The organism is Acinetobacter sp. I-MWF (assembly GCF_025433935.1).
GTDB lineage: Bacteria > Pseudomonadota > Gammaproteobacteria > Pseudomonadales > Moraxellaceae > Acinetobacter > Acinetobacter guillouiae.
In genome coordinates, this window is sequence record NZ_JAMBAR010000001.1 from 687,283 (window position 1) to 744,953 (window position 57,671).

Below are 57,671 nucleotides of genomic sequence, written 5' to 3' on the forward strand. Positions count from 1 at the left end.
ACTGCTTTGTTTGCAGCGCAAGGCGCAGCGGGGGACTAGCGTGTTTTTTGCCGCTACGTGTTACCTTGCGAAACGATGTTTCTCATCATTTAGAATGACTAAATTTCGTATTTCGCGCCTAGTATCGCCTAAAAAACACACGTAGTCGCAAACATAGACGAATTGTCAATAGACCCTAGGCAATTAGCAATCAATTTGAGTACGAGCGGGTAATGTTGTTGTGCTGTTTCAAAATTGGGTTCTATTTCTGTACGAAGTCTATTCATCATTTGCTATATTTAAACGATCAAAAAGTTTTAATGGTGCTATCAATAAGCGACAAGAAAAGCATAATTTCTAAAATGAAGTCGAGAAATGAGAAATGAAAGTTTTAAGCCCATTTTCACAGATTTACCGTTCTATTTCAATAATTTATCTCACCCTTTCATCAATTTACCTTACTCGACAGTATGACCTTTTAAATAAAAACAGTCGTTTATTTTTACTGAGAAGAGGAAGGTAAATTGGATAATTTAAACGGGTAGGCTAATTAAACTCACCCACTGAGCGCTCTTTTGCCCAGTCGCGTAAGATAAATTTTTGCAATTTACCTGTCGATGTTTTTGGAATCTCACAAATCACCACATTTTTAGGGACTTTAAAGCGTGCCAAATGCTGTTTGCAGAATTCAATCACCTCTTCAGGTGTGGTTTCTGCACCTTGTTTAAGTTCTATAAAGGCACAAGGAACTTCTTGCCAACGCGGATCAGGTTGCGCAACCACTGCCGCAGTCATAATTGCGGGGTGAGTATAAAGAACCTCTTCAACTTCTAAAGATGAGATATTTTCACCACCTGAAATAATGATGTCTTTTGAACGGTCCATAATTTTTGCATAACCATCGGGCTGGCAAACCGCTAAATCACCCGTATGAAACCAGCCACCTTTAAAGGCTTCTTCTGTGGCTTTGGTATTTTTTAAATAGCCTTTCATAACAATGTTGCCACGGAACATAATTTCTCCCATGGTCTTACCGTCATTAGGCACAGGTTGCATCGTTTCAGCATCTAACACACGCATACCATCTTGTAATGGATACGGTACACCTTGGCGCGAATGTAATTGTGCTTGCTCTTGAATAGACAGGTCACTCCAACCTGCTTGAGCTGCACATAATGCAGAAGGGCCATAAGTTTCAGTGAGACCATAGACATGATTGACTTGAATACCAATATGATGCATTCCTTCAATAATTGCCGCAGGCGGTGCAGCACCAGCCACCATTACTTCTACATGATGTTCAAATTTAATTTGTTGTTCTTTCGGGGTGTTGATCAACATCGACAAGACAATCGGTGCACCACAGAAATAGTCAACTTTGTATTGATCAATGAGTTGATAAACTAACTCAGGATCAATTTTACGTAAGCAGATATTGGTACCGCCATTGGCTGCAACAGTCCAAGCAAAACACCAGCCATTGCAATGGAATAGGGGAAGTGTCCATAAATATTTACAACGTGGTGTCATACCACAGGCGATGATATTACTGGCCGCATTGATATAAGCACCACGATGGTGATAAACCACACCTTTCGGATTGCCTGTAGTGCCAGAGGTATAATTTAGACTAATCGCATCCCATTCATCCTGAGGTAAATGCCACTCAAAATCTACATCGCCACCTTTTAGCCATTCCTCATATTCAATTTGACCAATACGTGCAGTAGCATCATTGTTTTCGTATTCCTCATCTGCAACATCAATGATATAGATCTGTTGAGCAATAAGCGCTACCGCTTCTTTAGCCAAAGCCGCAAACTCAGGGTCAACCAAAAGAACTTTGGTTTCAGCATGCTCTAACATAAACGCAATGGTTTTGGCATCTAAACGAGTATTCAGGGTATTTAAAACAGCACCAGCCATAGGGACTGCAAAATGCGCTTCGACCATCGCAGGGATATTGGGTAAAAGAACTGAAACAGTATCGTTTTTTTGAATCCCAAGATTTTGTAATTGATGGGCAAATTGACGACAACGTGTATAGGTGTCACGCCAAGAGATATGACGAGCACCATGTACAATCGCATCTTGATTTGGATAAATGTAGGCTGCACGCTCTAGGTAACGTAAAGGTGATAATGCTACAAAGTTTGCAGGGGTTCGTGGTAATTGATCATAGGCACTGACCATGTTTAGCTCCATCTATATTTGTTCTAATTTCCGTGTTTAAAAGATATGCATAAGCCTGTCAGAATTCATTTAGGCTTTAGTCGAGTATTCCAGCTAAATATGCATCGTTAGACATCTTTACCCTTATTTAAATATTTTTTGGAATATTTAATTTATTGAATTAAATTAATATTTTGGAAGATTGATGTAATGTTAATCCTGATTTTATGCAGAATCTTATTTAAAATCCCGTTATTCAAATATGAATAACTGAACTCAGCAGTTTCGCTTTTTTGTATTCCGTTGGCGAAGATCCAGTCCATTTTTTAAACGCACGACGAAATTCCCTTAACTCACTAAAACCAAGGTTGAAACTGATTTCACTCATCGATTGATTTTCTTCAATCCATTGTTTGGCTTTTTTTTCTAACACCTGTTGCTTTAAAAACTGAAAATTTAGCCCCTCATTGAGTAGTAAACGCCGTAAATGGCGTTCGCTAAAATGAAAATATTGTGCTGCTTGTTGCATATCAAAGCGTTCAGGTAGATGGCTTTCAATCAAATGTGCTAATACCTTTGCCAAACTGTGTTGATTCATTTGATCAAATTGTTTTAAAGCTTGATCACAAATCAGAATTGCACTTTGATAATTGACAGGGCTATAGTTTTTAAGACTTCTCGACAAGAGTGTTTTGTTAAATCGGATGATATTTTTAGCTGTTTTAAAATAAATTGGACAATTGAAAATTCTTTGATAATCATTGATATATGCTGAGTGATCATAGCTGAGTTCCAGGCTCACCAACTCATAGCTCTCGTCTAGCATCATATTGACACAGGTAATAATACTGGCAAAAACTTCATCACAGAAAAATGCTTTTAGCTCATCACAGTTACTTCGCTCAAAAAGTTCAATTTCACAATAATCATCAACAAGATTGACGGTTAAATCTAAGACACTGCCTGAAATGGGATGATAGTGCAGTGCGGTCTCCAATGCTTCAGCTACTGTTTTACAGGCTTGCATGGCAAAGCCCAAAATACCAATTGAAATCTGACCTTCACTACTGCCCAGCAATAAACCTAAATTTTGTTGCTGGGTATCTTTAACTGCGAGATGAATAACCTCACAGAGTTCTGAAAAACCAACAAAACCATGCCCTTGGCGAATTTGTTCCAAGTCTAAATTTTGTGCTGCGAACCAATTGTCATATTGCCAGTGTTGTTGTTCTGCATAATGAACCAAACTCGTCAGTATCATTGGTGGAATATAAAATTGAGAATTGGCAATTTCCTTTTGCTGCAAGCTCATAAAGTCCGCTTAGCCCCCCATATTATTGTTGCTTTTACCCTAGTTGGTATCGCATATTTTTGATTAAGATTCAATCTACTTCTGGTATTCGCAGATATAAATTCGCTGACATAAAAAAGATAAAGGATGACCGCATATGTTTATGGTGGGTTGGGATAAACAAGAAATAGACATTCAGCCGCAAGGTTATGCCATGTTTGGTTATGGTATGTGGTCGCATCGTGCTTATCAAAAACGTACAGCGTTGTTTGCTCGTACATTCACTATCCGTCGTTTAGCTTTAGAACAGCCCATTATTTTTTGTTGTCTGGATTTTGGTTGTATTACTTATGCGATCCGCAGTGGTGTTGTTGAGCGCTTAAAACAACAACTAGCTGAGCAATTTAATGAACAGCATTTGGTCTTGATGGCAACCCATACTCATTCTGGCCCTGGCGGTTGTGCTTATGAAGCTTTATACAATATGCCGACCCCAGGGTTTGTTCCAGAGCATGTTGAAGCGGTAGTAAATGCGGTCATGCTCAGTATTTCCAATGCCTTAGACACTGAAAAAGAAACCGAACTTCGTTATCAAAGTTGCCAATTTCCTCATGATATTCCAGTGGCATGGAATCGATCATTGCAGGCATATAATCGTAACCCCGATGTGATTCAAAGAACCGAAGCAGAAACCCATCTCGCCTTAAATCGTGAAATGCAATTAATCGGGTTTTACCGTGATGATCAATTATGTTCCTTTATTTCATTATTTGGAGTACATGCAACCTGTTTGAGTAGTCAACTCAAAGCCCATGATGGTGACAATAAAGGCTATGCTGCGGCGATAAGTGAACATTATCTATTAACACAAGGTATTCCACACCCAGTTGCCATTTTTGCACAAGCAACAGCAGGAGATGTATCGCCACATTTTCATGGCCCCAAACAAGATGCGATTCGCAATAAAATTAAGGGCGAAAAAGAATATCAATATGCTGAGCAAAATGGGCGTTATCAAAGTGAAATTGCGATTAAAGCACTGACTACACCGCTTGAAAAAAACACCAACAATGCGATGGAAGCATGTTTACTCCAAGGCAGTGTCGATGCTGTTTTATCCTATATAGATCTGAGTCAAGTCGATGTGCCAAGTGAATTTAGTCAGGGGATACAAGGCGCTAAAACCAGTGCCGCTTGTCATGGTGTCGGTTTCTTCGGGGGAACGCCAATAGATGGTAAAGGAACACCTACAGCAATTCTTAAAGTAATGTCATTACTCGCTAAGCGAGTACGTAAGCAACGTTTAGCAAACTCGAATTCTCTGCGGTACAGCAAATATAAAGCGCTCTATGACTCACAATTTCCGAAAGAGATTGTTTTAGAAAGTCCAGACAATCAGTTGCTGGGTAAAGGTTTAGATTTTCCCCCAAGTATTTTTGACCCTTTAATTGCAGAAATGAATCGCCAAGTTAAAGCCGGTGCCATTCAAGACAGCCCATTGGTTCCAAGTGTTGTTCCGCTACAGATTATCCAAATTGGTCAATTGGCTTTGATTTGTTGCCCCGGAGAAATTACCACAACAGCAGGACAACGTGTGATTCAGACTGTGGCAAAACAGTTCTCAAAGCAGCATGGTATTTCAAAGGTTGGTTTGGTGTCTTATTGCAATGATTATATGGGCTATATCACCACCAATGAAGAATACCAGCAACAAGCTTATGAAGGTGCACATACTTTATATGGTCAATGGACACATGCGGCAATTCAGTACAAATTTCAGCAATTGGCAACGCAGTTGAGTCTAGATAAATCTCAACGAGAATATGACCAAATCACACGCCCCGCAGCGATTCCACCACACGAAATAGAAAAAAGAACAAATCACGGCAATTTAAAAACGGCTGTACGCTAAAGGATGAGCATTATGAATCAATTGATTAATCAAGCACCGAACAAGCACAAATTAAATCAGCAAAAATGGAACAATTGGTCTGGCTATCAACAGTCTCACCCTGAGCAGATTTTAAAGCCTGACAGTCTTGATGAGTTAAAACACATTGTCCAAACCCAAGCAAAGATTCGAGTGGTGGGAGCAGGGCATTCATTTACACCTTTGGTGAGTACCGATGCAACATTGCTGTCTTTGGATAGTCTTTCTGGTGTGGATCAAGTCAATACTGAATTTGCCCAAGCCAGTATTTGGGCTGGAACACGATTATTTAATTTAGGGCAATATTTAGAACCGATGCAGCAGTCTTTAATGCAACAGGGTGATATTGACCAGCAAAGTTTAGCTGGTGCTGTTTCAACGGGAACACATGGTACAGGCGTGGGCTTACATTGTCTTTCAGGTTATGTGCAAGCATTTGAATTACTCACAGCATCAGGAGAAATTCTTCATTGTAATCGCCATGAAAATCCAGATATTTTTGCAGCAGGACGAGTGTCTTTAGGGAGTTTAGGGATTTTGACTAAAATCACCATGCAGAATAAACCACGCTATAAACTTAAAGAGCAAGTTAGACTGTGTGCGGTCAAAGACTTTATTCAAAATATTGACCAATGGAAAGCACAACATCGGCATATCGAGTGTTTTGCATTTTCTCATGCAGATAAATTGATTTTAAAAACCTTAGATATTACTGAAGATGAGGTTCAACCACGCACTGAATCATGGCCATCTGAGGATACGTTATTAACCTTATGTTGCGAGTTAACCAAATCTTTTCCAGCATTGAATCCAAAACTACAAAAGCTCTTAGGCGTTTTTATTAAGCCAAGCACATTTGTTGATTGGTCAGGCAAGATTTTCCCGACACCGCGTGAAACGAAATTTAATGAAATGGAATATCAGGTTCCAGTTGAATTGGGGGTGGAATGTTTGCAAGCTGTTCTAGCAGCGCTAAAAAACTCAAAAGCACAAACCTTTTTCCCTGTGGAGTTTCGATTTGTCAAAGGTGATGATATTTGGTTGAGTCCGTTTTATCAGCGGGACTCTATTTCCATCTCAGTACACCAATATCATAAGCAAGCACCTAGACAATTATTTAATGAAGTTGAGTCGATTTTGCAACATTATCAAGGGCGACCACATTGGGGGAAAATGCATAGTATGACAGCAACACAACTTAAAACTTTATACCCTAAGTGGGATGCGTTTATGCAGTTGCGAGAACGACTTGATCCAAGCAGAAAGTTTTTAAATCCTTATTTAGAAAAGCTATTCTTATCTGAATAATGGATAAAATTAAGTGAATGGGTAAAACTAAAATAGACCATAAAGGTAGACTATGAACAACTTTTTTGAGCAATTAAATCGTGATTTAAAACAGTCAAATGGTGCATTACCTCGGTTAATTGTTGATGATCAGGCGCTTGAACAAAATCTACAATACATTGCCAAAAAGCTTCAATACGGAAGCCATTTGCAACCACGTATCGTGGTAAAGTCTTTGGCATGCTTAGCATTATTAAAAACCATTAGTCTAAAGCTTTCGACTCAACGGTTTATGGTGTTTCATATGCCACAGCTTTTACCAATCCTTGAGAACTTTTCGGATGTAGATGTGTTGTTTGGGAAACCGATGCCTGTAAGCACTATTCAGCATTTTTATGCGATGAATCAAAATTGCAGACAAGCCGATATACAATGGTTAATTGATTCCAAAGCACGTTTATTACAGTATCTTGAGGTTGCAAAACAGTTTAGCTTAACGCTTAAAATCAATATTGAAATTGATGTGGGTTTGCATCGCGGTGGTATTCGTTCCGATTTTGCACTCATCGAAATATTAAGATTGATTGAACAAAATCCTGAGCATTTAGTACTTGCTGGCTTGATGGGCTATGATGCCCATGTGACGAAGCTACCTCCAGTGATTAAAAAGATTGATGTCGCGTATCGAGAGTCACAAGACATTTATCAAAATTATAAAAATATTATTCAACAGCAATTTCCGCATTTATGGCGAGCTGATCTTTGTTTTAATGGTGGTGGTAGTCCTACATTTTATCTCCATGTGGAGCAAAGTGTGTGCAATGATCTTTCTTTTGGCTCTATGTTACTTAAACCAAGCGACTTTGACAGCGATGGTTTAAGTGTTTTACAAGCTGCATTATGGATTTCAACCCCTGTTTTAAAAGTACTGCCATTTACCCAGTTACCTGGATTAGAGGTTTTAGATAAATTACCACATAGCTCTAAAGCCTTATTTGTTTATGGTGGATATTGGATGGCGCATTATGTTTATCCGCGAGGGATTCATCCGCATGCACTTTATGGGCGGAGTACCAATCAGGAAATGGTTAATGTGCCTAAAAGCACTGAAATAGCTGTTGATGATTTTGTATTTTTAAGACCCACACAAAGCGAAGCGATTATTCCTCAATTTCATAAATTATATTGTTATAAAAATCGAGATTTTGAAGCGTGGGAAACCTTTAGAGAGTAATGTTCCAAAAAGAGGAAGTTGGTGGATAATCAAAAGTACAATTTAAATCAGAATAAAGAATAATTTTAAGACAAAGGTTTATAAATATGCTGTAAAGGTGTAAAATTCGACACACTTTTATTTTGTTCCACCGATTTTATCTTGAGGATCTTCCTCGATCATAATCTCGCGGTGACATGCTCCATTGTACGGGGCATCACTCCTTAAGGATTTTTAAATATGCCTATTATCACATTGCCAAATGGCGATCAAAAAAGTTTTGATCAAGCTGTTTCCGTTATGGAAGTTGCTCAAAGTATTGGACCTGGACTGGCTAAAAATACAGTTGCTGGGAAAGTAAATGGTCGCTTAGTCGATGCAAGTGATTTAATTACCGAAGACTCAACCTTACAAATCATCACTCCAAAAGATCAAGACGGTGTAGAAATTATTCGTCACTCTTGTGCACACTTGGTGGGTCATGCGGTAAAACAACTCTTCCCTGAAGCAAAAATGGTGATTGGTCCGGTCATTGAAGAAGGTTTCTACTATGACATCTGGATGCCTCGTCCATTTACTTTAGATGATATGGCTGCAATCGAAGCGCGCATGAAAAAGCTCATCGATCAAGATTATGACGTCATTAAAAAAATGACACCTCGTGATGATGTGATTGCAGAGTTCACTGCACGTGGTGAAGATTATAAGTTACGTTTGATTGCTGACATGCCTGAAGAAACTCAAATGGGCTTGTACTATCATCAAGATTATTTAGATATGTGTCGTGGTCCACACGTACCGAATACTAAATTTTTAAAGTCATTCAAATTGACTAAAATCTCTGGCGCTTACTGGCGTGGTGATGCTAAGAATGAACAATTACAGCGTATTTATGGTACTGCTTGGGCAGACAAAAAAGAATTAGCAGCATATATCAAGCGTATTGAAGAAGCTGAAAAGCGTGACCATCGTAAAATTGGTAAAGCTTTAGATTTGTTCCATATGCAAGAAGAAGCACCAGGTATGGTGTTTTGGCATGCCAATGGTTGGACGATCTACCAAGTGCTTGAACAATACATGCGTAAAGTTCAACAGGACAACGGCTACCAAGAGATTAAAACACCACAAATTGTAGACTTCACTTTGTGGGAAAAATCGGGTCATGCTGCCAACTATGCAGAAAATATGTTTACGACACATTCAGAAAGTCGTAACTATGCGGTAAAACCAATGAACTGCCCATGTCACGTTCAAGTGTTTAACCAAGGTTTAAAATCTTACCGTGATCTTCCAATTCGTTTGGCAGAGTTTGGTTCATGCCATCGTAATGAGCCATCAGGTTCGTTACACGGGATTATGCGTGTACGTGGCTTTACTCAAGATGATGCACATATTTTCTGTACAACTGAACAAATTGGTAAAGAAGTTGCAGACTTTATTAAACTGACTTTAGATGTTTATAAAGATTTTGGTTTTGAAGAAGTTCAAATGAAATTGTCTACACGTCCTGAAAAACGTGTGGGTGCTGATGAACTTTGGGATGTTGCAGAAAAATCTTTAGCAGATGCTTTAGATGCTGCAAATCTTAAATGGGAAGAACAACCTGGAGAAGGTGCTTTCTACGGTCCGAAGATTGAATTTTCATTAAAAGACTGTTTAGGACGTATCTGGCAGTGCGGTACAATTCAGTGTGATTTTAACTTACCGTTACGTTTAGACGCTTCATATGTAACAGAAGATAACGATCGTGACCATCCTGTGATGTTACATCGTGCAATTCTTGGCAGTTTTGAACGTTTTATTGGTATACTAATTGAACACTACGCAGGCTTTATGCCACCATGGTTGGCTCCAATCCAAACATGTGTCATGAATATTACGGATTCTCAAGCGGAAGCTTGTGAGCAAGTCGTCGCAAAACTCAAAGAAAATGGAATTCGAGCAATTTCAGACTTGAGAAATGAGAAAATCGGCTTTAAGATTCGTGAGCGTACACTAGAGCGTATTCCATACCTATTGGTACTTGGAGATCGAGAAGTAGAGGAAGGGACTGTGAATGTTCGTACTCGCTCTGGAAAAAATTTAGGTACTATGTCAATAGACGCATTTATTGACCTAGTGAAAGCAGCCGTAGCCGAACGCGGCCGGTATATTGTGGAGTAAGAAAGATTAAACAGCCTGACCGTAACCAACAACAAGGTGCTAAAAGTAATCGTCCTGCATTAAATGATGAGATCAAAGCGAAAGATGTGCGTCTCGTTGCTGCAGATGGAGAGCAAAAAGGCATCGTTTCACTTGCTGAAGCTTTGCGTGCTGCTGAAGAAGTTGATCTTGATCTTGTTGAGATCGTGGCGAATGCAGAGCCACCTGTTTGTAAAATCATGGATTTCAACAAACATTTATTTGACTTGAAGCAAAAGCAAAAAGATGCGAAAAAGAAACAGCATCAAGTTCAAGTGAAAGAAATTAAGTTGCGCCCTGGTACAGACGTTGGTGATTACAATGTTAAGTTGCGTGCTATTCTGAAGTTTCTTGAAGAAGGCAACAAAGTCAAAATTACTCTACGTTTCCGTGGTCGTGAAATGGCTCACCAACAGTTGGGTCTTGCACAATTGCAAAAAATTGAAGCAGACGTAGCAGAGTTTGGTATTGTTGAACAAGCACCAAAAATGGAAGGCCGTCAAATGGGTATGTTACTTGGACCTAAAAAGAAAAAGTAATTATTCATCTGTTAAAAAAGCACTGCATTAAGCAGTGCTTTTTTACGTTAAAATGTAGGTGAATTAATCTGAATCGAGCGGAGTTGATATGTCATCTACTCAAAATTCAAATGCGCTATCGAGTATTAACCAAAAAAATTATTCAAGCAGGTGAGGTCTTGCCTGTGGTTAAATTAAAGGATGGTAGTGCTGTACAAACGGGCACAGTGGCAACCATGTTGCATAATATCAATCTGTATAACTCAGGTTTAAGAGGCGAGATTGAACAAGAACTGATCCTCGCGATCCCCACCTTAGTGAAAGTTGGTTTATTTGACTTATTTAATCCAGATGAGTGGATATTGGGAAACAATGCAGGTCGTAAATTTGTGGGTGAGAAGGCCAAAGCATATATAGATGCAATTGCTGAAGTAGATATTTGAAATCAATATCATAATATGAGAACGTACTGTGTTTAATAAAATGCAATAACATAATTTTAGAATAGATTATTAGAATAATCTCTTTTTATAGCATACTGAATCAAGCCAATTCATGTTATAAAAGTAAACGATTAACGCAATAAAATTCAGAAAATACGTGAAAACGAAGAAGGATGAAATATGATTGATCTCTATTATTGGGGTACTCCCAATGGTCATAAAATTACCATTGCACTTGAAGAAATGGGTTTGGATTATCAGATTTTTCCCATCAACATCTTAGAGAATGACCAGTTCCAGCCCGATTTTCTTCGTATCTCACCCAACAACAAAATCCCCGCGATTGTCGATCAAAATGGTCCAAATGGTGAGCCGATTTCAGTGTTTGAATCAGGTGCAATCTTGCAATATCTTGGCCGTAAAACAGGACTGTATTATCCAAGCGATGAGCAAGATCGTGTTGAAGTTGAACAGTGGTTAATGTGGCAAATGGGCGGGTTAGGACCGATGTTAGGGCAAAACCATCATTTTGGTAAATTTGCTAAAGAAAAAATTCCTTATGCAATTGATCGTTATGTTACTGAAACTCAACGTTTGTATGGTGTTTTGAATAAGCAGCTCATTGGACAAAAATATGTGGCTGGTGAATATTCGATTGCAGATATGGCCATTTTACCGTGGGTATTACGCTATGAGTGGCAGCAAATAGCGCTAGATGATTATCCTTATGTTAAAGAATATATTGAGCGTTTAACTGCGCGCCCAGCGATACAAAGAGCGCTATCAATCAAAGTGTAAAATGTATTTTATGTTAAGATGAGAAACCACGTGACGTGGTTTTTTATTTTTTAAATAATCGATTTTTGGATGGTTGGCGGGCTTTAGTCATGAAAGATTTCTTTTTGAACTTTACGAAAATATTAGAAACAAATCCAAAAATCTACTGGAGTATTATTGTCGGTATTGCCGGTTGTTTAATGCTCTATATTGCGGAAATTGTGCATATCCAAAATATTTTAGAGCAATTAAATGGTCAAGCGTCAGCCCTGATTAGAAGCGTGATCGACCCGATTGCGCAACGCTATCAATGGTCTCGGATTATCTTTATGTTATTGGCGATCATTTGGGCGCATTTTCAGTATCGTAAAACCAAAAAAATGCTAAATTTAGGATAATTGAACTGTAAGTAGTGCATTCAACAGGGGAGAGTATGAAGCAAAACTTTGTTTGGCATTTCCTTATCTCTTTTGGTGTGATGCTGATCACAGCAATGCTTTGTAGTATCTTGCAGTATCACTCTGCATATGATTATTTCTGGTTTATTATTTTTAGCATCGTGAGTGTTTCAGGCTTGGTTTTTGCTATGGTCTTTGGTATTTTTCAAAGTAAATTACAGCAAAGTCTTTTGAATACCACTATCTTACTCGTTTTGCTTTCGCTTTATTTTATTGTTTTATTCTACGGCTTTATTCATATCAAAATCGATTGGCAAGCGATTTCAGAGGGTAAAGCTCAACTCACATTGTTGCAGAAATTTTTTAAATCAGATATTTCATTTTGGTTGGCTTTTTTTGCTCCATTTATACTGTCATTCTTGACTTATACCTTAAAACCTAAACCCAATATTAGCTAATTTTATGGCTTATTTTCTATTATTTCTCTCTGCATTTGGCGCTGCTACTTTACTCCCGTTGCAGTCTGAAGCAGTATTGGTTGGGCTACTGGTACAAACACAATATTCTGCGTATTTACTGCTTGCTGTTGCAACGATTGGCAATGTTTTAGGTTCATGCGTGAATTGGTATTTGGGACTCAAAATCGAGCAGTTTAAAGATAAGAAATGGTTTCCCGTTTCTGAAAAAAATATGCTTAAAGCGGAAGAAATATATCAAAAGTATGGCTTTTGGTCTTTGTTATTAAGCTGGACTCCAATTATTGGAGATCCAATCACACTTATTGCAGGGCTAATGAAAGAGAACTTTTGGCGTTTTCTTTTGATCGTGACCATTGCAAAAGGTGGTCGCTATGTTTTTATTTATTTGGTGTATATCGGATTATTTTAATAAAAAGGTTAAAAACACAAACTATCTTTAACCTTGAAAGACGCATCTTGATGAATTTATTTACATTCATTGATTTTAAATTGAATCGCATCATTGAAGCTGGATTGTTTATAGATCCATAAAGTACGATAAGAACGTTTTACATTGATTGATGCATGCTCAACGGCTGCAAGTACTTGTTGATCAAGTGCATTAATACCAGAACGTTGAGTTAGCTTAACTTGGGTAATTTCGCCTTGCTTATTGGCTTTAAATTTAAACTTTACTGTGCGATCTTTATTTTTTAATAGTGATTGATCCAGTGCAAGTTGTGGTTGTTTTAAATAAACAAAGGCAACCGACTTATCGAGTTGTTGTTTGTTCCAATTTTTTGAATTAAAGCTATATGTACATTGCTTAGCGCGCTGAACATGATCCGTTGCATTCTCTAGCGTTAAGGTAAATGTTTGATAACCGACTAAAGCAATGGCTTTTCCATTTTTGGAATAGGGTTTTACTTTTGCATTTTCCACAGCATCTACAAGTTTCTGATCCAATGCACGGATGCCTGTACTCTCTTGGATATCGGCATCTGTGACTTCACCAGCATTATTGGCTTTTACGCGAATGATCGCTGAACGATCTTGATCTTTTAATTCAGCGATTTGATAGTGAATTTGAGGAAATTTGACCCATTGTATACGTGTAGTCAAATGCTGAGGATCATTTTGTTCAGATTGCTCCCCTTTGACTTTTATTGTAGGAAGTTTATCCGCACTATAGCTATAGGTTGAAAGGCACAATAAACAAGTGGTAAAAAGAGCTTTATTCATAGGTTTGGCAATCCATGCAGTTTAATACGCATGAGAGTAGTTTAATTGCGCAAAGTATTTATCGAATTTTGTATTCTCGCAATAGAAAATGCACCCGAAGGTGCATTTTTTTACTGTTTTTTATTCAGCCAAACACATTATTCTTGGCCTTTGGTGATGTCTACTTTGAATAAATCAGAAGTTTTTACCCAACTTATTGCGACGACAGCCAAGGTCATACATCCACCAAATACAGTGGCTGTGATTGTTCCTAAATATTTTGCAGCCAGCCCAGATTCAAATGCGCCCAATTCATTACTCGATGAAACAAACATCCCATTCACCGCAGCGACACGGCCACGCATATTTTCAGGTGGGTAAACTTGTAAAATGGTTTGGCGTACAACCACTGAGATACTGTCACAAGCACCAGTCATAGCCAAAGCAAATAAAGAGAGCCAGACGTTGTTTGAGAATGCAAAGATAATGGTAAACACCCCAAAACCAGCAACAGCAATCAGCATATTTCGCCATGCATGATGTGTAGGTGGAAATTTGGTTAAAGCGATCATGGTTATTAATGCGCCAATAGAGGGAGCTGCACGTAAATAACCTAAACCTTCAGGTCCAACTTTTAGAATATCTTCTGCAAAAATTGGCAGTAGGGCAATCACACCACCAAACAGCACTGAAACCAAATCTAAAGATATGGCCCACAGTACAATTTTGGTTTTCCAAATAAAGCGAAAACCTTCACTTAAACTGTCCCAAAGATTGTCTTGTTCCATAGTTGGAAAAGTACGCTTCTTTAATAAGTTAATCAGACAGAAGCAAATAAATAAAAGTACTGCTACCGAGAGTAAGCTATTTTCACGACCGATTCCTGCCAGCATAAAACCACCCAGCATTGGGCCAATAATGACACCACTTTGCCATCCAATCGTGGTCCATGTTGCACCATTGGCATACAGTTCACGAGGAATTAAAAATGGTTTTAATGAGGTTGCTGATGGATTATAGAAACCTCGGATGGTACCCAAACCAAAAATAACCGCATAAATCCCCCAAGACAGTGTAGTCACACCAATTTGGCCATGATCATAACTGTGAAATAACCACCAAAGCACCAATGGCAAAGGGAAGGAGAAGAATAAGCAAACTTTCATAATGGTTTGTTTATTCAACTTATCAGCAAAATAACCACCCCAAAGCGACAGTGCAATAAACGGGATTGCTTCTGCTAGTCCAATCAGACCCAAGGTAAGCGGGTCTTTGGTAATTTGATAGAGTGAATAGGCAACAATAATTTCTTGAATTAGAATTGCGAGTGTTAAACAAAATTGATTGATGGTAACAATTGAGAAATCTCGATAGCGAAGCGCAGCAAAAGCATCCTGTGCAGGGGTCATAACTGTCCAGTTTTATCATGATGTGATGATTATAAAGATTTCATCCTGATTTTTCTTATAAAACTAGGTGAAATTTACATCGAAAATTACATTGGGGAATTGTGAAATTGTTGGATGTTTTGCTTTTGTTTTGTACAGAGATGATTTAGAATACTGCCTCCCTTACCTGCAGGTCGTTGTCGCAATGGTGCGAACGTACCGAACAGGTGTTTAAAGAGGTTGTTATGGCTAAGTTAAAAACTCGCCGTGGTGCAGCTAAGCGTTTCAAAGCGACTGCTAACGGTTTCAAGCGTAAACAAGCGTTCAAACGCCACATTTTGACCAAAAAATCTGCTAAACGTATTCGTCAATTGCGCGGTTGTGTCATGGTTCACGTAAGTGACATGAATTCAGTTCGTCGTATGTGCCCATACATCTAAGGAGATTATAAATGGCTCGTGTAAAACGTGGTGTACAGGCTCATCGCCGTCATAAAAAAATTCTTGCTCGTGCTAAAGGTTACTATGGCGCGCGTTCACGTGTTTATCGTGTAGCGTTCCAAGCAGTAATTAAAGCAGGTCAATACGCTTACCGTGACCGTCGTCAAAAGAAACGTCAATTCCGTGCTTTATGGATTGCGCGTATCAATGCTGGTGCTCGTCAAAATGGTTTGTCGTACAGCCGTATGATCGATGGCTTGAAAAAAGCTCAAGTGATCATCGACCGTCGCGTACTTGCTGACATTGCTATGCATGACTCAGTTGCATTTGCTGCTTTAGCTGAAAAAGCTAAAGGCGCATTAGCTGCTTAATCATCTTTGATGATTAAAAAAGACCGCTTTTTAGCGGTCTTTTTTATGCCTAAAAATTTATTTTCAAACTCTTGCAGGAATTTTTAAGATGAGTTTTCATTGAGTTTGATTGTTCGAATACAGCGCTAATCAGTAAAATTTGTGTTGATGTAAAATCTGTCATTACGGATGCTCTAACTATTTGTTATGGCATCGAATTGACCAAACTATAGAAATCTCTAGTCTTATGCGCAAACAATATCACTTTCGCCAAGTTGGTGAAGACACTTATATTTGGGATGTGCATCATCTGGTTGAACTAAGCCAAGAGTTCCCAATCCATGAAGTTCTATTATCCGATATACAAGAACTCAATGAAGCGTATTGGTTTCCAGATACACATCCAACAACACAGCAAATGATTGAACATTTTCAACTGATACAACAGGCAGATCTAAGTTATCCAATTATTCTATCTGCTGATGGCAGAGTGATGGATGGTATGCATCGTGTGGCAAAAGCAAAATTACTCGATCATCTCACGATTAAAGCCGTCAGGTTTGAAATTACGCCACCAGCAAATTTTATCAATATTGACGAGGATGATTTGGATTATGCTGATTGAGCAGGCCATCCGAATGATTTAAACATTCAAATAACTTTGCATACACATTACACAATATCAACGTGAAAACATTATTGTTTTAGAAATAGCTCGCATAGAGTAGAACAACGAATAATAGAAAATGATGGAGTGGGTATGCGTGTTGAGATTGAAGGTTTACAACAAGGTGCAATTGAAGTTGAATTGCAACTACTACCCAGAGTTGGGGAAGTTTTAAAAGTGATGTATGGTGCAGATGCTGAAGTTAAAGGTGAAGTAACAGCAGTTGAGCACTATATTAATCAGCATGCAAATGAACATAAAGTGATACTCAGCATACGACCCGTATTTTGATATAGATCAGCTAAAATGATTGAATGATGATTGGGTTGTTACGTGATTTAAAGTAGCTTATTTGGCTACTTTTTATTTTTAGAGAGTTCTTAAATTTATGAAACGCATCAATGTTGTGGGGACTTCTGCATCAGGAAAAACAACATTTTCAATAAGATTAGCTCAAAAATTAAAGCTCACCTACATTGAATTGGATGATTTATTCTGGCTGGATGATTGGCAAGAGTCTACCGATACTGCATTTTTTCAGAAAATTCAGGCCAAACTAGATCAAGCTAAATCTGGTTTTGTCATAGATGGTAATTATACGCGAACTACGCAGATCAAATGGCGAGATATTGATACTGTAATTTGGTTGGATATTCCTTTTTATATCAATCTTTACCAATCCATACAGAGAGCTGTTCGTCGTGCTATTTTTAGACACAGACTTTGGGAGAGTTCAAATAATCGTGAAAGTTTTAGTAAAATGTTTAGTCGTGATTCGATTATTTGGTGGATGATTAAAACGCATCAAAAAAATCGTCAGCAATATATAACAATGATAAATGATCCTCAATATTCACATATTCGATTTATCCATTTAAAATCGCGAAAGGATATTGATGAATTTTTAGCGTCTATTTGACGCGTTATAATTTAGCCCCCCCTAAAAGTTAACTTATCCTGCTATACCTTGTATTGATTGAATATATTTGTGTAGCTGATATCTTAAGTTACGCTACAGACAGCTGTGTTTTTACTTGGCATGCAAAGTGATAAAAATCTTGGATTGGGTGGGGTATGTGCAGTACTTTCCCCTGTTGCTGATATCCATGACATCGCGCGATAGATACAAACATATAAGATTAAACAATATAAAAAAGTTTTTTACCTAATTTTTTGAAGGGTATAAAGTTTGCTTTCGAGGTAAATCCCAATAAATGAGGATGATATGATTCGATTAGCTGTTTCTGGTGATGTTCAGCAGATTGCTGAAATACATGTGCAAAGCTGGAATGAAACCTATACAGGTATGATTAAGCAAGAAATTATAGAGCGCGAAAATATTGAAAAACGAATACAGCTTTGGCAACAGATTTTTTCGCATCAAGATTATCATGTATTGGTGTATGAACAAGATGGTCAAATTGTTGGTTTTTTAAGTGGTTATTTAAATACTTCGTATAATGTTGCTGAAATTAAAGCTTTTTATTTATTAAAGAAAATTCAAAAACAAGGTATTGGTCGTGAGATGTTTGAGCGCTTTTATCAATATGTACATGCTAAGCATTATCAATTTATTCGCTTGGGCGTGATCAATAAAAATCCAAGTCGTCATTTCTATGAGAAATTAGGGGGAAATGTACTTGGAGAAGAGATTCTTTCTGATTATGGTGATGGCATAACAGAAGTATCGTATCAGTGGGATATTAATCATAGGGAAATAAAATGAGTGACTCTCATTTTTTAACAACTTTACAAGAACAAGTAAAGAACGGGCAAAAGCATAGTTATTTGTGTTTTTGGGGGCATAGTCAAAAGATTTCTGGAAAAATAGATAAGAGCTGTTTAAGTCAATGGTTTCCCGCAAAATTTGAAATTGATGGTGTCAATTATCAAAGTACAGAACAATACATGATGGCTCAGAAAGCCAAACTATTTAATGACGAAGATATCTTTCAGAAAATTTTACAAACAGATGATCCCAAGAAAATAAAAGCATTAGGTCGTTTGGTTAAAAATTATCAAGATGAGATTTGGGTTGCTCATCGTTATGAAATTGTGGTTCAAGGTAATTTGGCTAAGTTTTCTCAAGACAGTGATCTTAAAGCATTTCTACTGAGTACCTCAGATCAAATCATTGTTGAAGCCTCGCCTGTAGATCAAATTTGGGGGATTGGACTTGCAGCAGATCATGTTAATGCGACAAATCCAAACGCATGGCAAGGTTTAAATCTTTTGGGTTTTGCCTTAATGGAAGTGAGAAAGCAACTTTAAAGTTGCTTTCTTTTTAGTATTAATTTTATCAGATAGATAAGACATTATAGTCCAAAATAATAAGCGGCAAGGCAGATTAATATGGTCACAATAATTAATGCAAAAACACCTGTTTTACCTGGTTTATGCTCAGGATTTGCCTTGCTGTTAAGCGCTTGACGCTGCTCGGTTTTGATATTGTCATGCGCGTCGAAGGGTGAAGCAATTTGTTTCGGTGTTAAGCGTGCAGATTTATAATGATTTGCAACTTTAACAATAAATTTTGATTTTAAATCTTCAACTTTTTGGAGGAAATGGCGCAAATTCATTTGTTCTTCAGGGCTCATGATTTGCTCATTCTCATCATAGGGATGCTTTAATTTTGTAGAAATAAAGCTTTCTAATGCATCGATACGACAGAAGGTTTCATGTGCGTAATCAGCTTGATAGTCAGTGGGTAACAGCGCAAGTTTAAGGCTTGAATCCTCGGTCGTGTATAGCGTTTCATCTAATCCATAATAAGGTAAATCTTTATTTACAGGTTCTGGAAAACCTTTGGCATATTGAGTATCGAACAATTCATTGTCTGTATAAACTTGAATATCATCCCAATTCGGTTGAACTAAATCTTGTTCAATCCGTTTAATCAATTTTGCATTGAGATCATAGCGCCAAAAAATCTCGGTACGTAAATTGGGGTGTTGTTGTTCAGGCGCTTCATAATCATTGTCTGCGCTATACCATTCTGCCAATTCTTTACCAAAAATCCATGCAGTTTTCTTTTGTTGATCATGGCTAACAATAAAATGGGGGATCGCTAACAGTTCAACATTGGCATTTGGATTTTGTTCATCATTTAAAATGCTCGCGCTATGTAAGCTGAGTCGATGCACGCCTTGTTTTTTTAGCCCTTCAAGCCAAATCTGAAAATGCTGTGCCAATAGGTGCTGGTTGGTTAAATCACGGAAGCCAAAAGCATGCTGATTAAAAATGGCATGATTGACCCAACGAGAAAAACTGATCCCTTGAGTGAGATACTCATTGCCATAAGTGACGAGTGTAAGTTGACGTTTCCAGATTTGATCGAGTGCCATTTTTTATAGATCTCAGCGACATTAAATCCATTTTATACTTTTTATAAATCAAAGTTCTAGCATTTCAACAGGAATCAAACAGGGAAATATACAAATTATTTAGAATAAGTTGTGACTAATCGTATTTTTTGTAAAGCGGAAACTTCATTCAACTGCATAAAAACTGTTAGAATATAGAGTTATATTATTTTTCTAAAATATTGCTTTGAGAGTTACTATGTCACTGGAAGCCCTGACCACTGAAGCGCTCGCTGCGATTGCAGCAGCTCAAGACCTGACTACACTCGACCAAGTACGAGTGCAATTTACAGGGAAAAAAAGCCAGCTTGCGGAACAATCTAAGGCACTTGGCAAAATGGACCCTGAAGAGCGTAAAGTTCAGGGCGCTGCAATTCATGCAGTACGTGAAGCGATTAGTGCAGCATTGATTGAACGCCAAACTGAATTACAGAAAGCTGAATTAGAATTAAAGCTAGCAAGTGAAACAATTGATATTACTTTGCCAGGACGTGGGCAAGCTGTAGGAAGTATTCATCCCGTTACTCAGGTTCAAGAACGTATTTGCCAATTCTTTACCAAAGCGGGTTTTACTGTTGCGACAGGGCCAGAAGTTGAAGATGATTATCACAACTTTGAAGCATTGAATATTCCAGGACATCATCCAGCACGTGCGATGCATGATACGTTTTATTTTGATGCAAACCATTTATTACGTACCCATACTTCAGGTGTACAAGTACGCACAATGGAAAACTCGCAACCACCGATTCGTATCGTTTGTCCGGGGCGTGTCTATCGTTGTGACTCAGATCAAACCCATTCTCCAATGTTCCATCAAATCGAAGGTTTATACGTTGCTGAAAATACCAGCTTCGCAGAATTAAAAGGTTTGTTGATTAATCTGCTAAATGAATTTTTTGAGAAAGATTTAAAAGTACGCTTCCGTCCGTCTTATTTCCCATTCACTGAGCCAAGTGCTGAAGTGGATATTATGGATGAGCGTGGTCGTTGGCTAGAGGTTTTGGGTTGCGGTATGGTGCATCCAAATGTTCTACAAGCTGCGGGTATTGATCCTGAAAAATATAAAGGCTTTGCATTTGGTCTCGGTGTAGAGCGTTTCGCAATGTTGCGTTATGGCATCAATGATTTGCGTATGTTCTACCAAAACGATGTGCGTTTTTTACGCCAATTTGCTTAACAAATTTATACCTCTCCCTGACCTCTCCTAAAAGGAGAGGGGATGTCCAAGATAATGAGACGAAGGGTTCTGCCTCTTTTTAAAGGGGAGTCAGAGAGGAATTCATAGATATTGAATATAGGTTTTAGAAATGAAAATTAGCGAAAATTGGCTTCGCACATGGGTCAACCCTGCAATTGATAGCGATACTTTGTCTGATCAACTGACCATGTTGGGACTTGAGGTTGATGAACTGGTTCCCGCAGCTAAACCATTTACAGGTGTGGTGATCGGTGAGGTTTTAACTGTTGTACAGCATCCTGATGCAGATCGTCTACGTGTCACTACGGTGAATATTGGTTCGGGTGAACCTTTGCAAATTGTATGTGGTGCACCAAATGTACGTGCTGGAATGAAAGTGCCAGTTGCAACCATTGGTGCAGTGCTCCCAGGTGATTTTAAAATTAAAAAAGGCAAACTTCGTGGTGTTGAATCACAAGGAATGCTGTGTGGTGCTTCAGAAATTGACCTTGAAGATAAAATTGATGGCCTGTTAGAACTTCCTGCAGATGCACCTGTAGGCGCAAATATTCGAGAATATTTAAATCTTGATGATCATGTGATTGATATCAGCATCACGCCAAACCGTGGTGACTGTTTCAGTATTCGTGGGGTGGCACGTGAAATTGGGGTAATTAACAAATTGCCTGTAACAGCACCTGAAATTCAAGAGGTTGCGGCTACGATTGCTGATCAGAAGCAAGTTGTTGTGACAACGGATGGTTGCCCTCGTTACTTAGGTCGTGTGATTAAAAATGTAAATACCAAAGCAGCTACGCCTGCATGGATGGAGCAAGCTCTAGCACGTTCAGGTATTCGTCAACACAGTATTCTTGTTGATATTACCAACTATGTGCTTATGGAACTTGGTCAACCGTTGCATGCGTTTGATGGTGGTCAGGTTCAAGGTTCAGTGCATGTGCGTCAGGCAAGCGCAAATGAAAAGCTTGTTTTGTTAAATGAACAAGAAATTGAATTGACTGAAGATGTTATGGTGATTGCAGATGATGTAAAAGCATTGGCGATCGCAGGTATCATGGGTGGTTTATCCTCATCTGTAACAGATGAGACCACTGAGATTTTCCTTGAATCTGCATTCTTTGCACCATTGCATATCGCAGGCCGCGCACGCCGTTATGGTTTGCATACAGATGCATCACAACGCTATGAACGTGGTGTGGACTTTGAATTGCCTATGATCGCAATGCAACGCGCTTCACAATTGATTCAGACCCTTGCGGGTGGTGATTTCGGTCCAATTACCGTATCTGAAAAAACTGAATTGTTGCCTAAACGCGAAGCAATTGAGTTGAATCAAGCGCAAGTGGATCAATTGCTGGGTTATCAAGTTCCTACTGCATTTATTACAGATGTGCTGCAACGTTTAGGTTGTAAAGTGACTGTAAAAGCTGAAGGTGAATGGACTGTTGTACCACCATCGCATCGTTATGATATGGCAATTTATCAAGATTTAATTGAAGAAGTTGCGCGTATACATGGTTATGACAATATTCAAATTAGTCTGCCAGTGATTGATGTAAAACTTGCTAAACATCAGGATCAATTTGAACTGACTCAGTTACGTCAAACTTTAGTAACACTGGGTTATCAAGAGGCGATCAGTTTTAGTTTTGCAGATTTAAAACTTGAGAAACAATTGAATTCACAAGTAAATCCATTGGCGCTTGCAAATCCGATTTCAAGTGATTTGGCAGTCATGCGTTCAACTTTACTTTCAAGCTTAATTCCATGTGTTCAGTACAATATTAATCGTCAACAAAGTCGTGTACGTTTCTTTGAGCTAGGACTACGTTTTGATTATCAAAATGCGAAAAGTATAGAAGATTTGAAACAGATTCCAACTTTGGCTATGATTGCTGTAGGATCAAAACAAATTGAATCTTGGCATGGAAAAGCTCAAGTTATGGATTTCTTTGATCTCAAGGGCGAGGTCGAAGAGATTTTAGCAGCTGGACGTGTTCAAGTTGAATATGTTCGTTCTGATCGTGAATGGTTACATCCAGGTCAGTCTGCGGAAATTCTCGTGGATGGGAAATCAGTAGGTTATTTAGGTCGTCTACATCCATCTTTGGAAAATGCACTGGATTTGAGCACAACTTGGATCGCAGAGCTCGACCAATCGGCTGTTTTGCAAACTTATGTATCTAATTTTACAGAATTATCACGATTTCCATCGGTTAGACGTGATATTGCGCTTGTAATTAGTGATAAGATTAATGTTAGTGAAATTCAGCAACTTATCGAAAAAACGGGTGGAGAGCTTTTAGACTCTACTTGGTTATTTGATGTGTATACAGGGCAAGGTGTTGAACAAGGTAAGCGCTCTTTAGCATTTGCATTGTTATGGCAACATCCATCACGTACACTCGAAGATGCTGAGATTAAATCCGGTATGGATCATATTATTCAAGTGTTAGAAGACACTTATCAAGCGACATTGAGGGCCTCATGACAGCATTAACAAAAGCAGAAATGGCTGATCATTTAAGTGAGCTTACGAGTTTAAACCGTCGTGAAGCAAAACAAATGGTCGAGTTGTTCTTTGACGAGATTAGCCAAGCATTAATTGCAGGCGAACAAGTCAAACTCTCAGGTTTCGGAAATTTTGAACTACGTGACAAACGTCAACGTCCAGGTCGAAATCCTAAAACTGGAGAAGAGATTCCAATCTCAGCACGTCGAGTTGTAACATTCCGTGCAGGTCAAAAATTTAGACAACGTGTGGGTACAGAACAAGAAGATTAATCGGCAATTTGTGTGTCGTAAGATGAAAGCTCTGTAATCTAAAAGTTTTGTAAGATAAAAACCCTGAGTAATCTGCTTGGGGTTTTTTATTGTAAAAAAGAAACATCATTTGAATTCGATCAACTAATTTTTGCTGTAATCACTGTGGTAAGACTGGAATATCGTTTTTATCCCAATTTCCAAAGATCAAATGGGTTTACGTGGGTGAGGTTTGTTTAAAAACAGAGTAGGGGGAGATTTTGTAATTGTTGGGTAAAAGTGGGGCTCTTATGCGGGATAAATTTATTTAAGAAAGTTCTTAGCATCTTTATAAAAATGCAAATAAGTAAACCTATTCTAGTATTGGTTAAGTTGATCTGAATACGCTTGCAATTTTAAAGGGCAATAAGCAAAGTAAAATAGAGTGGTGTAGTTTTTTGTACTTGTTGGATTTACGGGTTCTGTAGTGAAGGGCGATACAGCTTATTTATGATGATTTAAACTTTAAGGTAAAAAGAGAGCAAAAAAAAGAGAACCTAAAAGGTTCTCTTTTCTTGATAATAATCTAAGCGATTATTATTGAGCAGCTGAAGCAGCAGCAGAAGCGTCTGCAGCAGCAGCAGTAGCATCAGATGCAGCAGCAGTAGCGTCAGCAGCAGCATCAGTAGCAGATGCAGCAGCAGCGTCAACAGCAGCAGTAGCTTCAGAAGCAGCTTCTACAGCTTGAGAAGCAGCAGCGTTTGCATCAGCAGCAGCTTCTTCAGTTTTTTTAGCACAACCAACGAAAGCTAAAGTAGTAGCAACTGCAGCAGCAATAGCGATTTTTTTGAATAACATGGCATCACTCTCATAAATTTAATAGAGACAAAAAACCCAAGTTAGCCTGTTTTTTGCTTTTTGCATGAGCAGTCTAACTGGTATGCGAATATGCTATCACTGCGCATTTTGAATTGCTACTGTTTATCTTAAAAAAACTGACCAAATTGATGAAAAAATGATGTTTTTTTAACAGTATTTTACAATCAAGTTGCGTTTTTAGATTGGTTTATTGATAAATAAGTTATTAATAAATATAAAAAATCTTAATGAATAATTTTTATATTCAAATATTTGCAATATCGTGTAACGTTGAAACTCGATGATTGTATATTTATGTAAATAATGTCAACCAAATAAAAAGGCTACTCTATAGAGTAGCCTTTTTAAGTATTTATGGAATTAGTTGGCAGCTTTGCGCTTCATTTGATCAAAGAAATCATCATTGGTTTTGGTTTCTTTCATACGATCCAACAAGAATTCCATCGCCACTAATTCATCCATAGGATGAAGAAGTTTACGAAGAATCCATACTTTACGTAGGTTTTCTTCGCTCATGAGACGCTCTTCACGACGCGTACCTGATTTTTTGATATTCATTGCTGGGAAGACGCGTTTTTCAGCAATACGGCGATCAAGGATGATTTCTTGGTTACCTGTACCTTTGAATTCTTCGTAGATCACTTCATCCATTTTACTGCCTGTTTCAATCAATGCAGTAGAAATAATGGTGAGAGAACCACCTTCTTCAATATTACGTGCAGCACCAAAGAAACGTTTAGGGCGTTCTAAAGCATGTGCATCAACACCACCAGTAAGTACCTTGCCTGATGAAGGAACAACAGTGTTATAAGCACGTGCTAAACGCGTGATTGAGTCAAGTAAGATCACAACATCTTTTTTGTGCTCTACCAGACGTTTGGCTTTTTCAATCACCATTTCAGCAACTTGTACATGGCGAGCTGGAGATTCATCAAAGGTTGAAGCAACAACTTCACCACGCACAGTACGTTCCATTTCTGTCACTTCTTCAGGACGCTCGTCGATCAGAAGAACAATCAAGAAACATTCAGGATTGTTACGCACAATAGATTGGGCAATGTTCTGTAATAACATCGTTTTACCCGCTTTTGGCGGTGCTACGATAATTGAACGTTGACCTTTACCGATGGGTGCAACCAAGTCAACGACACGCGCTGTCAAATCTTCAGAAGAACCATTACCCAGCTCCATAACCAATTGCTCAGTTGGGAAAAGTGGTGTGAGGTTTTCAAATAGAATCTTATTGCGTGAGTTTTCAGGGGTGTCATAGTTAATTTGATTAACTTTTAATAATGCAAAGTAACGTTCACCTTCTTTAGGTGGGCGAATCGTACCTGTAATCGTATCACCAGTTCGTAGATTAAAACGACGAATTTGTGAAGGACTAACATAGATATCATCCGGACCTGCAAGATAAGAACCTGCAGCGGAGCGTAAAAAGCCGAAACCATCAGACAAAATTTCAAGAACACCATCACCAAAAATTTCTTCGCCATTCATTGCATGGCGTTTGAGGATGGCAAAAATGATGTCTTGCTTACGGTTACGAGCCATTCCTTCAAGGCCCATAAACTCAGCAATTTTAATGAGTTCGCCGATCGGTTTTTTCTTGAGTTCAGTTAAATTCATAAATGGTCAGATTGAATAAGGATGTGTGGAACACAGATAAAGAGAAAAGAAGCAAAAGTCGCCAGCAGTGTAATAGGTGAGTTGAAATTGTATAGACACAAAAACAAACTCAGAATCTATGTAGTTCTTTCGAGGAGAAATATGTAAAACAATTTCTGTTGCCGAACGGCGATCTTATGTGTTGTCCTTTAAGAAACAGGAAGAGAATCCTAATGTTCCTTGAGCATGGAATATAAGTTAGATCAACAAGTTTGTCAAATTATAGTCGAAAAAAAATACGCTAGAAAATCAAGCGTATTTCTCATTTTCCTAGATTTATACAAATAATGTATAAATTCAGCAAATTAAATATTTTCTTCAATGAATGCAGTTAATTTAGATTTTGGCACTGCACCAATTTGTTGAGCAACAACTTCACCATTTTTAAACATCAATAATGCTGGAATGTTACGAATGTTGTAGTTGACCGCAGTTGCTTCACACGCAGTTACATCAACCTTAACGATTTTAACTTTACCTTCAAATTCAGTTGAAAGTACTTCAAGGACTGGTGCAATCGCTTTACACGGTGCACACCAGCCTGCCCAGAAATCTACGATTACAGGGATATCAGATTGAAGTACATCTGCATCAAAGTTGTCATCAGTGGTATTTACGATATTGCCAGACATGGATTTTGCTCCAAAATATTTTAAAGATGAATCTATCTATGGATATAAGTATTACATAGTCATCTTTAACAATGTAGGGGGATGTTTAAATTTTCATTCTAATTTGTGAGTTTGTCCAATTGATGCTCACGATATTTACAATCGGATCTTTAGAAAAACCAGTGAAACTGTCACATAATTGTCATATATGCTGAAAAAGTAATGACTCATCAAATTGTCTAAATAAATGGCTTTTAAAAAGCGTGTATGTGAATTAATCTAAGCAGCAATTCAGTATGAGTTTGTATACATAATGTCTGATTTTTTGATTGATGAAGAATTACTTGCTGCGATTGATATGGGGTCAAATAGTTTCCATTTGGCAATTGCTCGTGTGGATCATGGTGAAGTTAAGAAAGTTGCTTCTATGTCAGAAAAGGTTCAGCTTGCGGCTGGATTAGATGAAAATAAAAACTTAACTGAAGCTGCACAGCAACGGGGCTTGGCTTGCTTAGCGCGTTTTGTTGGACGTTTAAGTTCAGTACAGCCGACTCGACTCAGAATTGTAGCGACAAATGCGCTGCGTCAAGCGAAAAATGGGCATGAATTTATTCAAAAAGCTGCAGAGATCTTGCCAAAGCCAATTGAAATTATTGCGGGACGAGAAGAAGCCAGACTCATTTACTTGGGGGTTTCCCATACCATGGCCAATAGTGGTCGTCGTCTGGTGATTGATATTGGTGGTGGATCTACTGAACTGATTATTGGTGAAGAGTTCGAGCCGATTCATACCGAATCTTTACAGATGGGCTGTGTGGCCTTTACTAAAGCCTATTTTGCCGATGGTGATATTAACAACAAAGCTTTTGATAAAGCTGTGGTTGCGGCACGAAAAGAATTATCTTCGATTGCAAATACCTATAAAGCTGCAGGCTGGGATACTGTGGTGGGTTCTAGTGGAACCATCAAAGCGTGTCGTCAAATTGCAGTCAATATGGGCTGGAGTGATGAGCAAGAGAATCTGACTCGTGAAGGTTTAGAAAAATTAAAAGATAAATTGCTGAAATTTAAAAATATTTCAGATATGGAATTTGATGGTTTAAAAGAAGATCGCCGAGCAGTATTACCTGCAGGTTTAGCGATCCTTTATGCTGTGTTTGAAGTCTTGAATATTGATAAATTGGTGTATTCAGATGGAGCATTACGTGAAGGTGTAATGTATGACTTGCTCGGCCGTTTCCAACATGAAGATATTCGCGATCGCAGTGTACAGGCGATGATGGGACGCTATGGCGCAGATACAAAACAGGCTGAGCGCGTGGTTGAAACAGCACAACATTTGTTTAATGCTGTTGCTAATACACTCAACTTAAACAGTGATGATAGCGATCTGTTGCGTCGAGCTGCTTATTTGCATGAGATCGGTTTAGCCATTAGCCATAGTGGTTATCAAAAGCACAGTGCTTACTTATTACAACATTCAGACATACCCGGTTTTTCACAAATTGATCAAAATCATTTGTCACATTTGGTCGCTCATCACCGTCGTAAATTACGCGTAGATGCCAAACTAGACGTGTTAAAAGTGGGCGGCAACAAGCTTGTGTACTTGTGTTTGTTGCTTCGTCTTGCAATTTTACTAAATCATAGTCGTAGCGATGAGATGCTTCCTGCCATTGAATTGACGGTAGAGAATGAGCAACAATGGCAACTCAGCGTTTCTGGTGATGCCAAACAATGGCCATTGCTGGTTGCAGATTTGCATGATGAGCAAGTGCAATTTAAGCATTGGGACATTGAATTGAATATTCAGTCGGAACAGTTTATCGATTAACTTAAAGGTTTGGTGATGATGGAGTGATCAATCATTTTATATCACTTAAACCTAAACTTCCGATGCGTAATCCATCGGTGAATTAGGGATAATACTCGACTTATGAAAAATAAAGCTGCTCAATCTCAAGCTTGGAAAACGGTTCAAATTGCACGTCACCCTGAGCGTCCGCAATTTTTGGATTACGTAGGCGAAATCTTTACTGAATTTGATACCTTGCATGGTGATCGTTTATACGGTGATGATGGTGCAATGGTGGGTGGATTGGCTCGTTTTAACGGTCAGCCCGTAATGGTTGTGGGTCAACACCGTGGTCGTAGCACGCGTGAAAAATTACAGCATAACTTTGGGATGTGTAATCCTGAAGGATACCGAAAGTCGCAACGCTTACTCGATATGGCGGAACGCTTTAATCTTCCGGTGTTTACCTTTGTTGACACCATGGGCGCATACCCGGGTATTGGTGCTGAAGAGCGTGGACAAGCAGAAGCAATTGCAACCAGCTTGGCGCAACTTTCAAGCCTTAAAGTGCCAGTCATTGCAACAGTTTTAGGTGAAGGTGGTTCTGGTGGTGCTTTGGGCATCGGTGTTGCTGATCGCGTTATTATGCTTTCACACAGTATTTACTCTGTGATTTCACCTGAAGGTTGTGCTTCTATTCTCTGGAAAACTGCAGATAAAGCAGAGCAAGCCAGTGAAGCACTTGCATTAACTGCCGACAAGCTCAAAGAAATTGGTATTGTTGAATATGTGGTTGATGAAGGTGAGGGTGCTCATTTACATCCTTTTGAGGTTATGGAAAAACTCAAGGATGTGTTAAAACAAGCGCTTGATGAATTACAGCCAATGACTGCGGAAGAACGATGCGAAGCACGTTATCAACGTTTAATGAAGTTTGGCAGCGACAATTTAGGTCTTGCTTCTTAAAACAGTATTCTCAATTTCCTGAAAATACCCGTTTCTTAATCGGATGTAGTGGTGGTATGGATTCCATGCTGTTGCTACATCTGATGGCACAACTTTTCCCCAAGCAAATTCGTGCAATTTATGTTAATCATCACCTGCAAAAAGTCAGTGATGTGTGGGCTGATTTTGTTGCTGAACAATGCACAGCGCTGAATATTCCTTATATTCTTCAGTCGGTTCAAGTCACTCAAGGCAATCTTGAGAATCAAGCACGTCAAGCGCGTTATCAAGCCTATTTACAGCATATCGATGAAAATGAGGTATTGGTTCTTGCACATCATCAGCAAGATCAGGCTGAAACGTTAATGTTGCGTTTGTTGTCAGGTGCTGGGGTTACAGGTCTATCTGCGATGCAATCCATCGATCAGCGCGATCAATTGCTGATTTGGCGACCTTTACTCGATACTTCCCGTGAGCAGATTTGCCAATGGGTTGAGCAACTGCAAATCGATTATGTGGACGATCCTTCCAATTTAGATACACATTATGACCGTGCATGGTGTAGACATGAACTTTGGCATATTTTGCAAAGTCGTTATCCTAAAATGCAGCAAGCATTGGCACGTACCAGCTATTTAATGCAAGATGCTGATGAAATTCTCAATGAGGTGGTACAGCAGGATTTAAGCTTTTGTAGTCATCCTGCACAATTGGATTTAGCCAAATTGGCCTCTCTTTCCCCTGCTAGACAGCGGCAACTTTTATCGGTATGGATGAAAGGTGAAGGGACATACCGCCCAGCCTTGGACATGGTGCAAAGGCTACAAGATGAAGTAATTGAGTCTAAAACAGATGCGCAAGCTGCTTTACATTGGAATCATTTTTATTATTTACGTTATCAAAATCAGTTGTATCGAATTGAACAAAACCAATATTTAGCATCAAAATCTAAACAATTGCCTCAAGAACAGGAAGTTCAATTTCAGCTTCATCAACAACTACAATTCACATCTGGTGTGTTTCAGATCGAAAGCTCTAAAATGGGCCTGGCTTTTGCATTATTCAATCATAAGCTAACATTAAAGCCGCGTTTGGGCGGTGAAAAAATTCACCTTTATGGCAGAGTAGGTGCTTGGCCTTTAAAAAAAGCCATTCAAGAGGCACATATTTTTCCGTGGATGCGTCATACAATTCAAATATTAAGTGTAGATAATGTTATGCTTGGGGTGTTTACACCAAATGGTTTTTGGTTGGCGCAATCTGAATATTGTGAAGTGGGTGGATGGCAACCAAATTTAATCTCTGAGTTAAAAACTAAGGTCGAGCGTGATTCATGAGTGCAGCGTTAAATTGTAATATTACTTTCATTGGTGGTGGGAATATGGCACAAGCCCTAATCGGTGGCTTGTTGAGTCGTGGATTACCTGCAACACGTATTACAGTTTCTGACCCCTTTGAAAACATTCGACAATTGCTACAAGAAAAAGATGTTCATGTGACTGATGATAATATCGCAGCAATTAAAAATGCCGATATTGTTGTTTTTGCTGTAAAACCTCAAGTTTTGGGTGGGGTGCTTAAACCTTTAAAAGGTTTACTCGAAGATAAATTATTGATTTCGATCGTTGCTGGTGCTGAAATTAAAACGATTTCAGACTTAACCGGCAGTGAGCGTATTGTTCGTGTTATGCCGAATACCCCTGCTTTGGTTCAAACTGGTGCACATGGTATGTTTGCGAAACCAGAGGTCAGTGCTAAAGACCGTGAACTGGCAACTCAAGTACTTGCTGCGACAGGTTTAACGCTTTGGGTGAGTTCTGAAGCACAGATTGATGCTGTAACTGCTGTTTCTGGTTCTGGTCCTGCATATTTCTTCTATATGATGGAAAGTATGATTCGTGCTGGAAAAAATATGGGTTTAGATGAAAAGGTTGCGACTGCTTTAACTTTACAGACAGCACTTGGTGCAGCACAAATGGCAATTACCAGCTCAAATGCACCTTCAGAATTGCGTAAAAATGTGACTTCTCCAAACGGCACTACACAAGCTGCTTTAGAAGTATTTGATCGTGCTCAAATTTCTCAAAATATTCAGACAGCTTTAGCTGCTGCGCAGAAGCGTAGTCAGGAACTGGCTCAAGAATTAAGTGACAGCATTAAATAATTATTGATTTTTAGGAACGTTCCAGTATGGGTGCAAATTCTGCGCAAATTTTTGGCATTATTATTAACGTAGCGATTTTGCTCGTATTCTTTCGTTTTTTAATGCAATTGGCCATGGTGAGTCCATACAATCCAGTGGTGATGTCGACAGTTAAAGCGACAAAAATTGTGGATATGTTTGGGCGAATTTTTCCGCCTTTGGCAAAAGGGCGAGTAAATACAGCTGCATTGGTTTTGCTAGTGGTGTTATATCTGCTTAAAATTTTTGGAATGATGTACTTGCAAGGTGCAATACCCAATAGTCCTGTACATTTGATCATTTTAACTTTTGTGACCATGATCCAAGATTTGATTCGTTTTTGTCGCTATTTAATTTTTGCGACCATTATTCTCAGTTGGGTGGTGATGTTTACTCAGTCAAGATCACCTTATATTGAAGTGATTCAAGAGCTTGCTGAACCGTTATTGGCACCGTTCCGCCGTATCATGCCAAATATGGGAATGATTGATCTTTCTCCAATTTTAGCGATTTTGGCATTGATCATTGCTGAAAAAGTTATGGATTATGCTGCGATTGCATTACTAACAGGTCTTTAATTCACCAGTTTAAATAGTAAAAGGACTCAATAGAGTCCTTTTTTTATGCATGTTAAAAAATATAACATTGAGTATGTTTTCAACAAAAGATGACCGCTCCCTAACCCTGTTCTAGAAAGTTAGGGAGCGTTTCAAAGGCTTAATGTGCTTCACCCCAATTCTTGCCTTGACCGACTTCAACAACTAAAGGTACTGATAAGGTGACGACTTTTTGCATCACATCTTTAATCTGTGCAGCCAATTGATCTGCAATAGTCTCATCAACTTCAAACACCAATTCATCGTGTACTTGAAGTAAAAGTTTGGCCTGATCTTGGGGTAAGGTTTTATTCACTTCAATCATCGCCATTTTAATGATTTCAGCCGCAGAGCCTTGAAGTGGCGCATTAATCGCAGCACGTTCAGCACCTTTACGCACCATCATATTTCGAGCATCAATATCTGGTGTATATAAACGACGACCTGTAATGGTTTCTACAAAACCTTGTTCCAATGCCACTTGGCGGGTACGTTGCATATACTCATAAATACCCGGATAACGATGGAAGTATTGCTTAATATAGTTTTGTGATTCTTCGCGAGTAAAGCCCAGTTGACGAATCAAACCAAACTCAGACATACCGTACAATAAACCAAAGTTAACGGCTTTGGCTTGGCGGCGTTGATCAGAGGTCACATTTTCCAGCGCTACACCCAAGACCTCAGATGCTGTACGACGGTGTACATCTTGCCCATTTTGAAAGGCGTCAACCAAAGCATCATCTTGTGAGAAATGCGCCATTAACCGTAATTCAATTTGTGAATAATCGGCTGCCAATAGTACACGCCCTTGAGGTGCAATAAAGGCTTTACGAATCTGACGACCAATTTCTTCACGTATCGGAATGTTCTGTAGATTTGGATCGGTTGAAGACAAGCGTCCCGTTGCTGTTAAGGCTTGATGGTAACTGGTATGTACGCGATGGGTATCGGGATTGGCTTGTTTGACTAAGGCTTCGGTATAGGTACTTCTAAGCTTGGTTAAACCACGATACTCAATGATCAGTTCAGTAATTGGATGATCGATTTTTTCTAAAACCGCTTCAGAGGTACTGTATTGTCCCGTTGCAGTTTTTTTGCCACCTTTTAAACCTAATTTTTCAAATAAAACTTCACCGACTTGTTTGGGGGAACCGACATTAAAAGATTCACCAGCGATTTCGATAATTTGATTTTCAAGATTTTGAATAGTATTGGCAAAGTCCACACTGAGTTGATCTAAGAAGCTTAGATCAAGTTCAATCCCATTTTCTTCCATGGTCGCCAAAACACTGGCTACTGGCATTTCAATGTGATGTAAAATATTGATCAGTTCAGGAATTTCTTTTAGCTTACGTTCCAAAACTTCATAAAGGCGGTAGGTGACATGCGCATCTTCTGCTGCATAATGTCCAGCGGTTTCAATCTCGATTTGATTAAAGGTCTTTTGTTTTGCACCTTTACCAGCAACTTGTTCAAAAGTCGTGGTCAAATGGCTCAGATAAACGCGCGCAACATCATCCATACCATGGCGTGTTGTTACTGCATTCAAGACATAAGAGGCCAGCATGGTGTCAAAATACCAGCCTTGTAAATGGATACCGTGATTTTCAAAAATATGCGCATCATATTTTAAATGATGTCCAATTTTTTCAACACTTGGATCTTCAAGAATCGGTTTGATTTGCTGAATAATCGCATCGCGATTGAGTTGCTCAGGTGCACCTTCATAATCATGTGCCAAAGGGATGTAATAAGCATCATTGGCATCAAAAGCCACTGAAAAACCGACCATTTCAGCGATACGGTAATCTAAACTTGTGGTTTCAGTGTCAATTGCAAAACGTTTTTCTGTGCTTAAGCGCTGGAAGAGCTTATCCCATGCTTCTTGACTTAAAACAGTATGATAAGTGGCTTCACCAAGGCGGTCATCAACACTCGAACTTGTTGCTTGATCTGTAATTTCATTTTCAACAGGCTGCTCAGTTTTGCTAATGCTTTGTGTTGTTTGTTTATAGGCAGGGCTATTTGGATTATTGGGATGATCTAGCGATTGTAATTGATTACGGAATTCAAGTTCCGTATACAAGTTGCGTAATGCTTCAACATCAGGTTCACACAGCTTTAAATCATCATAGCTCAAGCTTAAATCGAGATCGATAACAATACTTGCCAATTGATGATCAAGTGCAATCCCTTCAACATTGTCTTTTAAACTTTGTCCAACTTTACCTTTGATATTGTCAACATTTTCTAAAATGCCAGCAATCGTACCATATTCATTTAACAGCTTAGCAGCCGTTTTTGCACCAACACCAGGTACACCACGAATACCATCAGAGGCATCACCCATCAAGGTTAAATAATCAATAATTTGATCTGGACGGACGCCAAATTTTTCGATTACACCATCGACATCCATCGGTTTGTCTTTAAAACTGTCTTCGAGGGTCACTTTATCCGTGACCAACTGCGCCATGTCTTTATCACCCGTAGAAATCAAAACTTGATGACCGGCTTTTTCAGCACGTTTTGCCAAGGTTCCAATGATGTCATCCGCTTCAGCACCCGGAAGCGTATGTAATGGAATACCTAAAGCACGAATCAAGGCATGCAAATAAGGGATTTGTTGTGATAATTCTTCTGGCATGCTTGGGCGGTCACCTTTATATATCGGTGACAGTACATGGCGGAAAGTGGGTTCAGGTGTGTCAAAAATAACCGCCATATGTGTTGGTTGCACACGACGCATCAGTTTTTGAATTGCAGAAATTGCCCCGCGAATCGCATTGGTCTGTAATCCAGTTGATGTGGTTAAAGGTGGGAGTGCATGAAAAGCACGAAATAAAAAGTATGACCCATCGACCAATACAAATGGTGGCATTGATATTTTCCTAATTCAAATAACCGCTTTATTGTACGTGATTTTTTGCGCTTGCGAAGATGCAACAGTCATCCTTGTGTTACTGAATATCTGATGAATTCACATAATCATCAGGCAAGGTTGTTGTATCATCGAGTTACTCAGGATCGAGAAAGATGAAATATGCTCAAAGGGCAGCGTGAAATCCGCATCATTTGGTTAATGATGCTAATCATTATCGCAGTCAGTGCATGGTTTTTAGATGCACGGATATTGACCTACATCTGTGGTTTGGCATTTGTCATGAGTGTGATGCAGTATGTGGATGCGATTCAAGATCCATTGCAACAGATCGCGCAACAGACACGGGTTCCACTGCAAAGCACCTCGAAAGTGCCATTATATGTCTCTTCGATTATTGCTGTTGTAGGTTTAACACTGCATTTGAGCTGGATGGTGGGTTTAGGTCTAACTGCTTGGATTTTCTTTTTCTTACGCTGGCTACGCCGTTTAGAGCGCTATTTGAGCCAAGTTCAATTGCAAATTCAACACTTGAATTTGTCAGAACAACAATCTCCAGATTTAAACAATCCATCATCTATACAACACAACATCGGCACGCCACAAGATTCGTCTCTAAACTTAATGGGGCAAATTCGCCAATGGATTTTTCAAGGCAACCCTGTTTTGAAAGTTGCGATCTTGGTTTTGGTGATTGGTATTGTGTTATTGCTGCGTTTTGCGACAGAGCATTGGCAATTAAGTTTAGCAGTCAAACTTTCAATTGTTGCTTTGTCCAGTGGTGCAATCACTGCGTTGGGTGTCGTACTACAAAATAAAAATCGTAGTTTTGCTTTAGCAATAGAGGGTTTGGGGCTTGCGGGATTATTTTTAACCTTATTCTTTGCCTATTACAATCAGGTGATTCCGAGTCTTTATCTGGCAAGTTTGTGTTTTGCTGTAATTATGGCGCTGACATTGAGTTTAAGCTTAAAGCAGCAAAGCGTGGAATTGGCATTGATGGCCGTGCTTATTGCTTATATTGCGCCATTTACATTGCCTGTGCGAAATGCAACGGTAGCAGAACTGATGGCTTATTATTTAGTGATTAACATTGCGATTGCTGTACTGAGTACCTTAAGACCTTGGAAATATTTAAATCAGGTCGGTTTTTTAGTGACCGTAATCATTGGTGGTGGTTATGCGTTCTATCATGGCTATAGTCAAGAAAAACAATCACTCACGATACTTATTCTTGCACATCTTGCAGTATTCATTTGGCTTGGTTTTCGATTTAGTCAATTGATCGCCAAACAGGATCTTGAGCAATTTAAACTGAAACCCAGTTTAGATGTTGCGTTGATTTTTGGTGCACCGATTATTGGCTATTTATTCTTATATTTAATGTATTTTCACCAAGAACTGATTCTTGCTGGCTTTAGCTTGGGTTTTGCTGTGGTGTTTGCAGGGATTTATCAGCTCTCAAAACGTAACCAATCTATTCAACTGATTTCTCAAAGTTATTTTAGTTTAGCATTGATTTTTATTGCTTTAATTCCACCAATTCTTCTGCATGGTCAGTGGAGTGTAGTGGGTTGGGCTGTTGAAGGCCTCTGTATTTTTGGCTTTGCTTTATATCGACAATCGGTGATCAGTCGTTATATGGCGATTGCCTTGTTGATTGTTGCAGGCTGTTCAAGCCTTTATTACTTGTTTGAATTGCCTGATTTTCCAACCACGATGTATTGGTGCTTAAGTTTAAGCTATATCGCCGTGGTGTTATTGGCAAATAGCCGTGATGATTTTCGCAAACAGATCAGTTCAGTAACGACCTTGTTTTTAAGCCTGCTGATGATTTCTGCAACCACGATGATTCTTGCATTATTGCTTGATCACTTAGAGGGAGAAAATCGATACATTTACAGTGTATTGATTGTGGTTATTGCTTATCTGTTGATGAATGAGTTGATGTTATGGCTAAAGGCCAGATCAACATGGTTGATTCCAAAATGGATTGGGGTAATTCCCGTCTATGTATTTACACTCATTTTATTGCTGGATATCAGTAAAAATGGCATGTTGCTATGGACCAGTGATATTGAACGATGGGGTATCGCAGTTTCAGGTTTAGTGCTAGCGGCAATCTGGTTAAGACCTGCAAAAGGGCTACAGTTTGAAAGTGAATGGCTCAGTTTAGGTGTTTTAATCAGTTTAAGTCTAAGCAGTCTTAGTTTAATTGCAACGATGCCTTATATCAGCGTGGTAATTTTACCTTTAGTGTTTTGTGGATGGTGCTTCTTTCAGAAAAACTCAGAATGGACGATGTTTTGGCAAACGCGAAGCAGTTTGTTGCTGATGTTGATTTGGATGATTTGTTCTCAGCTATTTTCACAACAAGCATTTCAAGGATATTTATTGCCAGTCTTAAACCCATTTGATTTGGTCAGTATCGCCATGTTAATTGGTTTTTTCTGGATGCTAAATCTTCAATTTAAACACGGTTTAAAGCAGGGTATTGACCATGGAATACTTGCTGTGCTGTGTGTTTTAAGTTTGTTATGGCTGAGTAGCTATATCATTCTAAGAGCCTTACATGTGTATTTTGCTACACCTTATAACCAACTGAGTCTTTGGCAAGATGCCACTGCGCAACTGAGCCTAACCTTACTTTGGGTGAGCTTAGCCTTTATTGCGATGAGCTTTGCTAGCCGTAAGTTATTACGTCCTTTATGGATTTTAGGGGGAAGCATTTTAGTGATTGTCACCTTAAAATTGGTACTGTTTGATTTATCTCATATTGGAACGTTAACACGCGTGATTTCTTTCTTGGGCGCGGGTTTTGTGATGCTGATTATTGCTTATATTGCCCCGATCCCAGAGCAGAAAAATTTAAATCCTTAATTATGAATTGAGCGATATTTAAGTTGTTAAAGTGAAAGCAAAATAAAAGAGGGGGCTACTATGTAGTAGCCCCTCATCCAAGTCTTATCTCCCAACGGAAGAAGGAACTTTCAATACCCATATGATTAACTTTATATGATCATTTTTTATTTCTGCAAGATCCTTCGTGTATTGCTTTCGATTTGCAAATGATCAACAGATACAGGAATAAAATTTATGAAGAAAAGAGTTAGATAATATCGAATACTGACAACCAGTATTGGGCCTCTTAAAAAATGAACTATTATGGTTGTAAAATAAGCATTTTGTGCTTGGTAAAGGGAGCAAGGTTGAGCTATAACTTTGGTATTCGTAGATATTTTTTCTTGTTTTAAAACAAGTATGAGCTGATATATAGAAATAATTATGAAAAGAATATATGCATTATTAACCTTAATAGGAATAGCACTACCATTTTCACAATTTACACTTTGGCTGGTCGAATATGGATTTGATGTTGCTTTATTCCTACAACAAATCATAGAGAATCCATTAGCTGCTTTTGCTTGGTTAGATGTTGTTGTGACCGTCATTGTTATTGTATTTATGGTTTTTAACGAGGGTAAACAACTTAGAATGAAAAAAATATGGATTCCCATTGTTGCATCATTTATTGGGGGAGCTTCTGTGGGGCTTCCTCTATTTTTGTATATGAAGCAATGTCAGCTTGAAAATGTGGATTTGAAAACATCGATTTGAAAACATCTAAGTCCTTTAGTATTTTTAATAACTTGGCGATGACTTACTCTATTCTGAGGAGTCTTATAATTTTCGATTCTTTATAAATAGTCACTTATCTGATGTCTATTGAAGTGCGTGATGTAGTTGAAGACACAATAAAAGAGGCGTCTACCAACTCGTAGACGCCTCTTTTTAATTCAAGGATTGAAATGCTTAAAGAATTTCAATCGCTACAGCAGTTGCCTCACCACCACCAATACAAAGCGCAGCAATACCTTTTTTCCCACCCGTACGTTTTAAAGCATGAATCAAGGTCAGGATGATGCGTGAGCCTGTAGAACCAACAGGATGGCCGAGGGCACATGCACCACCATGAATATTAACTTTTTCAGCGTCCAATTTAAATTCATCGATAGGGCACATGGTAACCATAGCAAATGCTTCATTGATTTCCCATAAGTCAACATCTTGAACATCCCAACCGGTTTTATCCAATACCTTTTGGATTGCACCTACAGGGGCAATGGTAAATTCAGAGGGGTGTTGTGAGTTTGAAGCATAGGCAACAATTTTTGCTAAAGGTTGAAGACCTTTTGCATTAGCATGATCCACAGAGGTTAAAACCAGCGCAGATGCACCATCTGAAATTGAACTGGCATTGGCTGCAGTGATCGTTCCATCTTTGGCAAACGCAGGGCGTAAGCTAGGAATTTTGTCGATATTGGCATTAAATGGTTGTTCATCTTGATCGATAACAACATCGCCTTTACGGCTTGAAACTGTGACAGAAACGATTTCATCTTTAAACCAACCTTCAGTAATGGCTTTTTGTGCGCGTTGTAAAGAACGAATCGCAAAATCATCCATCTGTTGACGGGTATAGCCTTTGCTATTTGCCATATCTTGGGCAAAAGAGCCCATTAAACGACCTGTTTCAGCATCTTCTAGGCCATCAAAGAACATATGGTCTTTTACTTCGCCATGGCCCATGCGATATCCGCTACGTGCTTTTGGCAAAAGATAAGGTGCGTTAGTCATCGATTCCATACCGCCAGCAACAATCACATCTGCTGAACCTGCTTTGATTGCATCCGCAGCCTGCATAACTGCTTTCATGCCTGAACCACACAATTTGTTAATGGTTACAGCACCGGTTGAATCAGGTAAGCCAGCTTTGCGCATTGCTTGGCGGGCCGGGCCTTGTTTTAAACCCGCAGGTAAAACACATCCCATAATGACTTCTTGTACATCATTTGGTTGTAAGCCCGCACGGGCAATGGCTTCTTTAATCGTCGCAGCACCTAGTTCTGGTGCAGTCAAACTGGTCAGGCTTCCTTGAAAACCACCCATAGCTGTACGTGCACCATTCACAATTACGATGTCAGTCATTGTTTTAATCTCCAAATGATTATTCTGTGAATATATCCAAAACCTAAGCAGTATATAAAAAATAGTATAAGAATAAAGTCTAGCGATTGAATATATGCTGACCGTAGAGAACAGTTTTTAACATTCAGGTGGTGGCCCTAAATTTATCGCACCCATTCGTCCGATTTTGTAGCGCTTATTATTTTCTGCATCATATTGGCTACAATAATAGAAACTTCCAGGTGAACCTCTGGGTAAACCTGTATCACCTTGTAAAGTCAATACATCTCTACTACTGGCACTTCCCACCCAAGTCAGCTTGCCATATTTAATTTTATTTTCAGTTTTGAGGAGTATGAGGTCATCGTCATCAATCTGCTTGTTTTTATTTTTGTCTGTAAAAATAAGTAATCCTTTGTTCCATTTATCTTTTTCACATCGAATTAAATCTTCAGATGAGCAAATCACTACAGTGGTATGTCGAACTAAAGCTTGACTTCTTGCATAAGAAACATGCTGTTGAATATGTGTGGAAATGATTCTAATCTCTTGTTTTTGCATCCAATTATGATAATGGGGCAAACAGATTAAGCAGATAATTGTAAGGATACAAATAGTGGCGATAAGCTCGAACAAGGTAAGACCTCGTGCTTTACAATAAAAATACATCTTTGGGTCTTCTGTTAAGTCTTGTTTTTTATTTGAAAAATAATGATTTTTCTATTAAATTTAATTGAAATGTTAACGTAGTAAAATATTTATTACTATCAGTTTCTTTTACTGCTAAAATGCACGTAGCAAAAAGATAAGCGATCCACGCAAAAAAATTGAGTAAAAAGTTACCGAATTACAACGGAAATTGTAAGTAATTTTGTCAATAATTTACTTGATTAAAGTTATCAAGCACTTGGAAAAAGCCTCAAGTGTTTGTATGATTCAACGTGAGTAGCTTAAAAATAATACTGGGGTATTAAAATTTATCTCAGGATAGCCAATAAATTTTAGGCTAAGCTTGAACAACAATTGTTATCTCTGGAGGATATCCATGAAATTGAGTCGTATCGCACTTGCTATGCTTGTTGCCGCTCCATTCGCTGCTGCTAATGCTGGTGTAACTATTACACCTTTACTACTTGGTTACACTTTCCAAGACTCTCAACACAACAATGGTGGTGATAAAGGCGAGTTAACAAACGGTCCTGAATTACAAGACGATTTATTCGTTGGTGCTGCACTTGGTGTAGAACTTACTCCATGGTTAGGTTTTGAAGCTGAATATAACCAAGTTAAAGGTGATCTTGACGGTACTGGCGTAGCTGGTTCTGAATACAAGCAAACTCAAATCAACGGTAACTTTTATGCTACTTCTGATTTGATCACTAAAAACTATGACAGCAAAATCAAACCGTATGTATTGTTAGGTGCTGGTCATTACAAGTATAAACTTGATGACATGTCTTACCATAACAACGAAGAAGGTACTTTAGGTAATGCTGGTGTTGGTGCTTTCTGGCGCTTAAACGATGCTTTATCTCTTCGTACAGAAGCTCGTGGTACTTATAACTTTGACGAAAAATTCTGGAACTATACTGCTCTTGCAGGTCTTAACGTAGTTCTTGGTGGTCACTTGAAGCCTGCTGCTCCTGTAGTAGAAGTTGCTCCAGTGGTTCCAGTTGCTCCAACTCCAGTTGAACCAGCTCCACAAGTTCTTACTGAAGATTTGAACATGGAACTTCGTGTGTTCTTTGATACAAACAAATCGAACATCAAAGATCAATACAAGCCAGAAGTTGCTAAAGTTGCTGATGCGTTAACTACATTCCCGAATGCGACTGCTCGTATTGAAGGTCATACAGATAACACTGGTCCACGTAAGTTAAACGAACGTTTATCTTTAGCTCGTGCTAACTCTGTTAAATCAGCGCTTGTAAGCGAGTACAACATCGATGCATCTCGTTTGTCTACTCAAGGTTTCGCTTGGGATCAACCGATTGCTGACAACAAAACTAAAGAAGGTCGTGCTATGAACCGTCGTGTATTCGCGACAATCACTGGTAGCCGTACTGTAACTAAATAATCCTTTATTTAGTGAATAAAAAGGCGACTCAATTGAGTCGCTTTTTTATTTAAAGTCCTTATAATTCTAGAATATCTAAATAAAATTGAATCAGAAATTAATAATTACAGGTTAACGATGAAATATATCATTTTAGGACTGGTACTCATGGCATTGAATGCCTGTACGTCGACACCAATAGATTCAAATCGTGTTTCAATCCAAAAACAATATCCAAACGAAGTGAAGTCATTGAAAAATGGGCTGTCCATATATTTTCAACCGAAATCGACAGACATTGAAGCTGAGTATAAACCTGCTTTATCTGTTGCCTCACAATTATTGAAAGACAATAAAAATTTTGTTCTTTACATTGAAGGCCATACAGACAGTACAGGCTCTTTGGCTGCAAATAATAAAGTCTCCTTAACACGCGCGAATATTGTCAAAGATTTTCTCTTAAACGAATATCAGGTCAATCCAGAGCAATTGATTACGCTCGGTTTAGGACCAACCAAGCCAATTGCTGATAATAAAACAGCTGAAGGTAGAGTGAAAAATAGACGAGTAATGGTGACTTTAAAAATTAAGTAATTTCGATAAAGCCTCTCAATTTGATCTTACAGCGTTATAATTGTTGATTGTGATTTCTACAAGTTTGAAAATTGAATGAGCGTGCAACTGCCTAAAGCCTTATTAGACCTCGAATCAAATTGCGGTATTTTTGCTGTTTGGATGTTATTGCAAAATTACTCAATTCAGTTAGATATTCAACAGTTGGTTAAACTTTGTCATCACGATGCAGAGGATGGTACTTTTACAATTGGTTTAGCGATTGGGCTGAAAAAATTAGGTTTTGATCTGTCTTTTTATACAGATGAAGACTTAAATATTCATGAAAAAGAAATCCTCCGTTATCAAGATGCGAAGAGGTTAGGAGTGCAGATTAGTCCAGCGTTAAGCTATCAAGAAATCCAAGCCTATATTGAACAAGGGTGTAATGTTATTGTTTTTTATGACACTTTAGAAGGCATTGGAAATCATTCGTTGGTTTATTCGATAAATGATCAGGAAATTTGTTTTTATGATAATTTTGATGCCATGCCGAAAGCAGTCTTTGAGCAACAACGGTTAGCTGAGGGAATTTGTCAGCAAGCAATTGTGATTTATCCCGATATTCCATCTGTACGTTATTGTTAATTCAATTGCAAATGTAAATCTCAGTAAATCGAAATTTACTGAGATTTATGATCAAAATTGAGGGTTATTTTAGCTTTAGCCTTTAATACACAATACTTGTTTTAGTGTATGAACCACATCAATCAAATCATTTTGATTGGCCATAACTTGATGAATATCCTTGTAGGCACTTGGAATCTCATCAACCACTCCTTTATCTTTACGACACTCAATGCCCGCAGTTTGTGCAATCAAATCTTGCTGATTAAACAAGTGTTTGGCTTTAGAGCGACTCATTTTACGTCCTGCACCATGTGAACATGAACAAAACGAATCTGGATTACCTTTGCCTTTAACGATAAAAGATTGCGCGCCCATTGAACCAGGGATAATCCCATATTCATCAAGCCCTGCACGAATTGCACCTTTACGTGTAACAAAGACATCTTCACCAAAGTGAAGTTCTTTCTGCACATAATTATGATGACAATTAATCGCTTCTTTGGTCATTTGAAAACTTGGTAATAAAGGGCGAATTGCTTCTAAAATTAAACGCATCATCTCACGTCGGTTTTCAAAAGCATATTCTTGAGCCCATTCTACAGCTTCCACATAATCATCGAAATTTGTCGATCCTTCTGCAAAGTAGCTCAAGTCTTTATCAGGCACGTGACCAAAACGATGTTGTGCTTCTTTCTTGGCACGTTCGATAAAGTAAGTGCCAATCACATTACCTAAACCACGACTACCTGAATGCAGCATGACCCAGATATCATCATTTTCATCAATACACAGTTCAATAAAGTGATTACCACCACCTAAAGTCCCGAGTTGCTTTTGCCATGTAACATCAAAACTGCGTAACATGCGTTTTAAAGCAGGGTGTTTGTCTGTAATACGCTGGAGCTTTTTATCTAAGGGTGAAAGTGTTGAAGACTTAGCTTTGATTTGTTTGTGCATTTCAAAGCCGACGGGTACTTTTCTTTCAATGGCATTGCGTAAAGTACTTAAATTATCAGGTAGTTGAGATGCTTTTAAACTAAGTCTTAATGCATTCATACCACAACCGATATCCACGCCAACCGTAGCAGGAATGATGGCATTCTTGGTGGGAATAACACTTCCTACAGTTGCGCCTTTACCCAAATGTACATCTGGCATCACTGCGATATGTGAATGAATAAATTGTAATTGTGCCATTTTTCGCAGTTGCGTTAGGCTTTCTTCATCCACATCTTTTGTATAAATTTTTACAGGAACGCCATATTCTGCTTTGGCGTTTAAAATCATTTGTATGCTCATTTTTTTTCTCGAAGCAAATTTTTTATTGTCCGAAGGCGGTTACAACACTATTGTCAAAGCAATGATCGATTCAAATTTTAAAGACAATAAAAAACCTAGCGAATGCTAGGTTTGACTGACATTCGGACACTTTGATTAATTCAGTGCCCGTGAGTAGACGACTGCTTAATCTTAATTTAAAGTTTTCTCAAGTTGGTGCATGTCGTACTCCTCTACTTTTTGATTTAAAATCAAAGGTGAAAATTCTGGTTGGAAATGATCCAATGGGCGTTATTCTATAAAGAAAAAAAACTTTGTCAATGAAACATAGCAAATTAATTTTTAATTCACGTTGAATTGCTGTTATAAAAAACAATAAAGCAGCTAAAAAGCTGCTTTATTTACATCAAGTGATTTACTCTTTTTCGACTTGAATGGGTTGTACATCCATCTGATCATAAGCGATCAATTTAGATTTGTGTTTCCACTTATAGCCAAGCCAGATAACAAGGAACAGCGGAATACTAATATACGTAGACAACACACTCATCCATTTTCCATCAAGCACAGCTTCTGCATTTTGGCCAAGTATAATGATGGCACAAAGAATAAAGGCAAACCATGGACCAAAAGGGAAGAATTTTGCACGATACGCAAGATCTTCAAGTTTATAGCCTTGAGCCAAATAACCTTTACGGAAACGATAATGTGAGATTGCGATACCTAACCAGACAATAAAACCGCACATACCTGACATGTTTAGCAGCCACGTAAACACGACACTTTCACCAATAAAGGTGGTTAAGAAACACAGTGCCGCAATTGCCGTTGTTGCATATAGTGCATTCATGGGTACACCGCGAAGATCGAGTTTAGAGAAAACTCGTGGTGCTTTACCTTCACGTGCCATATCAAACAACATACGTGTTGATGAATACATACCTGAATTACCTGCAGACATAATTGCAGTCAAAATCACCGCATTCATTAAGCCTGCTGCAAATGCTAAACCTGCTTTTTCATATAACAGGGTAAATGGTGACAGGGTAATGTTTCCATCACCTTCCGCAGCAAGTGCAAGGTTTGGATCTGTATACGCAACCAATGTACCAATGATAAAGATACACAAGATATAAAATAAGAGAATACGCCAAAAAATTTGTTTAATAGCGATTGGAATGGTTTTTTTCGGATCTTTAGATTCACCTGCTGCAACACCGACCATCTCTGTCCCTTGGAACGAGAATCCAGCGATCATGGCCACACCGACTAAGGCTTGAAAGCCACCAACAAATGGCGCTTCACCAACGGTCCAATTCTTGGTAATTGAATCTGTTGGATCTAACATGATTTTACCAATCATGAATAAGCCAATGACAATAAAGAAGATGATGGCAATCACTTTAACCAGTGAAAATAAAAATTCACTTTCACCAAAGCCTTTTACAGTTAAGGCATTGATACAGAAGATAATCGCAAGGAATAGCGCACTCCACCAAAAGCCGGGGATGTCTGGAAACCAAAACTTCATGATGAATTGAACGGCAACCAATTCAAATGCAACGGTAATGGCCCAGTTATACCAGTAGTTCCAACCGAGTGCGAAACCAAAACCTTCTTCTACATACTTATTACCATAGGTAAAGAATGCGCCTGATGTTGGATTGTGGGTTGCAAGTTCACCTAAACTGGTCATCAAGAAATAAATCATGATACCAATCAGAACATAAGCAAGTAATGCACCACCAGGTCCAGCGGTGGCAATCGTTTGACCCGAAGCAAGGAATAACCCTGTACCAATAGAACCGCCAATGGCGATCATGTTTAAATGTCGTGCTCCAAGCTTACGCTGGAGTTGAGGATGATCTGTTTCGCTCATCGTTATTCCTTACTACTTTTTTGAGTGTTGGCGAACAGCACTTTAAAGCCTTGTTGATCTGCTTTAGTCGTACATTGACTAAAACTCTGCTCAATGAGTAATGGGTAATTTAGGAAGCGGTTTGCCACAATCCATAATTCACCACCTGATTTTAAATGTCGTCTCGCAGTTTTACATAACGTTTCACTGGCATTGTAATCTGTTTGAATACCTTGGTGAAATGGAGGGTTACTCACAATGGCGTGTAAGAACAATGGCGCATCTTCAATCCCTGTGACTGCTTTTATTTCAAGTTGTTCTAAAGGTAAATTATTTTTTTCAAAAGTCATTTGCGTTGATGCTAAAGCAAAAGCATCGACATCTAAAGCAAAAATACGATTTTTCGGATTAAGTTTACTCAGATAAGCACTGATGACACCTGCACCACAACCAAAGTCCGCAATCTTTCCAGACGTCACTTGTTTGAGATAAGGTAAAAGCACTGCAGTTCCAATATCTAGACGATTTTGGCTAAATACACCAGGGAGTGCACAAATGCTAAGTTCTCCAGCAGGTGTTGGAACATTATAGACTTGCGCCCATTCTGCTAATGGCTTTGCTGTTACGGTTTTATCTGTGGTGAGTTGCCACATTTGACAATGACGTGCGCTATCAAGCTTGATGGCTCGACCATAAGGCTGGAGTTGTTTTGCAGCACGTTCTACCCCACCTTTTTTCTCTCCAACCAAGAAAATCGAAGCGCCAACAGCTAAACGACTGACTAAATTGTGCAAGATATAGTTGAGTAGCTCTTTTGATTTTGGAACAAAAACAACAGCCTGATCAAATTCAGCTTCTGGCAGGTCAGTACCAAAATGTACCGTTGCCTGCTGATTCTGAAAATATTGAAACTCATTGTAATTCCAAGTCCAAATGCTTGCTTCGATGTTATGAGCTAAATTAGAAAGTAGATCATCCGTTGCTGCATTTACAAATAGCACGCGTCCAGAAAGGTAGTCATGCTGTCGAATGACAACTTCGCTTTTTGGCTCCATATTCACCATCCATCAATAAAAATTAGCGCAATGCCCAGTCTAAGCTGGGCATTATAAAGAATAGATTTATTATTTTTTAGTTTCGGGTAAAACTAAATTCAAAATTAATGCAGCTAGCCCGCCAGTTGCGACACCAGAACTAAAAATATTACGCGGTAATTCTGGCAAATGTTCCAAAATTTGAGGAACTTGTGCAACCCCTAGGCCGAGACCCAAAGAGATAGCAATAATCAATAATGCACGACGGTCTAGTTGAATTCCCGATAAAATGTTAATGCCTGAAGCAGCAACTGCACCAAACATTACCATAACCGCCCCGCCCAGTACCGCTTGCGGTACCGCCTGAATGATACCAGCAACAGCAGGGAATAACCCCAGAATGATAAGCAGGATTGCAATCCAAATCCCAACAAAACGACTTGCAACACCCGTCAACTGAATTACACCATTATTTTGTGCAAAGACAGAACTTGGGAATGTGTTGAAGATCCCTGCAAGGAAAGAGTTGGCACCATTGACCAATACACCACCTTTAATTCGTTCCATCCAAACTGGGCCATCTACAGGCTGATTTGAAATTTTAGAGGTTGCGGTGACATCGCCAATTGCTTCTAAAGACGTGACAAGATAAATAAACGCCATAGGAATAAATAAGCTCCATGAGAAGCTAATTCCAAAATGCATTGGTGTCGGAATTTGAATCAATGGGGCATCTTTTAAACCAGAAAAATCCAAATAGCCCATAAAGCCAGCAAGAATATAGCCAATGACTAAAGCAATCAGAATTGCAGAACTTTTCACCCAAACCACTTTGAAGCGATTGAGAAGAACGATAATTGCCAACACTGTACATGACATAATGAGATTGTCGGCACTGGCAAACGTATGACTTTCCATGGCTTGGTAACCGCCACCCATGCTGATTAAACCTTCTTTAATTAAGGTTAAACCAATCAATAGCACCACAATCCCTGTAACCAAGGGTGTGATCAGTTTTTTTACCCAAGGTAAAATACGCGAAACACCCATTTCAATAAATGAGCCAGCAATGACCACACCAAAAATAGATGCCATAACCGCTTCTACCGGTGTGCCCGCAGCAACCATGGCAGAACCAATCCCAATCATTGGACCTATAAAGTTAAAGCTTGTGCCTTGGACAATCAGGAGGCCTGCACCAAAGGGTCCAATTTTTTTACATTGTAAGAATGTTGCCACCCCAGAAATCACCAATGACATGGAAAGAATCATATTGGTATCTTGAGGAGAAACACCTAAAGCTAAACAAATTAGTAAACCGGGTGTTACAATTGGAACAATAATCGCAAGCAAATGTTGCAAAGCCGCAAAAAAAGCGATGAGTGGTTTTGGGCGATCATCTAGACCATAAACAAGATCAATTTGAGCCTGTTTCTGATTGGGAGAGGGGTTAGAATTGGACATGGCACAGCAATTGGAAGTGGCAAGATGGCGCTATTCTAATCGCTTTACACACTATTACAAAATAAAAAGCCTGCTGTTGTGAAAAAAACTTGTAACTGTCAATAAACTGTCACTACTAAAAGTTAAGATTTTTCTGTATAATTTGCCCTCAAATTTAAAGCGTATCGAATTTACATGTCTGATATTAAAACTCTCCGTAATATTGCCATCATCGCGCACGTCGACCATGGTAAAACGACTCTTGTCGACAAACTTTTACAACAATCAGGTGCACTCGGTGACCGCGCGGGTGAGATTGAGCGTGTTATGGATTCGAATGCGCTTGAGTCTGAACGCGGTATTACCATTCTTGCAAAAAACACTGCAATCAAATGGTTAGACAAGCGTACAAATACTGAATACCGCATCAACATCGTCGACACCCCAGGACATGCTGACTTTGGTGGTGAAGTTGAACGTGTAATGTCTATGGTTGACTGCGTACTTCTTCTTGTCGATTCACAAGAAGGCCCAATGCCACAAACTCGCTTTGTAACACAAAAAGCGTTTGCTCGTGGTTTGAAGCCAATTGTTATCATCAACAAAGTAGATAAGCCAAGTGCTCGTCCAGACTGGGTAATTGATCAAGTATTTGATTTGTTCGATAACTTAGGCGGTAGTGACGAACAGTTAGACTTCCCAATCGTATATGCTTCAGGCTTACGTGGTGTTGCTGGTCCTTCTCCTGAAGAATTAGCGGAAGATATGACACCGTTGTTCGAAACAATCGTAGATATCGTTGAACCACCAGCAGTTGATATTGATGGTCCATTCCAAATGCAAATTTCATCACTTGACTATAATAGTTTCGTGGGTGTAATTGGTGTTGGCCGTATTCAACGTGGTTCAGTAAAAACCAATACACCAGTGACTGTGATCGATAAAGATGGCAAGACACGTAACGGTCGTATCTTAAAAATTATGGGTTACCATGGTTTAGAGCGTGTAGATGTAGATTCTGCTCAAGCGGGTGATATCGTATGTATCACTGGTTTAGATGCATTGAACATTTCTGACACAATCTGTGATCCTAAAAATGTTGAAGCATTACCTGCATTGTCTGTAGATGAACCTACAGTTTCGATGACGTTCCAAGTAAACAACTCACCGTTTGCTGGTAAAGAAGGTAAATTTGTAACTTCACGTAATATCCGTGAGCGTTTAGATCGCGAATTGATCCATAACGTTGCTTTACGTGTTGAAGATACTGACAGTCCAGACCGTTTCAAAGTTTCTGGTCGTGGTGAACTTCACCTCTCAGTATTGATTGAAACAATGCGTCGTGAAGGCTTCGAGATGGGTGTTTCTCGTCCGCAAGTGATCATGAAAGAAGTTGATGGCGAAACTCAAGAACCATACGAAAACGTTACTTTTGATGTTGAAGAACAACATCAGGGTTCTGTAATGGAACAAATGGGTAACCGTAAAGGTGAGTTGACCAATATGGAAGTTGACGGTAAAGGCCGTATCCGTATTGAAGCGACTGTTCCATCACGTGGTTTGATTGGTTTCCGTTCTGAATTCTTAACCATTACCTCTGGTACTGGTATCATGACTTCAAGCTTCTCGCATTACGGTACAGCTAAACAAGGTGCAGTTGCGAAACGTCAAAACGGTGTGTTGATCTCTATGGTTAACGGTACTTGCTTAGCGTTTGCATTGTTCACTTTACAAGACCGTGGTCGTCTATTTGCTGAACCACAGTTAGAAGTTTATGAAGGTATGATCGTAGGTATGAACTCTCGTTCAGACGACATGACTGTGAACCCAACCAAAGCGAAACAGTTAACTAACATGCGTGCATCTGGTACAGATGAAGCGTTAACGTTAACACCTGCAATTAAATTCACGCTTGAACAAGCATTAGAATTTATTGAAGATGACGAATTAGTTGAAGTAACACCTAAATCAGTTCGTATTCGTAAAAAATTCTTAACTGAAAATGAACGTAAACGTGCTTCACGTGGCTAAGCGTTCAAACTGGAAATAATTTAATTTCTAGAAAAAAAACCGCAATTTTTTAATAAATTGCGGTTTTTTTATATAAATGTAAAAGGATATTGGTTTTTAATAAAAAGCGAGTAAATTAGGCGGAAATATATGTTGAAACATAATGTATACTTCGTCACATAAAAAATACGCAAAATCGGCGTGGAGTTAAAGTATGAGTATTCTTTCAGAGTTCAGAGAATTTGCCATTAAAGGCAATATGATGGATTTGGCAATTGGTGTCATCATTGGTGGTGCTTTCAATAAAATTATCGACTCATTAGTGAAAGACGTGATTATGCCTTTAATCACAGTGATTACAGGTGGTGGTGTTGATTTTACTCAAAAATTTGTCGTACTTGGCGATAACCCAAATAACCTTTCATCATTGGATGAATTGACCAAAGCTGGGATTAACGTACTAACCTATGGTAATTTCATCACAATTGTATTGAACTTTCTGATCTTAATGTGGGTGGTTTTCTTGTTGGTTAAATTCCTCAATAAAATCCGTAAACCTGCTGAAGAAGCTCCAGCTGCTACACCAGAAGATATTGCATTACTGCGTGAAATTCGTGATGAATTAAAGAAACGCCCTGAAGCTTAATCTTCATCAAATTGATTCAAATTACAGTATTTTAATATGTCTAAAGCCTGATAAAGCTATTAAATCATTGTAAAAGAGTTGAATGAAACGGTACGATCAAGTACCGTTTTTTATGCAAGCAAGAAAATAGAGATGGGGCTGATGAAAAAAAACATAGGGATTATGGCAATACTTATCAGTTTGTATGCATGTTCAGAGCATCCAAAAGAGCAGCAATCCGCTGATACTCCAACATCTACGCAAGCGGACCAAAGCCGACCTGCTAGTGGTTTAACTTTTAATGAAATGCCAAATGAAGATACCCGCTACGTCACTATAGAAACCGACTCGGTAGATGAAAATGAAACATTACTGTTGGCCCTACAAACACGTTTATTAAAAGCCAATTTTGAGTTTATAGAAAAAGACAGTGGTAGCTCTTGGTCTGAAAATGATTGTTCTCTGAATAAAGTGATTCAAGTAAAAGGTGAGGGCATCCGCTCTTATAAGGCAATCAGTAAAGTTAAGTTAGGTGATGAAAAACAATATCGCCCAGATTTTGTTTTGCTGGTTTTTGCTTTTAAGGATGAACAGCTTGCTGAACAAAGCTTTCAAATGCTTAAGTCTGCTGTCTATTCAGCAGGAGGGTACTGTAATGGTAAATCTCCTGAAACCATCGTTAGAAATGGCAATGAAATATTTTACTTTACCACTCGGGAGGAAGCATTTAGATCATATATTGATGATTATGCGAAGTTTATCCATGAATTTAAACCTGAGCAAATTGATTCAAAAATATAGGAGGGTTTGAATTAACGAGAACAGCTCAGATTTTTATTGTTTTGTTGTCTTAATAAACAATAAGGTTTAAAGCAAATATTAACATCCTTGTCATTGCGCTACGTGATAGACACACTTTGAAAGCCTGAATGATCGAAAAGCAAAAGTATTTTAATTTAGCTTCAGTAATGATAGTTGTTGGTATGACTCTAATTTGAGCGTCACCGAATAGGGAGAGATCCTTTCAACTTCATACCAAGAATGTAAATCTTTAAACTAAAAATCCATGCGAAATTTAATTTCAACCAAGTGAAAGCCGAATTGGCTTTTTACTGGACCATGAAGTACACGTTCAGCAGCGGTAAATACCAGTTTATCAATCACAGGAACAAGCTGTCCTTTTTTTACTTCACCCAGTTCACCACCACGTTTTGCTGAATTACATGTGGAATGCTGTTTAGCCACTTTGGCAAAATCAGCGCCATCATGGATCTTCTTCTTAAGTTGTTCAGCCAAGTCCTTATCTTTGACGAGAATATGTCGAACGATTGCAGTTTTCATTTACTTTTTCCTCGTGGTTTTTGTGGGATGCTCTTCGCGATCTTTAATGGCTGGCATTGTGGGCAAAACACACTGGCTCTTTGTCCTAACTTTAGATTTTCTAAAGTGGTTTCACAGTTAATACACATCTCACCCGCACGACCATAAGCCAATAAGGTCTGCTGAAAGTAGCCATTCTCACCCATGGCGTTGCTATAGTCTCTTAAGGTTGAACCACCCAAATCAATCGCTTGCTTTAAAATACGTTTAATTTCGATAACCAATTTTTGAATTTGTGCTTTCGTCAAACTCGAAGCAGGCTGTGCCGGATGAATCCCTAAATTAAATAAGCTTTCGGTTGCATAAATATTGCCTACACCCACAACAATATGATTATCCATGATTGCAACTTTTGTGCCGACATTTTTATTTTTAAACTTTTCTGCTAAATATTCGGCATGAAATTCATCACTCAATGGTTCAGGCCCTAAAGTATCAATCAATTTTGTTTGGCTTTCCTCATTCAGCCAAATGATACAACCAAAACGTCGAGGATCATGATAGCGCAGCTGTGTGTCTTCAAACTGAATGATCAGATGGTCATGCTTTCTAAGTGCTTCATGTTCATCACAGATTCTAAAACTACCTGACATACCCAAATGCCATAACATGCTATGGGTTTCAAACTCTGCCAAAATGTATTTTGAACGACGCGTTAAGCGAACGAGTTTTTGACCTTGAAGTTGTTGAATATCTTCGGGTATAGGCCAGCGTAACCGTGACTCACGCACTTGAACATGAAGAACTTTCTGGTCGATCAGGGGGAGTAAACTGGCTTTTGTTGTTTCAACTTCTGGTAATTCAGGCATGCACTTGTCACATTGGTGTGAGGACTGAATATTGTATGCAAGAATTGCATTGCGTTAAAGGGCGGTTGCGTTGAGCCTACGACTTTAGGTTAAAATTATGGATATGATCGTTGAATAAGATTGAATTATTGTTTTTAAGTGATTGTTATTTAAAATAAAGTTTATTAATAAAATAAAGTTTTCCAATTGATAAAAAATATCTGATAGTTATATGTAAAAAAATGTGTAAATTTCTAGTGAATTGTTTACTGAAATAATTCTTTTTATCTCGATATTTCAGGAAAAATAGTCATTTTAAAGCTGGAACTTTCTATTAAATTTAGACGGCTAAAGTGATTGAGTGTTGACTGGTTTATCTTTATTCGTTTTGTTCCTGATTAGGCTTTCCCATGAAAAAAATTGCTTATCCTTTATTGGCAATCTCTGCATGTAGCATGATGTCTTTTGCATCAGCTGAAGATGCGTTTAATTTACACGGTTCAACCATGACGGGTGATTGGAATGGGAGTCGGACTGAACTTGCAGAAAAGGGAATCAAATTTGATGGCACCATTGCCATGGACAGTTCATATCTCGCTGATGGTGGTTATGATGCGCACCAAGCGCCAACATTTGCGACACAATTCGGACTGGGTACAACCTTGGATATGGGGAAACTGGCGGGTTGGAATGATGTGACTATTCGTGCTTTAGTTACAGCACGTCAAGGTGAAAGTACTTCACTCAGAGGCATTCAAGCACCAGATGCACCACAATGGGCAAACTCGCAAGCCAATTGGGGACGTGGTAATTCAGGGAGCCGTCTCAGCGAATTATATATAGAAAAGAATTTTAAGGATCAAGGACTAAGCTTGCGTTTAGGTCGTATGGGTTTAGGTACTGAATTCAATACCATGGCTTGTGATTTCCAAGGCAATGCATTTTGTGCAGCACAGATGGGGAAATGGCAAGGTAAGCTTTGGTATAACACACCAGTCTCACAATGGGGCGCACGCTTAAAATATCACATCAATCCTGAACTATTTGCACAAGTGGGGGTGTTTGAATACAACCCTGATAATGCTTTAGAGCGTCAAGGCTGGAATTTGGATACAAAGCATGCCGATGGTGTCAATATTCTTTCTGAAGTGGTGTGGTCACCTAAGCAGGGTGTGAATAATTTACCAGGCAGTTATCGTATTGGTACGCTTTACAATACTGCTGATGAGGCTAAAAATCAGTACGATGTTGCTTATAAAGCAGGAACTAAGGCTGAAGATCGAACATATGGCGGTTGGATTGCATTTGAACAGCAATTGACTTCAACTGGAGAGGGGAAACGTGGTTTACACAGTTTTGGTAATTTCACCATTCATGATCGTACGACGACAGCCGTAAATGATTCACAGCAACTTGGCCTAAAATACTATGGTCTGTTTGATGCTCAACCAAACGATATTCTTGGTTTGGCGGTAAATCGGGTACATTTGAATGATCGGTATACTAATTATGTGAATAGTGCTCGCTTAGGAACAAATTTAAGACAGTTGAATGAAGATGCAGAGTATAATGTTGAGTTGAATTACTCATATTACCCTGCCAAATGGTTCATGCTTCGTCCTTTAGTGCAGTATGTGGTACATCCTGGTGCAACCAATCAGGTGGACAATGCGTTTGTCGTTGGCTTGGGGTCTAAAATTATTTTTTAATACCACCCGAGGACACCTTTATGCAAAGAGTGAAACATCTAAAAATTAATACAACACTACTTTGCTTAACGGTATGTATCACACAGAGTTTATATGCTGAAGTGGAATCTCAAGATTCCATTCAGCAAGATTCTACTCAGCAACTTCCAACCATCAAAATTGAAGCAACACGTTCAGATACCAGCATATTAAACACCCCAGCATCGGTATATAGAGTCGATCAACAACAAAGTCAAAATAATATTGGGGTAAACCTCACTGAAACACTCAAAGGTATTCCGGGTTTACAGCTCAATAATCGTGAAAATTATGCCCAAGACTTACAACTGTCTATGCGCGGATTTGGCGCACGTTCAACTTTTGGGGTCCGTGGAATTCGTCTTTATGTCGATGGGATTCCTGCGACGATGCCAGACGGACAAGGCCAAACTTCAAATATTGATTTAACGAGCTTAGATCATATTGAAGTGCTTGGTGGGCCCTTTTCATCACTGTATGGAAACTCCTCTGGGGGGACTGTTCTCACCACGACCAAAGAAGGAACAGGGCGTGATTCGGTAGAGTTAGGATATTCAGGTGGCAGTAATAATAAAGGCCGCGCTGACATCACCTTACAAGGTGGTGCAGATAAGGCCAATGAACCGAGCTATGTGATCAGTTCTTCTTATTTTGATACCGATGGTTATCGTGACCATAGTGCGGCAAGAAAAGTGTTGAGCAATGCCAAACTCACGTGGGACTTAGATGATGGTTCTAAGATCAATTGGCTGATCAATCATGTAGATATTTCCGCTGATGATCCACAAGGTTTGACTCGTGAGCAATGGAAGCAAAATCCTAAACAGGTCAATGACAGTAAAAATATCTATGATGTTCGTAAAGATATTAACCAAACACAGACAGGTATCAATTGGATTAAGCCCCTGAATGATCAACAAGAGCTTTATAGTATGGCTTATATTGGTCATCGTGAAGTGACTCAATACCAGTCTATTCCAAGTTCTGCTCAAAAGAATCCACGCCATGCAGGTGGAGTGATTGATTTCGAACGAGATTTTTATGGTGCTGATTTACGTTGGACTGGCAAAGACTTATTACCGAATACACGGATCAGTGCAGGCTTGGCTTATGATGCGATGAATGAAGATCGTCAAGGGTATGAGAATTTTAATGCCAAGGGCGAATATGGGGTAAAAGGCAACTTACGCCGTGATGAACGAAATACTTTATGGAATTTAGATCCATATTTACAGGCAGCTTGGCAATTTTTGCCGACTGTACGTCTAGATACCGGATTGCGTTATAGTAATGTTCATTATGAGTCGAAAGATCACTACATCATTGGTTTGAATGGCGATGACAGCGGTCAAACCGATTATCAAAAACTGCTCCCATCAGCTGCCTTTACTTGGGAAGTTACTCCAGACCTTAGTACTTATATCAGTTATGCCAAAGGCTTTGAAACACCAACCTTTACTGAAATGGCCTATCCAACAGAAGGAACGGCAGGGATTAACTTTGCGCTTAAACCATCAACCAGTGATAACTATGAGCTTGGTTTAAAAGCACAAAATCGTCTAGGTAATTTTACCGCCGCAGTTTTCCAAAGTAATACTCAAGATGATATCGTTTCTGCGGGAACACTCAATGGACGTGCAACCTATCAAAATGCAGATAAAACACTACGCCAAGGGGTAGAGCTGTCTTGGAATAAAAAGTTGTGGAAGAATTTAACAGCTCAAGCCAGTTATAGTTTCCTTGA

General features: G+C 38.8%; 52 protein-coding genes (1 of these 52 running past the window's edge). 35 read left to right on the forward strand and 17 right to left on the reverse strand.

What is annotated here, in order from left to right; all coding sequences use genetic code 11:
- Positions 1-525: 525 nt before the first annotated feature.
- Together M2R48_RS03335 and M2R48_RS03340 are read right to left on the reverse strand one after the other, a co-directional pair.
- Complete coding sequence (locus tag M2R48_RS03335) at positions 526-2,172, reverse strand: acyl-CoA synthetase (RefSeq protein ID WP_262085093.1); 1,647 nt, start codon at positions 2,170-2,172, stop codon at positions 526-528.
- Positions 2,173-2,407: 235 nt separating this feature from the next.
- On the reverse strand, positions 2,408-3,463 hold the full coding sequence (locus M2R48_RS03340; RefSeq protein WP_262085094.1) for an AraC family transcriptional regulator: 1,056 nt from the start codon (positions 3,461-3,463) through the stop codon (positions 2,408-2,410).
- Positions 3,464-3,599: 136 nt separating this feature from the next.
- On the opposite strand from M2R48_RS03340, the gene M2R48_RS03345 reads away from it, so the two are divergent.
- The 10 genes from M2R48_RS03345 (at position 3,600) to M2R48_RS03390 (ending at position 13,077) form a co-directional block, all read left to right on the forward strand.
- Positions 3,600-5,354: a neutral/alkaline non-lysosomal ceramidase N-terminal domain-containing protein gene (locus M2R48_RS03345; RefSeq protein WP_262085095.1), complete on the forward strand. Its 1,755-nt coding sequence runs from the start codon at positions 3,600-3,602 to the stop codon at positions 5,352-5,354.
- 12 nt (positions 5,355-5,366) lie between these two features.
- The gene (locus M2R48_RS03350) at positions 5,367-6,680 is read left to right on the forward strand and encodes a D-arabinono-1,4-lactone oxidase (RefSeq protein WP_262085096.1); all 1,314 of its coding nucleotides are present in this window, start codon (positions 5,367-5,369) and stop codon (positions 6,678-6,680) included.
- Positions 6,681-6,732: 52 nt separating this feature from the next.
- A complete protein-coding gene (locus M2R48_RS03355; RefSeq protein ID WP_262085097.1) occupies positions 6,733-7,893 on the forward strand; it encodes an alanine racemase in 1,161 nt (386 codons plus the stop codon).
- A gap of 219 nt (positions 7,894-8,112) precedes the next feature.
- Positions 8,113-10,035 carry a threonine--tRNA ligase gene (thrS, locus tag M2R48_RS03360; RefSeq protein WP_004723075.1) on the forward strand — a complete coding sequence of 641 codons (1,923 nt, stop codon included), beginning with the start codon at positions 8,113-8,115 and terminating at the stop codon, positions 10,033-10,035.
- A gap of 5 nt (positions 10,036-10,040) precedes the next feature.
- Positions 10,041-10,592, forward strand: a complete 552-nt coding sequence (gene infC / locus M2R48_RS03365; RefSeq protein WP_081401514.1) for a translation initiation factor IF-3 — start codon at positions 10,041-10,043, stop codon at positions 10,590-10,592.
- A 110-nt stretch (positions 10,593-10,702) separates the two neighbouring features.
- On the forward strand, positions 10,703-11,014 hold the full coding sequence (locus M2R48_RS03370) for a hypothetical protein (RefSeq protein WP_410004153.1): 312 nt from the start codon (positions 10,703-10,705) through the stop codon (positions 11,012-11,014).
- A gap of 180 nt (positions 11,015-11,194) precedes the next feature.
- Positions 11,195-11,812, forward strand: coding sequence for a glutathione S-transferase N-terminal domain-containing protein (locus M2R48_RS03375; RefSeq protein ID WP_262085098.1), 618 nt, complete (start codon positions 11,195-11,197; stop codon positions 11,810-11,812).
- A gap of 89 nt (positions 11,813-11,901) precedes the next feature.
- Positions 11,902-12,189 (forward strand): hypothetical protein, encoded by a 288-nt coding sequence (locus tag M2R48_RS03380; protein WP_004723070.1) that lies wholly within the window; start codon positions 11,902-11,904, stop codon positions 12,187-12,189.
- Between the two features lie 35 nt (positions 12,190-12,224).
- Positions 12,225-12,647: a hypothetical protein gene (locus M2R48_RS03385; RefSeq protein ID WP_262085099.1), complete on the forward strand. Its 423-nt coding sequence runs from the start codon at positions 12,225-12,227 to the stop codon at positions 12,645-12,647.
- Positions 12,648-12,651: 4 nt separating this feature from the next.
- Positions 12,652-13,077 carry a YqaA family protein gene (locus tag M2R48_RS03390; RefSeq protein WP_262085100.1) on the forward strand — a complete coding sequence of 142 codons (426 nt, stop codon included), beginning with the start codon at positions 12,652-12,654 and terminating at the stop codon, positions 13,075-13,077.
- 56 nt (positions 13,078-13,133) lie between these two features.
- On the opposite strand, the gene M2R48_RS03395 is transcribed toward M2R48_RS03390, so the two are convergent.
- Together M2R48_RS03395 and M2R48_RS03400 are read right to left on the reverse strand one after the other, a co-directional pair.
- Entirely contained in the window at positions 13,134-13,889 is a 756-nt protein-coding gene (locus tag M2R48_RS03395; protein WP_262085101.1) for a TonB family protein, read from the reverse strand.
- A gap of 137 nt (positions 13,890-14,026) precedes the next feature.
- A complete protein-coding gene (locus M2R48_RS03400) occupies positions 14,027-15,277 on the reverse strand; it encodes an MFS transporter (protein WP_004723063.1) in 1,251 nt (416 codons plus the stop codon).
- A gap of 224 nt (positions 15,278-15,501) precedes the next feature.
- Between M2R48_RS03400 and rpmI the strand changes: the two genes are divergently transcribed.
- The 7 genes from rpmI to M2R48_RS03435 all read left to right on the forward strand — a co-directional run bounded on the left by rpmI (position 15,502) and on the right by M2R48_RS03435 (position 18,984).
- Positions 15,502-15,696, forward strand: a complete 195-nt coding sequence (gene rpmI, locus M2R48_RS03405) for a 50S ribosomal protein L35 (RefSeq protein ID WP_002054552.1) — start codon at positions 15,502-15,504, stop codon at positions 15,694-15,696.
- 11 nt (positions 15,697-15,707) lie between these two features.
- Positions 15,708-16,067 (forward strand): 50S ribosomal protein L20, encoded by a 360-nt coding sequence (rplT, locus tag M2R48_RS03410; protein WP_004723060.1) that lies wholly within the window; start codon positions 15,708-15,710, stop codon positions 16,065-16,067.
- A gap of 226 nt (positions 16,068-16,293) precedes the next feature.
- The gene (locus M2R48_RS03415; RefSeq protein WP_262085102.1) at positions 16,294-16,671 is read left to right on the forward strand and encodes a hypothetical protein; all 378 of its coding nucleotides are present in this window, start codon (positions 16,294-16,296) and stop codon (positions 16,669-16,671) included.
- A gap of 135 nt (positions 16,672-16,806) precedes the next feature.
- Positions 16,807-17,004 carry a hypothetical protein gene (locus tag M2R48_RS03420; RefSeq protein WP_004723056.1) on the forward strand — a complete coding sequence of 66 codons (198 nt, stop codon included), beginning with the start codon at positions 16,807-16,809 and terminating at the stop codon, positions 17,002-17,004.
- A 97-nt stretch (positions 17,005-17,101) separates the two neighbouring features.
- The gene (locus M2R48_RS03425) at positions 17,102-17,632 is read left to right on the forward strand and encodes an adenylate kinase (protein WP_262085103.1); all 531 of its coding nucleotides are present in this window, start codon (positions 17,102-17,104) and stop codon (positions 17,630-17,632) included.
- A 306-nt stretch (positions 17,633-17,938) separates the two neighbouring features.
- A complete protein-coding gene (locus M2R48_RS03430) occupies positions 17,939-18,439 on the forward strand; it encodes a GNAT family N-acetyltransferase (RefSeq protein ID WP_004723051.1) in 501 nt (166 codons plus the stop codon).
- Positions 18,436-18,984, forward strand: a complete 549-nt coding sequence (locus M2R48_RS03435) for an NADAR family protein (RefSeq protein ID WP_262085104.1) — start codon at positions 18,436-18,438, stop codon at positions 18,982-18,984. The genes M2R48_RS03430 and M2R48_RS03435 overlap by 4 nt, the downstream gene beginning before the upstream one ends.
- A 44-nt stretch (positions 18,985-19,028) precedes the next feature.
- Here the strand turns inward: M2R48_RS03435 and M2R48_RS03440 are convergent, their stop codons facing one another.
- Positions 19,029-20,057, reverse strand: coding sequence for a hypothetical protein (locus M2R48_RS03440; protein ID WP_262085105.1), 1,029 nt, complete (start codon positions 20,055-20,057; stop codon positions 19,029-19,031).
- A gap of 217 nt (positions 20,058-20,274) precedes the next feature.
- Here M2R48_RS03440 and pheS point away from each other — a divergent pair, with 217 nt between their 5' ends.
- The 3 genes from pheS (at position 20,275) to M2R48_RS03455 (ending at position 24,060) form a co-directional block, all read left to right on the forward strand.
- Positions 20,275-21,255, forward strand: a complete 981-nt coding sequence (gene pheS, locus M2R48_RS03445) for a phenylalanine--tRNA ligase subunit alpha (RefSeq protein WP_262085106.1) — start codon at positions 20,275-20,277, stop codon at positions 21,253-21,255.
- A gap of 130 nt (positions 21,256-21,385) precedes the next feature.
- Positions 21,386-23,767 carry a phenylalanine--tRNA ligase subunit beta gene (gene pheT, locus M2R48_RS03450; protein WP_262085107.1) on the forward strand — a complete coding sequence of 794 codons (2,382 nt, stop codon included), beginning with the start codon at positions 21,386-21,388 and terminating at the stop codon, positions 23,765-23,767.
- Positions 23,764-24,060: an integration host factor subunit alpha gene (locus M2R48_RS03455; RefSeq protein ID WP_004723042.1), complete on the forward strand. Its 297-nt coding sequence runs from the start codon at positions 23,764-23,766 to the stop codon at positions 24,058-24,060. The genes pheT and M2R48_RS03455 overlap by 4 nt, the downstream gene beginning before the upstream one ends.
- A 555-nt stretch (positions 24,061-24,615) precedes the next feature.
- Here M2R48_RS03455 and M2R48_RS03460 read toward each other — a convergent pair.
- The 3 genes from M2R48_RS03460 to trxA form a co-directional block, all read right to left on the reverse strand.
- Positions 24,616-24,876, reverse strand: a complete 261-nt coding sequence (locus M2R48_RS03460) for a hypothetical protein (RefSeq protein WP_034609976.1) — start codon at positions 24,874-24,876, stop codon at positions 24,616-24,618.
- A gap of 381 nt (positions 24,877-25,257) precedes the next feature.
- Positions 25,258-26,526: a transcription termination factor Rho gene (rho, locus tag M2R48_RS03465; protein ID WP_004723038.1), complete on the reverse strand. Its 1,269-nt coding sequence runs from the start codon at positions 26,524-26,526 to the stop codon at positions 25,258-25,260.
- 344 nt (positions 26,527-26,870) lie between these two features.
- A complete protein-coding gene (gene trxA / locus M2R48_RS03470) occupies positions 26,871-27,197 on the reverse strand; it encodes a thioredoxin (RefSeq protein WP_004723035.1) in 327 nt (108 codons plus the stop codon).
- Between the two features lie 292 nt (positions 27,198-27,489).
- Between trxA and ppx the strand changes: the two genes are divergently transcribed.
- The 5 genes from ppx (at position 27,490) to M2R48_RS03495 (ending at position 32,676) form a co-directional block, all read left to right on the forward strand.
- On the forward strand, positions 27,490-29,010 hold the full coding sequence (gene ppx, locus M2R48_RS03475; RefSeq protein ID WP_262085108.1) for an exopolyphosphatase: 1,521 nt from the start codon (positions 27,490-27,492) through the stop codon (positions 29,008-29,010).
- A gap of 102 nt (positions 29,011-29,112) precedes the next feature.
- On the forward strand, positions 29,113-29,937 hold the full coding sequence (locus M2R48_RS03480; RefSeq protein ID WP_004819131.1) for an acetyl-CoA carboxylase carboxyltransferase subunit alpha: 825 nt from the start codon (positions 29,113-29,115) through the stop codon (positions 29,935-29,937).
- On the forward strand, positions 29,874-31,253 hold the full coding sequence (gene tilS, locus M2R48_RS03485) for a tRNA lysidine(34) synthetase TilS (protein WP_262085109.1): 1,380 nt from the start codon (positions 29,874-29,876) through the stop codon (positions 31,251-31,253). Before M2R48_RS03480 ends, tilS begins: the two co-directional genes overlap by 64 nt.
- Positions 31,250-32,080 (forward strand): pyrroline-5-carboxylate reductase, encoded by an 831-nt coding sequence (gene proC / locus M2R48_RS03490; protein ID WP_262085110.1) that lies wholly within the window; start codon positions 31,250-31,252, stop codon positions 32,078-32,080. The genes tilS and proC overlap by 4 nt, the downstream gene beginning before the upstream one ends.
- A 26-nt stretch (positions 32,081-32,106) precedes the next feature.
- Positions 32,107-32,676, forward strand: coding sequence for a YggT family protein (locus M2R48_RS03495; RefSeq protein WP_004723028.1), 570 nt, complete (start codon positions 32,107-32,109; stop codon positions 32,674-32,676).
- A 139-nt stretch (positions 32,677-32,815) separates the two neighbouring features.
- Here M2R48_RS03495 and polA read toward each other — a convergent pair whose 3' ends face one another.
- The gene (gene polA, locus M2R48_RS03500) at positions 32,816-35,578 is read right to left on the reverse strand and encodes a DNA polymerase I (RefSeq protein ID WP_262085111.1); all 2,763 of its coding nucleotides are present in this window, start codon (positions 35,576-35,578) and stop codon (positions 32,816-32,818) included.
- Positions 35,579-35,740: 162 nt separating this feature from the next.
- Here polA and M2R48_RS03505 point away from each other — a divergent pair, with 162 nt between their 5' ends.
- Positions 35,741-38,458, forward strand: coding sequence for a DUF2339 domain-containing protein (locus M2R48_RS03505; protein WP_262085112.1), 2,718 nt, complete (start codon positions 35,741-35,743; stop codon positions 38,456-38,458).
- 405 nt (positions 38,459-38,863) lie between these two features.
- Complete coding sequence (locus tag M2R48_RS03510; RefSeq protein WP_262085114.1) at positions 38,864-39,196, forward strand: DUF2834 domain-containing protein; 333 nt, start codon at positions 38,864-38,866, stop codon at positions 39,194-39,196.
- 195 nt (positions 39,197-39,391) lie between these two features.
- Here the strand turns inward: M2R48_RS03510 and M2R48_RS03515 are convergent, their stop codons facing one another.
- Both M2R48_RS03515 and M2R48_RS03520 read right to left on the reverse strand, forming a co-directional pair.
- Complete coding sequence (locus M2R48_RS03515; RefSeq protein ID WP_262085115.1) at positions 39,392-40,567, reverse strand: thiolase family protein; 1,176 nt, start codon at positions 40,565-40,567, stop codon at positions 39,392-39,394.
- A 117-nt stretch (positions 40,568-40,684) separates the two neighbouring features.
- Positions 40,685-41,107: a GspH/FimT family protein gene (locus tag M2R48_RS03520; RefSeq protein WP_262085116.1), complete on the reverse strand. Its 423-nt coding sequence runs from the start codon at positions 41,105-41,107 to the stop codon at positions 40,685-40,687.
- A gap of 484 nt (positions 41,108-41,591) precedes the next feature.
- On the opposite strand from M2R48_RS03520, the gene omp38 reads away from it, so the two are divergent.
- From omp38 to M2R48_RS03535, 3 genes are all read left to right on the forward strand, one after another.
- The gene (gene omp38, locus M2R48_RS03525) at positions 41,592-42,623 is read left to right on the forward strand and encodes an outer membrane protein Omp38 (protein WP_262085117.1); all 1,032 of its coding nucleotides are present in this window, start codon (positions 41,592-41,594) and stop codon (positions 42,621-42,623) included.
- Positions 42,624-42,740: 117 nt separating this feature from the next.
- Complete coding sequence (locus tag M2R48_RS03530; RefSeq protein WP_262085118.1) at positions 42,741-43,196, forward strand: OmpA family protein; 456 nt, start codon at positions 42,741-42,743, stop codon at positions 43,194-43,196.
- Positions 43,197-43,271: 75 nt separating this feature from the next.
- Positions 43,272-43,802 carry a cysteine peptidase family C39 domain-containing protein gene (locus M2R48_RS03535; protein ID WP_262085120.1) on the forward strand — a complete coding sequence of 177 codons (531 nt, stop codon included), beginning with the start codon at positions 43,272-43,274 and terminating at the stop codon, positions 43,800-43,802.
- 75 nt (positions 43,803-43,877) lie between these two features.
- Here the strand turns inward: M2R48_RS03535 and M2R48_RS03540 are convergent, their stop codons facing one another.
- The 4 genes from M2R48_RS03540 to M2R48_RS03555 all read right to left on the reverse strand — a co-directional run bounded on the left by M2R48_RS03540 (position 43,878) and on the right by M2R48_RS03555 (position 49,418).
- The gene (locus tag M2R48_RS03540) at positions 43,878-45,083 is read right to left on the reverse strand and encodes an RtcB family protein (protein WP_262085121.1); all 1,206 of its coding nucleotides are present in this window, start codon (positions 45,081-45,083) and stop codon (positions 43,878-43,880) included.
- Positions 45,084-45,477: 394 nt separating this feature from the next.
- Complete coding sequence (locus M2R48_RS03545; protein ID WP_004723010.1) at positions 45,478-46,941, reverse strand: amino acid permease; 1,464 nt, start codon at positions 46,939-46,941, stop codon at positions 45,478-45,480.
- 2 nt (positions 46,942-46,943) lie between these two features.
- Entirely contained in the window at positions 46,944-47,975 is a 1,032-nt protein-coding gene (locus M2R48_RS03550; protein WP_262085122.1) for a class I SAM-dependent methyltransferase, read from the reverse strand.
- A 69-nt stretch (positions 47,976-48,044) separates the two neighbouring features.
- The gene (locus M2R48_RS03555) at positions 48,045-49,418 is read right to left on the reverse strand and encodes a uracil-xanthine permease family protein (protein ID WP_004819155.1); all 1,374 of its coding nucleotides are present in this window, start codon (positions 49,416-49,418) and stop codon (positions 48,045-48,047) included.
- A gap of 174 nt (positions 49,419-49,592) precedes the next feature.
- On the opposite strand from M2R48_RS03555, the gene typA reads away from it, so the two are divergent.
- The 3 genes from typA to M2R48_RS03570 all read left to right on the forward strand — a co-directional run bounded on the left by typA (position 49,593) and on the right by M2R48_RS03570 (position 52,833).
- The gene (typA, locus tag M2R48_RS03560) at positions 49,593-51,428 is read left to right on the forward strand and encodes a translational GTPase TypA (RefSeq protein WP_004723004.1); all 1,836 of its coding nucleotides are present in this window, start codon (positions 49,593-49,595) and stop codon (positions 51,426-51,428) included.
- A gap of 193 nt (positions 51,429-51,621) precedes the next feature.
- Positions 51,622-52,053: a large conductance mechanosensitive channel protein MscL gene (gene mscL / locus M2R48_RS03565; RefSeq protein ID WP_004723003.1), complete on the forward strand. Its 432-nt coding sequence runs from the start codon at positions 51,622-51,624 to the stop codon at positions 52,051-52,053.
- Between the two features lie 141 nt (positions 52,054-52,194).
- Positions 52,195-52,833 carry a hypothetical protein gene (locus M2R48_RS03570; RefSeq protein WP_096733220.1) on the forward strand — a complete coding sequence of 213 codons (639 nt, stop codon included), beginning with the start codon at positions 52,195-52,197 and terminating at the stop codon, positions 52,831-52,833.
- A gap of 255 nt (positions 52,834-53,088) precedes the next feature.
- Here M2R48_RS03570 and M2R48_RS03575 read toward each other — a convergent pair whose 3' ends face one another.
- Together M2R48_RS03575 and mutM are read right to left on the reverse strand one after the other, a co-directional pair.
- Positions 53,089-53,373 carry a peptidylprolyl isomerase gene (locus tag M2R48_RS03575; RefSeq protein WP_004819160.1) on the reverse strand — a complete coding sequence of 95 codons (285 nt, stop codon included), beginning with the start codon at positions 53,371-53,373 and terminating at the stop codon, positions 53,089-53,091.
- Complete coding sequence (gene mutM, locus M2R48_RS03580; RefSeq protein ID WP_262085123.1) at positions 53,370-54,221, reverse strand: bifunctional DNA-formamidopyrimidine glycosylase/DNA-(apurinic or apyrimidinic site) lyase; 852 nt, start codon at positions 54,219-54,221, stop codon at positions 53,370-53,372. The genes M2R48_RS03575 and mutM overlap by 4 nt, the downstream gene beginning before the upstream one ends.
- A gap of 389 nt (positions 54,222-54,610) precedes the next feature.
- Here mutM and M2R48_RS03585 point away from each other — a divergent pair, with 389 nt between their 5' ends.
- The gene (locus M2R48_RS03585; RefSeq protein ID WP_262085124.1) at positions 54,611-55,909 is read left to right on the forward strand and encodes a carbohydrate porin; all 1,299 of its coding nucleotides are present in this window, start codon (positions 54,611-54,613) and stop codon (positions 55,907-55,909) included.
- Between the two features lie 20 nt (positions 55,910-55,929).
- Positions 55,930-57,671, forward strand: partial view of a TonB-dependent receptor gene (locus tag M2R48_RS03590; protein ID WP_262085125.1) — the 5' portion only. 397 nt of this gene lie beyond the right edge of the window; only the first 1,742 of its 2,139 coding nucleotides appear in the window; the start codon lies at positions 55,930-55,932; its stop codon lies off the right edge, out of view.

Coding starts and splice junctions, on each gene's coding strand:
- pheT (WP_262085107.1), top strand. CDS start 21,386: ATGAAAATTAGCGAAAATTGGCTTCGCACATGGGTCAACCCTGCAATT.
- M2R48_RS03395 (WP_262085101.1), bottom strand. CDS start 13,889: ATGAATAAAGCTCTTTTTACCACTTGTTTATTGTGCCTTTCAACCTAT.
- M2R48_RS03495 (WP_004723028.1), top strand. CDS start 32,107: ATGGGTGCAAATTCTGCGCAAATTTTTGGCATTATTATTAACGTAGCG.
- M2R48_RS03550 (WP_262085122.1), bottom strand. CDS start 47,975: ATGGAGCCAAAAAGCGAAGTTGTCATTCGACAGCATGACTACCTTTCT.
- M2R48_RS03530 (WP_262085118.1), top strand. CDS start 42,741: ATGAAATATATCATTTTAGGACTGGTACTCATGGCATTGAATGCCTGT.
- rpmI (WP_002054552.1), top strand. CDS start 15,502: ATGGCTAAGTTAAAAACTCGCCGTGGTGCAGCTAAGCGTTTCAAAGCG.
- M2R48_RS03455 (WP_004723042.1), top strand. CDS start 23,764: ATGACAGCATTAACAAAAGCAGAAATGGCTGATCATTTAAGTGAGCTT.
- M2R48_RS03390 (WP_262085100.1), top strand. CDS start 12,652: ATGGCTTATTTTCTATTATTTCTCTCTGCATTTGGCGCTGCTACTTTA.
- M2R48_RS03510 (WP_262085114.1), top strand. CDS start 38,864: ATGAAAAGAATATATGCATTATTAACCTTAATAGGAATAGCACTACCA.
- M2R48_RS03345 (WP_262085095.1), top strand. CDS start 3,600: ATGTTTATGGTGGGTTGGGATAAACAAGAAATAGACATTCAGCCGCAA.
- M2R48_RS03440 (WP_262085105.1), bottom strand. CDS start 20,057: ATGGCACTCGATCAAATCTGGAAACGTCAACTTACACTCGTCACTTAT.
- ppx (WP_262085108.1), top strand. CDS start 27,490: ATGTCTGATTTTTTGATTGATGAAGAATTACTTGCTGCGATTGATATG.
- M2R48_RS03370 (WP_410004153.1), top strand. CDS start 10,703: ATGCGCTATCGAGTATTAACCAAAAAAATTATTCAAGCAGGTGAGGTC.
- pheS (WP_262085106.1), top strand. CDS start 20,275: ATGTCACTGGAAGCCCTGACCACTGAAGCGCTCGCTGCGATTGCAGCA.
- M2R48_RS03375 (WP_262085098.1), top strand. CDS start 11,195: ATGATTGATCTCTATTATTGGGGTACTCCCAATGGTCATAAAATTACC.
- rho (WP_004723038.1), bottom strand. CDS start 26,526: ATGAATTTAACTGAACTCAAGAAAAAACCGATCGGCGAACTCATTAAA.
- M2R48_RS03435 (WP_262085104.1), top strand. CDS start 18,436: ATGAGTGACTCTCATTTTTTAACAACTTTACAAGAACAAGTAAAGAAC.
- M2R48_RS03425 (WP_262085103.1), top strand. CDS start 17,102: ATGAAACGCATCAATGTTGTGGGGACTTCTGCATCAGGAAAAACAACA.
- M2R48_RS03385 (WP_262085099.1), top strand. CDS start 12,225: ATGAAGCAAAACTTTGTTTGGCATTTCCTTATCTCTTTTGGTGTGATG.
- M2R48_RS03400 (WP_004723063.1), bottom strand. CDS start 15,277: ATGACCCCTGCACAGGATGCTTTTGCTGCGCTTCGCTATCGAGATTTC.
- M2R48_RS03430 (WP_004723051.1), top strand. CDS start 17,939: ATGATTCGATTAGCTGTTTCTGGTGATGTTCAGCAGATTGCTGAAATA.
- trxA (WP_004723035.1), bottom strand. CDS start 27,197: ATGTCTGGCAATATCGTAAATACCACTGATGACAACTTTGATGCAGAT.
- typA (WP_004723004.1), top strand. CDS start 49,593: ATGTCTGATATTAAAACTCTCCGTAATATTGCCATCATCGCGCACGTC.
- M2R48_RS03335 (WP_262085093.1), bottom strand. CDS start 2,172: ATGGTCAGTGCCTATGATCAATTACCACGAACCCCTGCAAACTTTGTA.
- M2R48_RS03340 (WP_262085094.1), bottom strand. CDS start 3,463: ATGAGCTTGCAGCAAAAGGAAATTGCCAATTCTCAATTTTATATTCCA.
- M2R48_RS03480 (WP_004819131.1), top strand. CDS start 29,113: ATGAAAAATAAAGCTGCTCAATCTCAAGCTTGGAAAACGGTTCAAATT.
- M2R48_RS03380 (WP_004723070.1), top strand. CDS start 11,902: ATGAAAGATTTCTTTTTGAACTTTACGAAAATATTAGAAACAAATCCA.
- M2R48_RS03420 (WP_004723056.1), top strand. CDS start 16,807: ATGCGTGTTGAGATTGAAGGTTTACAACAAGGTGCAATTGAAGTTGAA.
- polA (WP_262085111.1), bottom strand. CDS start 35,578: ATGCCACCATTTGTATTGGTCGATGGGTCATACTTTTTATTTCGTGCT.
- M2R48_RS03355 (WP_262085097.1), top strand. CDS start 6,733: ATGAACAACTTTTTTGAGCAATTAAATCGTGATTTAAAACAGTCAAAT.
- M2R48_RS03540 (WP_262085121.1), bottom strand. CDS start 45,083: ATGAGCATACAAATGATTTTAAACGCCAAAGCAGAATATGGCGTTCCT.
- omp38 (WP_262085117.1), top strand. CDS start 41,592: ATGAAATTGAGTCGTATCGCACTTGCTATGCTTGTTGCCGCTCCATTC.
- rplT (WP_004723060.1), top strand. CDS start 15,708: ATGGCTCGTGTAAAACGTGGTGTACAGGCTCATCGCCGTCATAAAAAA.
- M2R48_RS03575 (WP_004819160.1), bottom strand. CDS start 53,373: ATGAAAACTGCAATCGTTCGACATATTCTCGTCAAAGATAAGGACTTG.
- M2R48_RS03570 (WP_096733220.1), top strand. CDS start 52,195: ATGAAAAAAAACATAGGGATTATGGCAATACTTATCAGTTTGTATGCA.
- mutM (WP_262085123.1), bottom strand. CDS start 54,221: ATGCCTGAATTACCAGAAGTTGAAACAACAAAAGCCAGTTTACTCCCC.
- M2R48_RS03515 (WP_262085115.1), bottom strand. CDS start 40,567: ATGACTGACATCGTAATTGTGAATGGTGCACGTACAGCTATGGGTGGT.
- mscL (WP_004723003.1), top strand. CDS start 51,622: ATGAGTATTCTTTCAGAGTTCAGAGAATTTGCCATTAAAGGCAATATG.
- M2R48_RS03415 (WP_262085102.1), top strand. CDS start 16,294: ATGCGCAAACAATATCACTTTCGCCAAGTTGGTGAAGACACTTATATT.
- M2R48_RS03535 (WP_262085120.1), top strand. CDS start 43,272: ATGAGCGTGCAACTGCCTAAAGCCTTATTAGACCTCGAATCAAATTGC.
- M2R48_RS03505 (WP_262085112.1), top strand. CDS start 35,741: ATGCTCAAAGGGCAGCGTGAAATCCGCATCATTTGGTTAATGATGCTA.
- thrS (WP_004723075.1), top strand. CDS start 8,113: ATGCCTATTATCACATTGCCAAATGGCGATCAAAAAAGTTTTGATCAA.
- M2R48_RS03555 (WP_004819155.1), bottom strand. CDS start 49,418: ATGTCCAATTCTAACCCCTCTCCCAATCAGAAACAGGCTCAAATTGAT.
- M2R48_RS03585 (WP_262085124.1), top strand. CDS start 54,611: ATGAAAAAAATTGCTTATCCTTTATTGGCAATCTCTGCATGTAGCATG.
- tilS (WP_262085109.1), top strand. CDS start 29,874: ATGCGAAGCACGTTATCAACGTTTAATGAAGTTTGGCAGCGACAATTT.
- M2R48_RS03350 (WP_262085096.1), top strand. CDS start 5,367: ATGAATCAATTGATTAATCAAGCACCGAACAAGCACAAATTAAATCAG.
- M2R48_RS03545 (WP_004723010.1), bottom strand. CDS start 46,941: ATGAGCGAAACAGATCATCCTCAACTCCAGCGTAAGCTTGGAGCACGA.
- proC (WP_262085110.1), top strand. CDS start 31,250: ATGAGTGCAGCGTTAAATTGTAATATTACTTTCATTGGTGGTGGGAAT.
- M2R48_RS03520 (WP_262085116.1), bottom strand. CDS start 41,107: ATGCAAAAACAAGAGATTAGAATCATTTCCACACATATTCAACAGCAT.
- M2R48_RS03460 (WP_034609976.1), bottom strand. CDS start 24,876: ATGTTATTCAAAAAAATCGCTATTGCTGCTGCAGTTGCTACTACTTTA.